At 69.4% G+C, this 57,671-nt stretch carries 47 protein-coding genes (2 of these 47 cut by a window edge); 24 read left to right on the top strand and 23 right to left on the bottom strand.

Annotated elements, in window-relative coordinates; all coding sequences use genetic code 11:
* Window positions 1–490: the end of a methyl-accepting chemotaxis protein gene (locus tag OXQ95_RS02285; protein ID WP_267378978.1), read on the top strand. The gene continues 767 nt to the left of window position 1, outside the view; 490 of the gene's 1,257 nt are visible here — the last part of the coding sequence; its start codon lies beyond the left edge, outside the window; it ends in the stop codon at window positions 488–490.
* Between the two features lie 33 nt (window positions 491–523).
* On the opposite strand, the gene OXQ95_RS02290 is transcribed toward OXQ95_RS02285, so the two are convergent.
* The gene (locus tag OXQ95_RS02290) at window positions 524–2,470 is read right to left on the bottom strand and encodes an oligopeptide transporter, OPT family (protein ID WP_267378982.1); all 1,947 of its coding nucleotides are present in this window, start codon (window positions 2,468–2,470) and stop codon (window positions 524–526) included.
* Between the two features lie 146 nt (window positions 2,471–2,616).
* Here OXQ95_RS02290 and OXQ95_RS02295 point away from each other — a divergent pair, with 146 nt between their 5' ends.
* On the top strand, window positions 2,617–3,906 hold the full coding sequence (locus OXQ95_RS02295; RefSeq protein WP_267378985.1) for a homoserine dehydrogenase: 1,290 nt from the start codon (window positions 2,617–2,619) through the stop codon (window positions 3,904–3,906).
* 96 nt (window positions 3,907–4,002) lie between these two features.
* On the opposite strand, the gene OXQ95_RS02300 is transcribed toward OXQ95_RS02295, so the two are convergent.
* Window positions 4,003–4,389: a VOC family protein gene (locus tag OXQ95_RS02300; RefSeq protein ID WP_267378988.1), complete on the bottom strand. Its 387-nt coding sequence runs from the start codon at window positions 4,387–4,389 to the stop codon at window positions 4,003–4,005.
* A 62-nt stretch (window positions 4,390–4,451) separates the two neighbouring features.
* Here OXQ95_RS02300 and uvrB point away from each other — a divergent pair, with 62 nt between their 5' ends.
* On the top strand, window positions 4,452–6,650 hold the full coding sequence (gene uvrB, locus OXQ95_RS02305) for an excinuclease ABC subunit UvrB (protein WP_267378990.1): 2,199 nt from the start codon (window positions 4,452–4,454) through the stop codon (window positions 6,648–6,650).
* A 411-nt stretch (window positions 6,651–7,061) separates the two neighbouring features.
* Entirely contained in the window at window positions 7,062–8,969 is a 1,908-nt protein-coding gene (locus OXQ95_RS02310) for a ribonucleoside-diphosphate reductase subunit alpha (RefSeq protein ID WP_242096326.1), read from the top strand.
* A 175-nt stretch (window positions 8,970–9,144) separates the two neighbouring features.
* Here OXQ95_RS02310 and OXQ95_RS02315 read toward each other — a convergent pair whose 3' ends face one another.
* On the bottom strand, window positions 9,145–9,393 hold the full coding sequence (locus OXQ95_RS02315) for a DUF2171 domain-containing protein (protein WP_242096325.1): 249 nt from the start codon (window positions 9,391–9,393) through the stop codon (window positions 9,145–9,147).
* Between the two features lie 59 nt (window positions 9,394–9,452).
* Here OXQ95_RS02315 and OXQ95_RS02320 point away from each other — a divergent pair, with 59 nt between their 5' ends.
* From OXQ95_RS02320 to OXQ95_RS02330, 3 genes are read left to right on the top strand one after another with little or no spacing between them, the layout of a single operon-like run.
* Window positions 9,453–9,653 carry a hypothetical protein gene (locus tag OXQ95_RS02320; protein ID WP_242096324.1) on the top strand — a complete coding sequence of 67 codons (201 nt, stop codon included), beginning with the start codon at window positions 9,453–9,455 and terminating at the stop codon, window positions 9,651–9,653.
* Window positions 9,635–9,847 (top strand): hypothetical protein, encoded by a 213-nt coding sequence (locus tag OXQ95_RS02325; protein WP_267378996.1) that lies wholly within the window; start codon window positions 9,635–9,637, stop codon window positions 9,845–9,847. Before OXQ95_RS02320 ends, OXQ95_RS02325 begins: the two co-directional genes overlap by 19 nt.
* A gap of 4 nt (window positions 9,848–9,851) precedes the next feature.
* Window positions 9,852–10,913: a ribonucleotide-diphosphate reductase subunit beta gene (locus OXQ95_RS02330; protein ID WP_242096323.1), complete on the top strand. Its 1,062-nt coding sequence runs from the start codon at window positions 9,852–9,854 to the stop codon at window positions 10,911–10,913.
* A gap of 208 nt (window positions 10,914–11,121) precedes the next feature.
* On the opposite strand, the gene OXQ95_RS02335 is transcribed toward OXQ95_RS02330, so the two are convergent.
* Both OXQ95_RS02335 and OXQ95_RS02340 read right to left on the bottom strand, forming a co-directional pair.
* Window positions 11,122–11,790 (bottom strand): opacity protein, encoded by a 669-nt coding sequence (locus OXQ95_RS02335; RefSeq protein WP_267379001.1) that lies wholly within the window; start codon window positions 11,788–11,790, stop codon window positions 11,122–11,124.
* Window positions 11,791–12,125: 335 nt separating this feature from the next.
* The gene (locus OXQ95_RS02340) at window positions 12,126–12,482 is read right to left on the bottom strand and encodes a DNA primase (RefSeq protein ID WP_267379004.1); all 357 of its coding nucleotides are present in this window, start codon (window positions 12,480–12,482) and stop codon (window positions 12,126–12,128) included.
* Window positions 12,483–12,615: 133 nt separating this feature from the next.
* Here OXQ95_RS02340 and OXQ95_RS02345 point away from each other — a divergent pair, with 133 nt between their 5' ends.
* Window positions 12,616–13,572 carry a 2OG-Fe(II) oxygenase family protein gene (locus tag OXQ95_RS02345; RefSeq protein WP_267379007.1) on the top strand — a complete coding sequence of 319 codons (957 nt, stop codon included), beginning with the start codon at window positions 12,616–12,618 and terminating at the stop codon, window positions 13,570–13,572.
* 222 nt (window positions 13,573–13,794) lie between these two features.
* Here OXQ95_RS02345 and OXQ95_RS02350 read toward each other — a convergent pair whose 3' ends face one another.
* From OXQ95_RS02350 to OXQ95_RS02365, 4 genes are all read right to left on the bottom strand, one after another.
* Window positions 13,795–15,384, bottom strand: coding sequence for a helicase HerA-like domain-containing protein (locus OXQ95_RS02350; protein ID WP_267379009.1), 1,590 nt, complete (start codon window positions 15,382–15,384; stop codon window positions 13,795–13,797).
* A 281-nt stretch (window positions 15,385–15,665) separates the two neighbouring features.
* Window positions 15,666–17,180, bottom strand: a complete 1,515-nt coding sequence (locus OXQ95_RS02355; RefSeq protein ID WP_267379011.1) for a Do family serine endopeptidase — start codon at window positions 17,178–17,180, stop codon at window positions 15,666–15,668.
* 94 nt (window positions 17,181–17,274) lie between these two features.
* Window positions 17,275–18,138: a protease modulator HflC gene (locus OXQ95_RS02360; RefSeq protein ID WP_242096317.1), complete on the bottom strand. Its 864-nt coding sequence runs from the start codon at window positions 18,136–18,138 to the stop codon at window positions 17,275–17,277.
* Window positions 18,135–19,259, bottom strand: coding sequence for a protease modulator HflK (locus OXQ95_RS02365; protein ID WP_242096316.1), 1,125 nt, complete (start codon window positions 19,257–19,259; stop codon window positions 18,135–18,137). The genes OXQ95_RS02360 and OXQ95_RS02365 overlap by 4 nt, the downstream gene beginning before the upstream one ends.
* 69 nt (window positions 19,260–19,328) lie before the next feature.
* Here OXQ95_RS02365 and OXQ95_RS02370 point away from each other — a divergent pair, with 69 nt between their 5' ends.
* The 5 genes from OXQ95_RS02370 to OXQ95_RS02390 all read left to right on the top strand — a co-directional run bounded on the left by OXQ95_RS02370 (window position 19,329) and on the right by OXQ95_RS02390 (window position 22,112).
* Window positions 19,329–20,279 carry an Mrp/NBP35 family ATP-binding protein gene (locus tag OXQ95_RS02370; protein WP_267379285.1) on the top strand — a complete coding sequence of 317 codons (951 nt, stop codon included), beginning with the start codon at window positions 19,329–19,331 and terminating at the stop codon, window positions 20,277–20,279.
* Between the two features lie 110 nt (window positions 20,280–20,389).
* Window positions 20,390–20,821, top strand: coding sequence for a CoA-binding protein (locus OXQ95_RS02375; RefSeq protein WP_267379015.1), 432 nt, complete (start codon window positions 20,390–20,392; stop codon window positions 20,819–20,821).
* 63 nt (window positions 20,822–20,884) lie between these two features.
* A complete protein-coding gene (locus OXQ95_RS02380) occupies window positions 20,885–21,256 on the top strand; it encodes a hypothetical protein (RefSeq protein WP_267379017.1) in 372 nt (123 codons plus the stop codon).
* The gene (locus OXQ95_RS02385; RefSeq protein ID WP_267379020.1) at window positions 21,253–21,678 is read left to right on the top strand and encodes a hypothetical protein; all 426 of its coding nucleotides are present in this window, start codon (window positions 21,253–21,255) and stop codon (window positions 21,676–21,678) included. The genes OXQ95_RS02380 and OXQ95_RS02385 overlap by 4 nt, the downstream gene beginning before the upstream one ends.
* The gene (locus OXQ95_RS02390; protein ID WP_242096313.1) at window positions 21,675–22,112 is read left to right on the top strand and encodes a hypothetical protein; all 438 of its coding nucleotides are present in this window, start codon (window positions 21,675–21,677) and stop codon (window positions 22,110–22,112) included. Before OXQ95_RS02385 ends, OXQ95_RS02390 begins: the two co-directional genes overlap by 4 nt.
* Window positions 22,113–22,245: 133 nt before the next feature.
* On the opposite strand, the gene OXQ95_RS02395 is transcribed toward OXQ95_RS02390, so the two are convergent.
* The 3 genes from OXQ95_RS02395 to OXQ95_RS02405 form a co-directional block, all read right to left on the bottom strand.
* Window positions 22,246–23,409 carry an MBL fold metallo-hydrolase gene (locus tag OXQ95_RS02395; protein ID WP_267379287.1) on the bottom strand — a complete coding sequence of 388 codons (1,164 nt, stop codon included), beginning with the start codon at window positions 23,407–23,409 and terminating at the stop codon, window positions 22,246–22,248.
* Between the two features lie 70 nt (window positions 23,410–23,479).
* A complete protein-coding gene (locus OXQ95_RS02400; protein ID WP_242096312.1) occupies window positions 23,480–23,881 on the bottom strand; it encodes a DUF4345 domain-containing protein in 402 nt (133 codons plus the stop codon).
* Window positions 23,878–24,339 (bottom strand): DUF2721 domain-containing protein, encoded by a 462-nt coding sequence (locus tag OXQ95_RS02405; RefSeq protein WP_242096311.1) that lies wholly within the window; start codon window positions 24,337–24,339, stop codon window positions 23,878–23,880. Before OXQ95_RS02405 ends, OXQ95_RS02400 begins: the two co-directional genes overlap by 4 nt.
* Window positions 24,340–24,416: 77 nt before the next feature.
* On the opposite strand from OXQ95_RS02405, the gene OXQ95_RS02410 reads away from it, so the two are divergent.
* On the top strand, window positions 24,417–25,493 hold the full coding sequence (locus tag OXQ95_RS02410; protein ID WP_267379029.1) for a GNAT family N-acetyltransferase: 1,077 nt from the start codon (window positions 24,417–24,419) through the stop codon (window positions 25,491–25,493).
* Between the two features lie 38 nt (window positions 25,494–25,531).
* Here the strand turns inward: OXQ95_RS02410 and OXQ95_RS02415 are convergent, their stop codons facing one another.
* Window positions 25,532–26,641, bottom strand: a complete 1,110-nt coding sequence (locus tag OXQ95_RS02415; protein ID WP_267379032.1) for an NADH:flavin oxidoreductase/NADH oxidase — start codon at window positions 26,639–26,641, stop codon at window positions 25,532–25,534.
* 145 nt (window positions 26,642–26,786) lie between these two features.
* Here OXQ95_RS02415 and OXQ95_RS02420 point away from each other — a divergent pair, with 145 nt between their 5' ends.
* Window positions 26,787–27,089, top strand: coding sequence for a putative quinol monooxygenase (locus OXQ95_RS02420; RefSeq protein ID WP_242096308.1), 303 nt, complete (start codon window positions 26,787–26,789; stop codon window positions 27,087–27,089).
* Here the strand turns inward: OXQ95_RS02420 and OXQ95_RS02425 are convergent.
* On the bottom strand, window positions 27,086–27,259 hold the full coding sequence (locus tag OXQ95_RS02425) for a hypothetical protein (protein WP_267379035.1): 174 nt from the start codon (window positions 27,257–27,259) through the stop codon (window positions 27,086–27,088). The two genes, OXQ95_RS02420 and OXQ95_RS02425, sit on opposite strands and share 4 nt — an antisense overlap.
* Window positions 27,260–27,298: 39 nt before the next feature.
* Window positions 27,299–27,739, bottom strand: coding sequence for a hypothetical protein (locus OXQ95_RS02430; RefSeq protein ID WP_242096306.1), 441 nt, complete (start codon window positions 27,737–27,739; stop codon window positions 27,299–27,301).
* Window positions 27,740–27,920: 181 nt separating this feature from the next.
* Here OXQ95_RS02430 and OXQ95_RS02435 point away from each other — a divergent pair, with 181 nt between their 5' ends.
* Both OXQ95_RS02435 and OXQ95_RS02440 read left to right on the top strand, forming a co-directional pair.
* A complete protein-coding gene (locus OXQ95_RS02435; RefSeq protein ID WP_267379038.1) occupies window positions 27,921–28,775 on the top strand; it encodes a type 1 glutamine amidotransferase in 855 nt (284 codons plus the stop codon).
* A 23-nt stretch (window positions 28,776–28,798) separates the two neighbouring features.
* Window positions 28,799–28,981 (top strand): hypothetical protein, encoded by a 183-nt coding sequence (locus tag OXQ95_RS02440; RefSeq protein ID WP_267379041.1) that lies wholly within the window; start codon window positions 28,799–28,801, stop codon window positions 28,979–28,981.
* Between the two features lie 212 nt (window positions 28,982–29,193).
* On the opposite strand, the gene OXQ95_RS02445 is transcribed toward OXQ95_RS02440, so the two are convergent.
* The 8 genes from OXQ95_RS02445 to OXQ95_RS02480 all read right to left on the bottom strand — a co-directional run bounded on the left by OXQ95_RS02445 (window position 29,194) and on the right by OXQ95_RS02480 (window position 47,016).
* Window positions 29,194–31,122 (bottom strand): alpha-L-fucosidase, encoded by a 1,929-nt coding sequence (locus OXQ95_RS02445; RefSeq protein ID WP_267379044.1) that lies wholly within the window; start codon window positions 31,120–31,122, stop codon window positions 29,194–29,196.
* Complete coding sequence (locus OXQ95_RS02450) at window positions 31,119–32,936, bottom strand: hypothetical protein (RefSeq protein WP_267379047.1); 1,818 nt, start codon at window positions 32,934–32,936, stop codon at window positions 31,119–31,121. Before OXQ95_RS02450 ends, OXQ95_RS02445 begins: the two co-directional genes overlap by 4 nt.
* A complete protein-coding gene (locus OXQ95_RS02455) occupies window positions 32,933–35,254 on the bottom strand; it encodes a GH92 family glycosyl hydrolase (protein ID WP_267379050.1) in 2,322 nt (773 codons plus the stop codon). The genes OXQ95_RS02450 and OXQ95_RS02455 overlap by 4 nt, the downstream gene beginning before the upstream one ends.
* Entirely contained in the window at window positions 35,251–36,675 is a 1,425-nt protein-coding gene (locus OXQ95_RS02460) for a glycoside hydrolase family 125 protein (protein WP_267379053.1), read from the bottom strand. The genes OXQ95_RS02455 and OXQ95_RS02460 overlap by 4 nt, the downstream gene beginning before the upstream one ends.
* A complete protein-coding gene (locus tag OXQ95_RS02465) occupies window positions 36,672–39,191 on the bottom strand; it encodes a glycoside hydrolase family 3 C-terminal domain-containing protein (protein WP_267379057.1) in 2,520 nt (839 codons plus the stop codon). Before OXQ95_RS02465 ends, OXQ95_RS02460 begins: the two co-directional genes overlap by 4 nt.
* Window positions 39,188–41,752: a glycoside hydrolase family 2 protein gene (locus tag OXQ95_RS02470; protein WP_267379060.1), complete on the bottom strand. Its 2,565-nt coding sequence runs from the start codon at window positions 41,750–41,752 to the stop codon at window positions 39,188–39,190. The genes OXQ95_RS02465 and OXQ95_RS02470 overlap by 4 nt, the downstream gene beginning before the upstream one ends.
* Window positions 41,749–44,073, bottom strand: coding sequence for a family 20 glycosylhydrolase (locus tag OXQ95_RS02475; RefSeq protein ID WP_267379063.1), 2,325 nt, complete (start codon window positions 44,071–44,073; stop codon window positions 41,749–41,751). The genes OXQ95_RS02470 and OXQ95_RS02475 overlap by 4 nt, the downstream gene beginning before the upstream one ends.
* A 195-nt stretch (window positions 44,074–44,268) precedes the next feature.
* Complete coding sequence (locus OXQ95_RS02480; protein ID WP_242096296.1) at window positions 44,269–47,016, bottom strand: TonB-dependent receptor; 2,748 nt, start codon at window positions 47,014–47,016, stop codon at window positions 44,269–44,271.
* Window positions 47,017–47,253: 237 nt separating this feature from the next.
* On the opposite strand from OXQ95_RS02480, the gene OXQ95_RS02485 reads away from it, so the two are divergent.
* The 7 genes in view from OXQ95_RS02485 to nagE are tightly spaced (at most 57 nt apart) and all read left to right on the top strand, a layout consistent with a single transcriptional unit that may run on beyond the window.
* Window positions 47,254–48,048, top strand: coding sequence for a copper homeostasis protein CutC (locus tag OXQ95_RS02485; protein ID WP_267379069.1), 795 nt, complete (start codon window positions 47,254–47,256; stop codon window positions 48,046–48,048).
* A 57-nt stretch (window positions 48,049–48,105) separates the two neighbouring features.
* Window positions 48,106–48,843: a GntR family transcriptional regulator gene (locus OXQ95_RS02490; RefSeq protein WP_267379072.1), complete on the top strand. Its 738-nt coding sequence runs from the start codon at window positions 48,106–48,108 to the stop codon at window positions 48,841–48,843.
* Between the two features lie 4 nt (window positions 48,844–48,847).
* Window positions 48,848–49,879 (top strand): SIS domain-containing protein, encoded by a 1,032-nt coding sequence (locus OXQ95_RS02495; protein ID WP_267379075.1) that lies wholly within the window; start codon window positions 48,848–48,850, stop codon window positions 49,877–49,879.
* On the top strand, window positions 49,876–51,012 hold the full coding sequence (gene nagA / locus OXQ95_RS02500; protein ID WP_267379079.1) for an N-acetylglucosamine-6-phosphate deacetylase: 1,137 nt from the start codon (window positions 49,876–49,878) through the stop codon (window positions 51,010–51,012). Before OXQ95_RS02495 ends, nagA begins: the two co-directional genes overlap by 4 nt.
* Window positions 51,009–53,516 (top strand): beta-galactosidase GalA, encoded by a 2,508-nt coding sequence (gene galA, locus OXQ95_RS02505; RefSeq protein WP_267379081.1) that lies wholly within the window; start codon window positions 51,009–51,011, stop codon window positions 53,514–53,516. The genes nagA and galA overlap by 4 nt, the downstream gene beginning before the upstream one ends.
* A complete protein-coding gene (gene ptsP / locus OXQ95_RS02510) occupies window positions 53,513–55,987 on the top strand; it encodes a phosphoenolpyruvate--protein phosphotransferase (RefSeq protein WP_267379084.1) in 2,475 nt (824 codons plus the stop codon). Before galA ends, ptsP begins: the two co-directional genes overlap by 4 nt.
* On the top strand, window positions 55,984–57,671 hold the 5' portion of the coding sequence (nagE, locus tag OXQ95_RS02515; protein ID WP_267379087.1) for an N-acetylglucosamine-specific PTS transporter subunit IIBC. 22 nt of this gene lie beyond the right edge of the window; only the first 1,688 of its 1,710 coding nucleotides appear in the window; its start codon is at window positions 55,984–55,986; its stop codon lies off the right edge, out of view. The genes ptsP and nagE overlap by 4 nt, the downstream gene beginning before the upstream one ends.

A 57,671-nucleotide genomic window follows, 5' to 3' on the forward strand; every position in this document is an offset into this window, starting at 1 on the left:
GCATATCGACGGCGTCGCATCGGTCGCCGGCATGATCAGCGCGATCGCCGCGCAAAGCCGTCTGCTGGCGCTCAATGCCTCGATCGAGGCCGCGCGCGCCGGGGATGCGGGCCGGGGCTTCGCCGTCGTCGCCCATGAGGTGAAGCAGATGGCCACCCGCACCGCGGAGGCGACGCATCAGATCGGCGTCGAACTCGGCGCGATCCGCGAGACAGTGGCCGATGTCATCCGCCGGTGCGGCGATCTATCGACGACCATGGAGCAGATGCGCGTCCATTCCGGTGCCTTGGCGGACGCTGCCGCGCGCAAGGCCTCCGTCCGCGGCGAGGTGGGCGCCGAGGTGAGCGTTCTGGTCGAAGTGTCCAGGAACGTCGGCCTGCACGCGCACGACGTGACGGCGGCGTCGATCCTGCTGCTGGAGGAAGCGGAGATCCTGCGCAGCCGGTTGGAAGAGACGCCGGCCCCCGTGGCCGCCGAACGACCGAACTGATCTCACCCGGCCGGGTGACGGGCCGGCGTCCCGTTACCGCGTGCCCGCCAGCGTCCGCGTCCGCGCATACAGGCCGGCGATCGCGGCGGCGAACAACAGCGGCGCGGCGATCAGCGCGGGGCCGGCAAAGCCGTCGCCCACCACCGCCAGCGCGTCCGATTTGCCGCTCGCGCCGACGATGCCGGCGAACAGGACGCCGAACAGGCTCTCGCCCACGATCAGCCCCGTCGCCGCCAGCACGCCCATGCGCGCGGCGAAATCGGGGTTGGGCGTGCGCGCGGCCCAGCCGTCATAGGCCCGGCCGATCACCGCGCCGACCGGGATCAGCAGCGTGAGCGACATCGGCAGATAGATGCCCATGCCGAGCGCCAGCGGCGGCAGGCGAAGCTTGCCCGCGCGGCCCAGCGCCTCGTCCACCGCGATCGCCACCACGCCGATCCCCGCGCCCGCGCCGATCAGGCTCCAGTCGAGATCGCCGCCGAGCACGCCCTTGGCCAGCGCCGAGATCAGCGCCGCCTGCGGCGCAGCGAGCGCCGCGGGCCCGGCGCCCGGCATCCCCTGAAACCCGAACGCGGTCTTCAGCAGGCCGAGCACATAGGGGATCATCAGCGATCCGAAGATTACCCCCAGCACCAGCGCCACCTGCTGCTTCCACGGGGTGGCGCCCACCAGCTGGCCGGTCTTCAGATCCTGGAGATTGTCGTTCGAGATCGTCGCGATGGAGAAGATGATCGCGGTGGTGAACAGCGCATAGGCGATCAGCGCGTTCGTCCGCGCCACATCGGTGCTGTGCCCGTAGACCGCCACCAGCAGCAGCGAGGCGCCCAGCACCGCAAGGATGCCGACGCCCGACACCGGCGAATTGGACGCGCCGATCAGCCCGGCCATATAGCCGCACACCGAGGCGATCACGATGCCGATGACGAGGATGTAGAGGATCGTCCCCGCGATCACCGCACCCGCATCCGCCGCGATCGGGCCGCCGGCGGCGAATTGCCACAACAGGAAGGCGATCGGCGGCAGCATGGCCAGGATCGCCAGCGCGACGATCCCGATCGGCAGGTCGCGCTCGGTCAGCTCTAGCGTCTCGCCGGCGCCGCGTGCGCGCGATGCCGCCATCGCCGAGCGGATGCCGCCGAGGATCGGGCCCAGGATCTTCAGCAGCGTCCACAGCGCGGCGACGCCGATCGTGCCCGCGCCGATGAAGCGCACCTTGGTATGGAACACCGCGCCGACGATATCGTCCACCCCGCCGGGCATGGCGTGCGTCAGATAGGGCATCAGCCCCACCCAGGCGATCAGCATGCCCGCGAACATCGCCGCGCCGACGCTGAGGCCGACGAGATGGCCGACGCCGATCAGCGCCATCGAGAAGCTGGTCGAGACGCCGCTCGCGCCCGCGCCCACGCGGAAGTTCTTGGCGGCCTCGCTCACCACCAGCTTCATCGCCGCCAGCAGCGCGAAGCCCGCCGAGACGAGCGAGCCGAGCAGGATGACGCGCAGCCCCTTCGCGTTTTCGACATCGCCATCGGCCGAGCCCGCGCCCACCTTCAGCACTTCGGCGGCGGCGACGCCCTCGGGATAGGGCAGGTCCGATCCCGTCACCAGCGCACGGCGCAGCGGCACCGAGAACATCACGCCCAGGATGCCGCCCGTCGCGCACACGCCCACCGTCGTCCAATAGGGAAAGCCCGTCCACCAGCCGACGAGGATCAGCCCCGGCAGCACGAAGATGATCGCCGCCAGCGTGCCCGCGGCCGACGCGATCGTCTGGACGATGTTGTTCTCCAGGATCGAGGCGTCGTCGAACAGCTTCAGCACCGCCATCGAGATCACCGCGGCCGGGATCGAGGTCGCGAAGGTCAGCCCCACCTTCAGCCCCAGATAGACGTTGGCGGCGGTGAACAGCAGCGTGATGATCGCGCCGAGCGCGATGCCGCGCAGCGTCAGTTCGGCGGCGGGGCGGGGAATGGAGGCCATGCGGTGCTCGCACAAGGGAAGGGAGCGGGCATAGTGGCACGGCCGGGCGCCAGGGGACAGCGCCGTTCGCGCGGGTGCGTCGATCCGCTCTAGCCAGCGCGTCCCGCGCTCCCTAGCAACACGGGCGAAGCGCGGGGAGCGAGACGATGGCGGATGTGTTGCGGGTTGGCCTGGCGGGACTGGGAACGGTCGGGGGCGGCGTGATCCGCGTGCTCGCGGCCAACCGCGACCTGATCGCGCGCCGCGCCGGGCGTTCGATCGAGATCGTGGCCGTCTCGGCGCGCGACCGGAACCGCGATCGCGGGCTCGACCTGTCGGGCTTCGCGTGGATCGACGACACGACCGCGCTGGCCAGCCATCCTGACGTCGACGTGGTGGTCGAGCTGATCGGCGGATCGGACGGCCCCGCGCTCACGCTCGCGCGCGAGACGCTGGCGGCGGGCAAGGGGCTCGTCACCGCCAACAAGGCGATGATCGCGCATCACGGGCTGGAACTCGCGCGCGCCGCCGAGACGGCGCGCGCGCCGCTGGCGTTCGAGGCGGCGGTGGCGGGCGGCATCCCGGTCATCAAGGGGCTACGCGACGGCGCCGCGGCCAATGTGATCGAGCGCGTCTACGGCATCCTCAACGGCACCTGCAATTTCATCCTCTCGGCGATGGAGGCGAGCGGCCGCGACTTCGGCGACGTGCTCGCCGAGGCGCAGGCGCTGGGCTATGCCGAAGCCGATCCCGCGTTCGACATCGACGGCATCGACGCCGCGCACAAATTGTCGATCCTGGCGAGCGTCGCGTTCGGCACCCAGCCGGCCTTTGCGGGCGTGGCGGTGCAGGGCATCCGCGAGGTGATCGCCGCCGACATCGCCGAAGCGGCGGCGCTCGGCTACCGCGTGCGGCTGGTGGGCGTGGCCGAGGTGGGGGCAGGCGGCCTGTTCCAGCGCATCCATCCGCATCTGGTGCCGACGGGCCATCCGCTGGCGCATGTGACGGGCGCGCTGAACGCCGTCGTCGCGCACGGCAATTTCGTGGGGCCGCTGTTCTTCCAGGGCGCGGGCGCGGGCGAGGGCCCCACCGCGAGCGCGGTGGTCGCCGACCTGATCGACATCGCGCGCGGCGAATTCGGCCCGGCCTATGCAATGCCTGCCGATGCGCTGGATCAGGCGCCGCCGCAGGACAGCGCCGATCGCCGCTGCCGCGCCTATCTGCGCTTCACCGTCATGGACCGGGTGGGCGTGCTCGCCGAGATCGCCACCGCGATGCGCGACGCGGGCGTGTCGATCGAAAGCCTGATCCAGCGCGGCACCACCGCGAGCGGCGGCGCGATGGTGGCGATCGTGACGCACGAGGGCCCGGAACGCGCGGTCGCCGCCGCGCTCGAACGGCTCCGCGGATCGCAGAGCGTGGTGGGCCAGCCGATGTGGATGCATATCCTCAGCTAGCGGCTGACGACCTTAGCCTGCACCGTTCGCCCTGAGCTTGTCGAAGGGGCTGTGGCGCAGGCGAAGGCTCGACGGTGGCGAGCGGCTTCGGCCGGCTCAGCCGAATTTGTGCACGAAGAACTTGTTGCCATCCGGATCACGGAAATAGGCGCCATACAGGTTCATCGAGTCGGGCCCGCGCTGGCCCGGCGCGCCCTCGTCGGTGGCGCCCAGCGCCAGCGCCTTGGCATGGACGCTGTCGACCTGTTCGCGGCTTTCGGCGACGAGCGCCACCATCGTGCCGTTGCCCGCGGTCGCGGGGGCTCCGTCATAGGGCTTCGTGATCGCCAGCATCGGCTTGTCCCGGCCCGCGCCGTACATGGTGAACCCGCGCGCATCGGGGATTTCCAACACCCGCTGCCCGCCGAGCGCGCCGATCAGCCCGTCGTAGAAGGTGCGGGCGCGTTCGATATCGTTGGTGCCGAGCGTCGCGTAACCGATCATCACATCTCTCCTGACGGCGCGTTCGTTGCGCACGGCGATGCTCCAACCCATATTCGGCGTCTATGGCAATCCAGATTCGCACCAGCCTCGCCGAGCCGGAAACGGGCGAGACGTTCGTTCCCCACCGCCCCTCCGCACGCCCCCAGAAGGTGGAGGGCGGCAAGCGCTTCGTGCTCGCCAGCGAATATACCCCGAGCGGCGACCAGCCCGGCGCGATCCGCGAACTGGTGGCGCAAGTGAATGCAGGCGAGCGCGACCAGGTGCTGCTGGGCGTGACGGGCTCGGGCAAGACCTTCACGATGGCCAAGGTGATCGAGGAATGCCAGCGGCCCGCGCTGATCCTCGCGCCCAACAAGATCCTGGCGGCCCAACTCTATGGCGAGATGAAGTCGTTCTTCCCCGACAATGCGGTGGAATATTTCGTCAGCTATTACGACTATTACCAGCCTGAAGCCTATGTCGCGCGCAGCGACACCTATATCGAGAAGGAAAGTTCGACCAACGAGTCGATCGACCGGATGCGCCATTCGGCGACGCGCGCGCTGCTGGAGCGCGACGACGTCATCATCGTCGCGTCGGTCTCGTGCCTGTACGGCATCGGCTCGGTCGAGACCTATTCGGCGATGATCTTCGATTTGAAGAAGGGCGCGACGGTCGACCAGCGCGAGATCGTGCGCAAGCTGGTGGCGCTGCAGTACAAGCGCAACGACGCCGCCTTCCAGCGCGGCAATTTTCGCGTGAAGGGCGACACGCTCGAGATCTTCCCCTCGCATTACGAGGACAGCGCCTGGCGGATCAGCTTCTTCGGCGACGATATCGAGGAGATCACCGAATTCGATCCGCTCACCGGCCGCAAGGTCGCCTCGCTCAATTCCGTCCGCGTCTATGCCAATTCGCATTATGTCACGCCCGGCCCGACGCTGAAACAGGCGGGCGAGGCGATCAAGCATGAGCTGGCCGAGCGGCTGAAGGAGCTGGTGGCCGAGGGTAAGCTGCTCGAGGCGCAGCGGCTGGAACAGCGCACCAATTTCGATCTGGAGATGATCGCGGCGACGGGCAGTTGCGCCGGCATCGAGAATTACAGCCGCTTCCTCACCGGCCGGATGCCGGGCGAGCCGCCGCCCACCTTGTTCGAATATCTGCCCGACAACGCGATGCTGTTCGTCGACGAGAGCCATGTGACGATCGGCCAGATCAACGGCATGTCGCGCGGCGATCACCGGCGCAAGCTGACGCTGGCCGAATATGGCTTCCGCCTGCCGTCCGCGATCGATAACCGGCCGCTGCGCTTCAACGAATGGGACGCCATGCGCCCGCAGACCACCTATGTCTCGGCGACGCCGGGCGGGTGGGAGATGGAGCAGACCGGCGGCGTGTTCGCCGAACAGGTGATCCGCCCCACCGGGCTGATCGATCCGCCCGTCGAGATCAAGCCCGTCGAGGAACAGGTGCAGGACCTGATCGTCGAATGCCAGAAGACGACGGCGGCGGGATACCGTACGCTGGTGACGACGCTCACCAAGCGGATGGCGGAGGATCTGACCGAATATATGCACGAGGCGGGGATCAAGGTCCGCTACATGCATTCGGACGTCGAGACGCTGGAGCGCATCGAGCTGATCCGCGACCTCCGCCTGGGCGTCTATGACGTGCTGATCGGCATCAACCTGCTGCGCGAGGGACTGGACATTCCCGAATGCGGCTTGGTCGCGATCCTCGATGCGGACAAGGAGGGCTTTCTGCGCAGCGAGACCTCGCTGATCCAGACGATCGGCCGCGCCGCGCGCAACGTCGACGGGCGCGTGATCCTCTATGCCGACCGCATCACCGGATCGATGGAGCGCGCGATGAACGAGACCGCGCGCCGCCGTGAGAAGCAGATCGCGTACAACACCGAACACGGCATCACGCCCACGACGATCCGCCGCAGCATCGGCGACATCATCGCGCATGTCGCCTCGAAGGATCAGGTGACCGTCGAGATCGACGAGGACCGTCCGCACATGGTCGGCCACAATCTGCGCGCCTATATCGAGGATCTCGAAAAGCAGATGCGCAAGGCCGCCAGCGATCTGGAATTCGAGACCGCGGGCCGCCTGCGCGACGAAATCCGCCAGCTGGAGAACGAGGAGCTGGGCCTGCCGGTCGACCAGCAGAAGGCGCCGCTGATGGGCCGTTCGAACGAAGGCAAGCCCGGCACGCGCAAGACGCGCTACGGCAAGAGCCAGAAGATGCGCATGGGCGGCTCCCGCTCGCGCTAGGATTTCACCGTCCCTTCGCCTGCGCGAGGGTGACGGGAAATCGGCCCTGTACCCGGCGAGGGCCGGGGTGCAGGGCGGATCAAAATATTTTCCGTTCCCGCCCCGTTCCCTTGCGTTTCGGGGAAGCCGCGGACGACCGCGCGTCGCGGGATTCCGCGTCCGCCTGCCGCCCCGGCGACAGGACGAACGCCGCGTTTACCCGCTTGCGTCCCGCGCCGCTTTGCCACAACTTGTGGGGGTTGAGTTCGGGGGCGGACCCAATCGCTGGTAGGAGCGGCACCGCAACCTTATATCGGTTGGGCGGTTCGACCTTCCGCCGGCGATCGCGATGGACATGTTTTGTTCTCGCCCGGGCCGCCTTCGGTGATAGGATCGGGCAAGCTCCTGATTCGAAAGGCTGAGGAGCCGACGATGGATTTCAGGGACGACCGGGATAGCGACATGAGCACCGATACGATCGACACGATGGCCCAGACGGCCGAAGCCCCGACGGCGGCCACGCCGATGACGAGCAAGACGGTGAAGGCGCAGTCCTATCCGGTCGAGGTCGATCACAGCCGCGACGCGCTGCTCACCGATTTCGGCAAGGAGACGCTCACCGATCGCTATCTGCTGCCGGGCGAGGGCTATCAGGATCTCTTCGTCCGCGTCGCCTCGGCCTATGCCGACGATGCCGGCCATGCGCAGCGCATCTACGACGCGATCTCGCAATTGTGGTTCATGCCCGCCACGCCCGTGCTGTCGAACGGCGGCACCGGACGCGGCCTGCCGATCTCGTGCTTCCTCAATTCGGTGCCCGACAGCCTGAACGGCATCGTCGACACCTGGAACGAGAATGTCTGGCTGGCGTCGCGCGGCGGCGGGATCGGCACCTATTGGGGCAATGTCCGCGGGATCGGCGAGCCCGTCGGGCTGAACGGCAAGACGAGCGGCATCATCCCCTTCGTCCGCGTGATGGATTCGCTTACCCTCGCGATCTCGCAAGGGTCGCTGCGGCGCGGCTCGGCGGCCTGCTATCTCGACATCTCGCATCCCGAGATCGAAGAGTTCCTCGAGATCCGCAAACCGTCGGGCGATTTCAACCGCAAGGCGCTGAACCTGCACCACGGCGTGCTGCTGACCGACGATTTCATGGAAGCGGTACGCGACGGGTCCGAATGGAACCTGCTCAGCCCCAAGGATCGCACGGTACGCGCCACGGTCGATGCGCGTTCGCTCTTCCAGAAGCTGGTCGAGACGCGGCTCCAGACGGGCGAGCCTTACATCATCTTCGCCGATCACGTGAACAAGGCGATGCCCAAGCATCACCGCGACCTGGGGCTGAAGGTCTCCACCTCGAACCTGTGCAGCGAGATCACGCTGCCCACGGGCAAGGACCATCTGGGCGAGGATCGCACCGCGGTGTGCTGCCTCTCTTCGCTGAACCTCGAGACCTGGGATCAGTGGAAGGACCAGAAGGGCTTCATCGAGGATGTGATGCGCTTCCTCGACAATGTGCTCCAGGATTTCATCGACCGCGCCGAGCCCGGCATGGAGCGCGCCGCCTATTCCGCCGCGCGCGAGCGTTCGGTGGGCCTGGGGGTCATGGGCTTCCATAGCTTCCTCCAGGCGCGCGGCCTTGCTTTCGAGGGCGCGATGGCCAAGTCGTGGAACCTGCGCATGTTCAAGCACATCAAGGGCCAGGTCGACGAAGCGTCGATGCAGCTCGCGATCGAACGCGGTCCGTGCCCCGACGCCGCCGACATGGGCGTGATGGAGCGCTTCTCCTGCAAGATGGCGATCGCACCGACGGCGTCGATCAGCATCATCTGTGGCGGCACGTCTGCCTGCATCGAGCCGATCCCGGCGAACATCTACACCCACAAGACGCTGTCGGGATCGTGGTCGGTCAAGAACCCTTATCTCGAAAAGCTGCTGATCGAGAAATCGAAGAATTCGGACGCGGTGTGGAACACGATTCTGGAGCAGGGCGGCAGCGTCCAGCATCTCGATTTCCTGTCCGCCGAGGAAAAGGATTGTTTCAAGACCAGCTTCGAGATCGATCAGCGCTGGCTCTTGGAACTCGCCGGCGACCGCACACCCTATATCGATCAGGCGCAGTCGCTGAACCTGTTCATCCCGGCGGATGTCGAGAAATGGGATCTGCTGATGCTCCACTTCCGCGCCTGGGAGCTGGGGATCAAGTCGCTCTACTATCTGCGCTCGAAGAGCATCCAGCGCGCGGGCTTCGCCGGCGGCGTAGAGAACGACAACACGATCGAGCAGCCCAAATATCAGTTCGAAACGACCGATTACGATGAATGCCTGGCCTGCCAGTAACGCATGGGCGGCTTCGGATTGCGTGAGCAATGCGAAGGCTCGTCATGGCGGACGGCCGGGCCGCGCAACGGTGCCGTCTGACGGCGTGGCGATGCGCGGCCGCCCGATACGAAAAGCCCCGGCTCGCAAGTCGCGAACCGGGGCCGAAAGTCTCGCGGGCGCGTGCCCGACCGGCTTACTCGGTCTCTTCGAGGCTCGTCACATTGTCGGCGGTCGCGCTCAGGCGGACCTTGCCGTCTTCGATCCCCGCCACCAGGCCGACCGAAATGTAATGATGCTTGGCGCCCTGGCCGTCCTGAGTCTGGGGGCTGTCGTTCTTGGTCAGCTTGATCCGGTCGCCGTCCATGTGATCGACCGTGCCGACGTGCACGCCGTCCGCATCGACGACTTCCATATGCTCCTGGATCTGGGTGGTATCGACCATGATAAGGCTCCTGCGTTGAAGGTTGCGGGTGCGAAACGCATGGATGCGGATATGGTCGCATGACGTGGCAGGTCGGCATCATGTTCACCGTCGCGGGGCTGTTCACGCTGATCGGTATCGCGATGCTGGTGTCGCTCGCCTGGCCGACGGCACCTGCGCGCGTCTATGTGTTCCGGATGGTCGGCATCATGCTGGTCGCCGCCGGTTTCGTGCTCGGCCTGTCGGCCGACGCGATGTGGTCATGGGGGCCGGGGCGGTGAACGGCTTTGTGCTTGGAAACTCAGCGATCATCATGCTTGCGGGCATCCTGATGATGACCGCGCCGCACGTCATAACGCATCGAAACGGAATGGAGCCTGAAAACTCCATAGAAGCCATTCGGACCTATCGCATCAGCGGCGTAGCGCTGATCCTTCTCGCTTTCATACTCATCGTTCAGCTTTTCTCGGAGTAATCCCATGTCGCTCACCGAAGCCCGCAAGCAGTACAAGCCGTTCGAATACCCTTGGGCGTTCGATTTCTGGAAGCGCCAGCAGCAGCTCCACTGGCTGCCCGAGGAAGTGCCGCTCGGCGAGGATTGCCGCGACTGGGCGCAGAAGCTCAGCGAGCACGAGCGCAACCTGCTGACGCAGATCTTCCGCTTCTTCACGCAGGCCGATGTCGAGGTGCAGGATTGCTATCACGAGAAATATGGCCGCGTGTTCAAGCCGACCGAGATCAAGATGATGCTGACCTCGTTCAGCAACATGGAGACGGTGCACATCGCCGCCTACAGCCATCTGCTCGACACGATCGGCATGCCCGAGAGCGAATATGGCGCCTTCCTCGAATATGCCGAGATGAAGGAAAAGCATGACTACATGCAGAACTTCGGCGTCGATACCGACGAGGACATCGCCCGCACGCTCGCCATGTTCGGCGGCTTCACCGAGGGCGTGCAGCTCTTCGCCAGCTTCGCGATGCTGATGAACTTCCCGCGCTTCAACAAGATGAAGGGCATGGGCCAGATCGTCACCTGGTCGATCCGTGACGAGAGCCTGCACTGCGAGGGCATCATCAAGATGTTCCACACCTTCTGCCACGAGCGCCAGTGCCTCACCAAGGCGGTGAAGGACGACATCGCCGACGTGTGCCAGACGACGATCCGGCTGGAGGACAATTTCATCGATCTCGCCTTCGAAATGGGGCCCGTCACCGGCATGACGCCCAAGGAGATCAAGAAATATATCCGCTTCATCGCCGATTGGCGGCTGAACCAATTGGGCCTGAAGCCGATCTACATGATCGACGAACATCCCCTGCCCTGGCTCGCCCCGATGCTGAACGGCGTGGAGCACGCCAATTTCTTCGAACAGCGCGCCACCGAATATTCGAAGGCGGCGACGCGCGGCAACTGGAACGAGGTGTGGGACGGCTTCGACAAGCGCCGTAAGGCCAAGGCCGGCGTCGGCGCGCTGCCGACGCAGGATCTGGACGACAGCGGCGACATGTTCGCCGCGGCCGGGGTGGCGGCGGAGTAAGCGCGCCATGTACCGCTCCGGCAGGTGTCCGGGGCGGTACGCCGGTGGGCGAACGGTTGCGAGGGCCGCCGGTGCGACGGGCTGCCACGGATCTTGACGCAAGCGATCGGCAAGGGCCGCACGTATCCGTGCCCCATCTTCGCCGCACACCAAAGGGGCGGGGGATGTCGCCATCCCCCGCCCCTTTGGCACTTTCGATCGCGAAGGATCAGAAGTGCGTGATGACGCCCAGCATCGGGCGCAGGCTGCGGAAGCTGCCATAGGTGTTCACCTCGGCGCGGATGCGGAAGCCCGCATTGCCGGTGATCCCCTTCAGGCCGATATCCTTCGGGCCGACTTCGGTGCCGATGCCATAGGTCATCGCGCCATAGTCGCGGTTCAGGCTGGCGCCCGTGTTATACTGCGAGAAATGGTCGAAATTGACCCACTGATAGCCGACCTTGCCGTAGAACAGGCCGCTGTCGCCAGCGCGCACGCCGACGCGACCCGCACCGCCATATTCCCAATCGATGTTGCCATCGATGCCCTTGACCACGTTACCTTCGACGCCGACGAAGATCGGCCCGAGCGGCACGTTGATGCCGGCGACGCCCTGAACCAGCGCACCCTCGAGGCGGTAGTTGTTGCGGACCGAACCGTTGGAGTTCAGCGCACGCGGCAGGCCGTAGCCTCCCTGGTTGTCGAACGATTCCCAACCGCCCATCACGCCGAAATACGGCTCGATGCCGAACGCCTTCGAACCATCGGGTGCGCGCGGGCCGCTATCGGCCGGAGCGGCGGTGTCGACGGGAGCCGGCGCGGCCGCATCCTGCGCGAACGCGGGGGCAGCGGTGATCGCGGCAAACGCAGCCGCGGCGGCGAGGGTGAGCTTACGCATCGTTGTTCATACCTTCTATTATTAATGATCTTGGCAACCGAGGGTCACCCGAGGGTCACCGAAGTTGCCTAGGCCCCACAAAACCAGCCTTGAAGGCGATCGTTGCATTGCAGCGCAGAAATGCGCGGAACAATCAAAACTGTCGCATTTCCGCAACGGTTTCTTGCCAAAGCATGAATGCACTGCGGCGAGAATACGGCCGATGCGCGCCCTTGGCGAGGCGGTACGTTCGTGTCAGACTGTTCGCCATCGCTGCGCCTCATCATCGGCGGCCCGAAATCGGCACACGCCGATCGGCAGAACATCATGACGGCCGGACGAACCGGCCGCTCGGATCAGGGCTTCAGCGCGACGTCGTCGGCGTCGTCAAGCGCATCGTCGTCATCCTCGTCCGCGCCCGTGGCATCGGCATCGAACGCGTCCTGCGCGTCGTCCTCGTCGGTGTCGTCCTCGTCCATGGTGACGCTGGCGTCGCTCTCGCCGACCTCTTCGGAATCCATCCGCGTCTCGTCGATCGACTCGTCTTCGTCGTCATCGTCGCCGATATCGGGCTGGAGGTCGGTCAGGATCACGCCGTCGCTGGGCCCGTCGCGCGTGGCCTCCATGATCTCGGCGCGCTGGCTTTCGTCATAGCCTTCCTCGTCATAGCCGTCGTCGCCCGATCCCATGCCGGGAACCTGATGTCCGCCCATGATCCATCTCCTGATTGTGCCTCCAGCCCGAACGGTGGGGGCGGGGCACGGTTCCGTCGCGCGGGTCCGATCGGATTGGAAAGCGGCGCGCAGGCGCGTAAGACGGGCCATAACCCCTTGCCGGACAAAGACGATGCTCGACACTCCCGCCGCCCAGGTTCCGACGCTCAGCCTCGCCGAACAGGCGAGCGATCCCGATGGTTTTGCCGCCGCGCTCGGCGGATCGTTCGAACGCTTTGGCTTCGCGATCGTCGCGGATCACGGCGTGCCCGACGATCTGATCGCGCGCGCCTGGGTCGACACGCAGGCGCTGTTCGCCCGCGACGATGCGGAGAAGCGCGGCTATCACACGCCCGGCGGCGGCGGCGCGCGCGGCTATACGCCGTTCAAGACCGAGATCGCCAAGGGCGCGAGCGCGGTCGACCTGAAGGAATTCTGGCATGTCGGCCGCGAACTGCCCGAGGGGCATCGTTATGCCGCGCAGATGGCGGCCAATATCTGGCCGACACAGCCCGAGCGGTTTCGCGACACCTTCCTCGCGTTGTTCGCCGCGTTCGATGCCGCGGGCGACCGGCTGTTATCGGCGATCGCGCGCCACCTGAAGCTCGCCCCCGACTGGTTCGCGCCGGCGGTGAAGGACGGCAACAGCGTGCTGCGGCTGCTCCATTATCCGCCCATCCCCGCCGATGCGGAGGGCGTGCGCGCCGGTGCGCATGAGGACATCAACCTCATCACGCTGCTGCTGGGCGCGGAAGAGGCCGGTCTCGAACTGCGCGACCGCGACACCGGCGCGTGGCTCCCGGTCCGCCCGCCCGAGGGGGCGATGGTGGTGAACGTGGGCGACATGCTCCAGCGCCTCACCAATCATGTGCTGCCCTCGACCACGCACCGCGTCGTCAACCCGCCGCCCGAGCGGCGCGGCCATTCGCGCTATTCGATGCCGTTCTTCCTCCACCCCGCGCCCGATTTTCTGATCGAGACGCTGCCCGGCTGCATTACGCCGCAAAACCCGAACCGCCATCCCGTGCCGATCACCGCGCACGACTATCTGCACGAGCGGCTGGTCGAGATCGGGCTGGTCAAGGCCTGAGGCGTCGCCGCTCGGTCCAGCTCCAGATCCGTTCGTGCTGAGCCTGTCGAAACGCTTTTCTCCGCGATCGCGCTTTCGCGCGCGGAACAGGCCCTTCGACAAGCTCGGGGCGAACGGGTTTGGTGCATAGGCGGCGCTTCATCACCTGAAGTCGGGCGCGACCTTGGTGCAAAGCCGGTCTCCGCGCCTCCGCGTAAACCATTCGGTACGCAAGGACGCCGGTCAGCGTCCCCGGAACAGATTTCCGAGCACGCCGCGCGCTACCGTCTCGAGAAGGCCGCCCGCTGCCGATCCGCCGCGGCTCTTCGTGCCGAACACCTGTTTGCCGATCTCATTGGCCACCTGCCGCCCGATCGACGAACTCGCGGCACGCGCCGCCGATGTCGCCATCTTCGCCCAAGGGCTGTTCGCCGAAGCCTGCGCCGCGGCGCGCGCCTCCTGCGCGTCGGCCTTCGCCTGCGCCGCGGCGGCCTTTTCCGCGTCGGAGGTCGCCTTGGCCGCGGCGACCGAAGCGCTCGCCTCCTGCGCCCGCGCGGCGAGCAGTTCCCCCGCAGATTCGCGGTTCACCGCGACGTCGTATTTCGCGCCGATCGCGTCCGTCTCGATCATCACCTTGCGCTCGTCGGCGGTGATCGGCCCCACCCGGCTGGCGGGTGGCTTGACGAGCGTCCGCTCGACGGGGGTGGGCGATCCGTCGGCCTGGAGCAGCGAGACCAGTGCCTCGCCCACCTTCAGCTCGGTGATGGCGCTGGCCACGTCCACGCCCGGGTTGGCGCGGAACGTCTCCGCGGCGGCGCGCACCGCCGCCTGATCGCGCGGCGTGAACGCGCGCAGCGCATGCTGCACGCGATTGCCGAGCTGGCCTGCCACCGTATCAGGCACGTCGATCGGATTCTGGGTGATGAAATAGATGCCCACGCCCTTGGAGCGGATCAGCCGGACGACCTGTTCGATCTTTTCCAGCAGTGCCTTGGGCGCGGCATCGAACAGCAGATGCGCCTCGTCGAAGAAGAAGCACAGCACCGGCTTGTCGGGATCGCCGACCTCGGGGAGATGCTCGAACAATTCGCTCATCAGCCACAGCAGAAAGGTGGAATAGAGCTTGGGGCTGGCCATCAGCCGGTCCGCGGCGAGGATGTTGACGACGCCGCGCCCCTTGTCGTCGGTCTTGATGAAATCCGCCATGTCGAGCGCGGGTTCGCCGAAGAAATGCTCCGCGCCCTGCGAACGCAACTGGAGCAAAGCGCGCTGGATCGCGCCAATCGACTGTTTCGACACGTTGCCATAGCTGGTCGTCAGTTCGTCCGCCCGCCCCGCGCAATCCGCCAGCATCGCCTGGAGATCGTCGAGATCGAGCAGCAGCAGCCCGTCCTTGTCGGCGACATGGAAGGCGATCTGCAGCACGCCCTCCTGCACGTCGTTCAGATCCATCAGCCGGGCGAGCAGCAGCGGCCCCATCTCGGTAATGGTGGTGCGGACGGGATGGCCCTGCTCGCCGAACAGATCCCAGAACTGCACGGGATTGTCGGCATACGCCCAATCGGTGTCGCCGATCGCCGCGGCGCGTTCGGCAAAGGCGGCGTGCGTCTTCGCCGCCGGCGATCCGGCCATCGCCAGGCCCGACAGATCGCCTTTCACGTCGGCGACGAAGCACGGCACCCCGGCCTGGGAAAATCCCTCGACGATGCCCTGCAACGTCACCGTCTTGCCGGTGCCCGTCGCGCCCGCGATCAGCCCGTGGCGGTTGGCGCGCCGGAGATCGAGCGTCTGCCGCGTGCCGTCCGCCGCCATGCCGATGAAGATGTCGTCCATGTGCCGCTCCTGAACTGGGGTTATCGTACCATGCACCGTTCGCCCAGAGCTTGTCGAAGGGCGGGTCCCCATACGAACGCTTGCGTGCGGAGCGCGTGCTTCGACAAGCTCAGCACGAACGGAGATAGAGAGGGGATCGCGTCGACGTTATCCTGCTCTGAAGCCCTCTCCGCCATATCCGCCCGGATCGCGTAAAGTCGAGCCGTCTCCACAGGCCACCCGAAACGAAAAAGGCCGCCGCTCACGGGGAGCGACGGCCTTATCCTGATCGAGAGAGCGGCTTATTTCTTGATCTTCACCGGGATGAACTGGCCGATCTTGCCGCGCTGCACGAACAGCAGCACCTGATCGCGCCCGGCTGCGCGCGCCGCCGCGACGCCGGCAGTGAGCGCTGCCACGGTGCGCGTCGGCGTGCCGTTGATCGAGACGATCACGTCGCCCCGCTTCAACTGCTTCTGCGCCGCATCGCTCGACGGATCGACCGAGGCGATCACGATGCCGGTCACGCCGGCATCGACCCCGATCGAGCGCGCGATGCCCGGCGTCAATGGCACGACGTTCAGGCCCAGCGTACCCGTCGCCGGTGTGGCCTGGGTCGAGCCCGAATCGTCGTCGGGCAGGCCGTCGTCATCGTCGCCGCCCAGCGTCTTCTGCAACACCTCCTCGCTCGGCCGCGTGCCCGCCTTCGCGGTCAGCGTCAGCGGCTTGTTGTCGCGGATCACGTCGAGCCGCGCGGTGCCGCCCGGCGGCACGTCGGCGACGAGGCGGCTGAGCGAATTCTGCGGGGTGACCTCCTTGCCGTTGACGCGGACCACCACGTCGCCCGCCTTCAGCCCGGCGCGCTGCGCCGCCTGATTGGGCTCGATCCGGCTGATGAGCTCGCCACGATCCTTGGGCAGACCCAGCGCCGCGGCGATATCGTCCGTCACCGGCTGGATGCCGATGCCCAGATAGCCGCGCTTCACGCTGTTGCCGCGGCGCAGCGTTTCGATGATCGGCGCCGCGTCCTCGGCGGGGATCGCGAAGCCGATGCCGACATTGCCGCCCGACTGCGAGATGATCTGCGAGTTGATGCCGATCACTTCGCCGTTCAGGTTGAACATCGGGCCACCCGAATTGCCCTGGTTGATCGCCGCATCGGTCTGGATGAAGCGATCATAGGCGCCGAGCCCGACGCGGTGCAGCGCCGAGACGATGCCCGCGGTGACCGTCGAGCCGAGGCCGAAGGGGTTGCCGATCGCCAGCACCCAGTCGCCGACGCGCGACCGCGTGGAATCGCCGAAGCGGACGAACGGCAGGCCGGTCGCGTTCACCTTCAGCAGCGCCAGATCGGACGTCGGATCCTTGCCGACCACCTTGGCGGTATATTCCTTGCCGTCCACCAGGGTGACCGAGATCGACTCGACCGTCGCGCCCTTGGCGCCTTCGATCACATGGTTGTTGGTGACGACATAGCCGTCCGCCGAGATCAGGAAGCCCGAACCCAGCGACGCGCCCTCGCGCTTCACCGGCGGCCCCGATTGCGCGCCGCCGCCGCCGAACAGTTCGCCGAACGGCGTGCCGGCAAAGGGGTTCGCCTGCTGCTGCTGGACGATCGACTGTTTGGTCGAGATGTTGACGACCGCGGGCTGGAGCTTGGCCACCAGATCGGCGAAGCTCATCGGCGCGCCGGGCCGCGGGGCGGCCTGCGCGATCAGCGCGGGATCGTTCTGGGCGGTCTGGCCCGGCTGCAGCGCGAGCGACGCGGTCGCCCCCCCGAGGAGAAGTGCGGTGGTCAGGGCATAGGCATAACGCACGGGAGATTGGTCCTCTCGGTTCACGTTCGAAATCGGTTCGCCATGGCGGCGATCGGCTGAACGATGCTTGAATATGAACGAACGATTCAGGCGCTCAGCGCCCGCGACCCTCGAATTGTTTGAGATAGGCGTTGTTGGGCGAAAGGATCAGCGCGCTCGATCCCTCGGGCGTGGTGCCGTCCGCGCCGAACGTGTGCCGGTAGGACTGCATCGCGCGATAGAAATCGTAGAAGTCCGCGTCCTTGTTGAATGCATCGGCATAGATCTTGGCCGAATCCGCATCCGCCTGCGCGCGCACGATCTGCGCCGCCTTCTGCCCTTGCGCGCGGATCGTGATCGCCTCCTGCTGGCGCGCGGTGGCCATCCGGTTGAGCGCGCTGTCGAGCGGCGAGCCGACCGGCAGGTTCGCCTGCTTGATCCGCACGTCGACGATCTCGACGCCATATTGCGTCGCCACGCGCTGAAGCGCGGCCTGGATGTTGTTCATCAACTGCCCCCGCTCGGGGCTGAGCAGTTCGACGAACTGGCGCTTGCCGAGCTCGTTGCGCAGCGCCGAGCCGAGGATCGGGCGAAGCTGGTCCGCGACGCGATCCTCGCTGCCCGCGCTCACCACCATCTTGAGCGGATTGACCACGCGGTAGCGCGCATAGGCATCGACTTCGAGGCGGAGCTGGTCGGTCGAGAGCACCAGCGTGTTCTCCAGGTCGATATCCTGCACGCGCTTGTCGACCCACACGATCCGGTCGATGAACGGGATGCGCGCGATCAGCCCGGCGCCGGTGCGGCCGAAGGGCTGGTTCGGCGCCCAGGCGTTCACGGTGCGCACGGGCTGTTCGAAGCGCAGGATCACCGCCTGTTGCGTTTCCGGCACGATCGCGAAGGTGGCCGCCGCCACGATCACGAGCAGCAGCGCCAGGATACCGGCCACCACCGGGTTGCGGAGCGACAGGCCGTTCACTGGGCGCCTCCCGCGGCAGGGGCGGGCGGCGGCGCGGCGCTCACCGTCGGATCGGGCAATTTGCGCGCGCCGGCCAGCGGCAGATACGGCGTGACGCCGGGCGTTTCGATGATCGTCTTGTCGGTCTTGGCGAGCACGGCTTCCATCGTGTCGTAATACATGCGGCGGCGCGTCACCTCGGGGGCGAGCTTGTACTGCGCATAGACCTTGTCGAACGCCGCCGCCTCGCCCTGCGCGCGCGCGACCACCTGCTGCGCATAGGATTGCGACTGGTTGAGATTGGCCACCGCCTCCTGCTGCGCGGCGGTCACCTTGTTGAATTCCTCGACGATCCGCGATGGCGCGGCGGCCTGTTTGATCGCCACGCCCTGGATGCGGACGCCCGAATGATAATCGTTGAGGATCGCCTGGGTCAGATCCTGCACCCGCTGCTCGATCACGGTGCGGCCGGCGCCCAGCGCCTGTTTCAGCGTGGTCTGCGCGACGACGGCGCGCATCGCGCTTTCGGCTGCGGCGCGCACGGTCGACTGCGGATCGGCGAGCTGGAAGACGTAATCCTGTGGCGACGCGATGTTCCAGCGCACCGAATAGGCGAGATCGATGATGTTCTGGTCGCCGGTCAGCGTCAGATTCTCGCCCTCGCCGGTCGGGAAATTCTCGGTGCGGATGCGCTGCACGTCCACCTTCGTCACATGCGCGATCGGCGCGGGCAGCGTCCAGCGGATGCCCGGATCGATGGTTTCCGAATAGGCGCCGAAATAGGTGACGACGCCGCGCTGCTGCGGGCTGATCGGATGGACCGACGTGTAGAGGATCCACACCCCCAGGATGATCGCGGTGCCGATCGCCCACAAGGCGCGCGCATTGGGCGCGGACGGCAGGCCGCCGCCGAAGCCGCCGCCCATTCCGCCGCCGCCGCCACCCGTCGCGCGCGCCTTTTTCAGGAAGTCGTCGAGCGCGCTCGGCCGGCCGATGGGTTTGCGGCCGCCGGGCGGCAGCGACCAGGGGTTGCGCGGGCCACCCTCGCCCGGACCGTCGCCCGAGCCACCACCCCAGGGGCCCTTGGGCGGTTCGGCGTTGAGGATCGAGGGACGCCGGGGCCAGCGCGAGAGGAATGTCATCCTGTCTTTATAGGAGGGCGCCAGCGGAAAAACAGTGCCAAGGGACCCATGCGGGCCTATCTCGCGCGCATGATCGATCTGGAATCACTGAAGGCCGCGGTCGCCGCCGTCACCGGCCCCCGCGCGACCGTGCGGATGGAGGGCACGCGCGTGGGCATTGTGCTCGATGCGACCGGCCTTGCCGCCGCCGAACGCGAGGCGATGGAGGCCGCCGCCAAACAGGCCGCGAACCGGCCCGGCGTCTCCGAAGTGCGGATCGTCGTCACCGCGGAACGCATGACGCGCGCGCTGATCGCGGTCGCGAGCGGCAAGGGCGGGGTCGGCAAATCGACGCTGGCCGCCAATCTGGCCATCGCCCTGTCGCGCGGCGGGCGACGCGTCGGGCTGGTCGATGCCGATATCTACGGCCCCTCGCAGCCCAAACTCATGCACTGCGAGGAGGCCCGCCCCACCGCGCACGGCAAGGTGCTCGATCCGGTGCCGACGCGCTACGGCGTGCCGCTGCTGTCGATGGGGCAGCTCGTCGATCCCGGCAAGGCGATCGCATGGCGCGGGCCGATGGCGGCGGGCGCGCTCGGCCAGCTGGTCGAGGCGGATTGGGGCGCGGTCGACACGCTGGTGCTCGATCTGCCCCCCGGCACCGGCGACGTGCAGTTGACGATGGTGCAGAAATACCGGCCGGCCGGCGCGGTGATCGTCTCCACGCCGCAGGATCTCGCGCTGATCGATGCGACGCGCGCGATCGATTTCTTCGACAAGGCGGGCGTGCCGATCATCGGCCTGGTCGAGAACATGGCCGGCTATGTCTGCCCGCATTGCGGCGAGAGCTCCGATCCGTTCGGCAGCGGCGGTGCCGAGGCGGCGGCGGCGCGGCTCGGCATCCCCTTCCTCGGCCGGGTGCCGCTCACCATCGCGATCCGCACCGCATCCGACGCGGGCGCGCCGCCCGCCGCCGATCCGTCCGACACGGTGTTCGCACCGATCGGCGCGCGGGTCGCCGCGTGGCTGGCATCTGCATGAAACCGGCGCGATGAAACCGGCAGGCGCGATCGGCGTTGTCCTGTCACCGGTCGTACCCGGCGCGTAGAGCCGCGGTACGAGCGGACCAGTTTTCCTCGGACGGAGACGTCATGCCGCTCACCACCGATGCCGACATCAAGGCGCTGCTGGACGAGGCCCGCACGATCGCGATGATCGGCGCGTCCGACCGGCCGGACCGGCCGTCGTACGGCGTGATGGCGATGCTCCAGCGGCACGGATATCGGGTGATCCCGGTGAACCCGCAGATCACTGGCGAGCATGTGCACGGCGAGTTCGTGTTCCGCGATCTGTCGCAGCTCGGCGACCCGATCGATATCGTCGACATCTTCCGCAATTCCGCCGCGGCGGGCGAAGCGGTGGACGCGGCGATCGCAGCGGGCGCGAAGGCGGTTTGGATGCAGCTCGGCGTGATCGACGAAGCCGCCGCCGCGCGGGCCGAGGCGGCGGGGCTGAAGGTGGTGATGGATCGCTGCCCCGCGATCGAGATCCCGCGCCTGGGCGTCGCGCCGATCGCGGCGTGACGGCATCGGGGCTTGCGCGATCCCCGGCGCTGCGTCAGGATCGGCGCATAGAGGGATGCGCGCATGCTGATGATGCCGATGCTGTTGCTCGCGGGGGATCCCGACATCCTGCCTGCTACCCTGATCGCCAATGCGCTGGCGCGCACCACCGCCGAGCATCGGTGCACGCCCGATCCCGATTTCACCGACGTGACGGTATGCGGCCTGCGCGGCGCGGACCGTTTCCGCGTGCCGTTCGCGCAGCATGCCGTCGCGCGCACCGATGACGTGACCGCCACTCGCGCCGCGCTGCTCCACGAACGCACGCCGATGGAGGAGATGGGGCCGTTCCTCGTCGGCGGCGGGATGGCGGGCGTGCACGCCGGCACCAGCTTCGGCCCCGGCGCGGACAGCGGGAAGGCGAGCGTCGGCGGTTTGCGGCCGCTCGCCCCATGATCGGCGCCGCGCTGCTGATCCTCGCGCAGACGGCACCCGCCGCGGCGGCGCCCGAGCGTTTCTCGATCCTCGTCGATCCATGCGCGAGCGCCAATGATGATAAGGGCAAGGACATCGTGGTGTGCGGCCGGACGGACGCGATCACTCCGCGGCTGCCGCTGCGCGACGATCGCGGCGTGCCCGATCGGGGGGTGCCGTCCAATCCCGAACTGCGCGCCACCCAAGCCATGGCCTTGGAAGCGGCGCCGTGCGGCGCGAGTCAGAAAGGCTGCACCGTCGGCTTCGGTCCTCCGGTGATGCCCGCCATCAAGGCGGCGGCTGGGCTGGTGAAAGCCGCGTTCGCCGAAAAGCCCGACAAGACCGGACGCATCCCGATCGACCTGAGCGAACCGACCGCCCCGATCCCGGCCCCGGTGCCATGATCGGCGCCGCGCTGCTGATCCTCGCGCAGACGGCACCCGCCGCGGCGGCGCCCGAGCGTTTCTCGATCCTCGTCGATCCATGCGCGAGCGCCAATGACGACAAGGGCAAGGACATCGTGGTGTGCGGCCGGACCGACGCGATCACCCCGCGGCTGCCGCTCCGCGATTTCCGCGGGCCGCCCGATCATGCGGTGCCCTCCAACCCCGATCTGAAGGCCTCCGTCGCGCTCGACGGGCCGAGCGCGCGCGGCGAATGCGGCGCTTATGGCGAGGCCTGTCCGGTGGCGATGGGCGGTTACGTGCTGCCCGCGATCATCGGCGGCGCGGTCGACGGCGTGAAGCGCGCCTTCGCCAAGCATCCCGACAAGACCGGGCGCGTGCCGATCGACCTTGGCGACCCGCCGCCCATCCCCGCCAACGCGCTCCAGCCCTGACGCGCGTCCGGCCGATCCCGACGCGGGATCACGCTGCTTAGATCCGATCTCTGCATTCGTTCGTGCTGAGCGTGCTGCGATGGGCTCAGCACGAACGGGTCTCGTGATCCGGTCACGCCAATGCCCTCCCGCTCTATTGCATCGCCTTCACCGTCGGCGTGTCGAGGCAGCGGAGCAGCGCGTCGCGCGACATGGCGGGGACGGGCGCGGGCTTCGCATAGGGGGCGATCTCGATCGGGCGGCCGATCGGCTCGGCGACAAAGCCGGTCTGCCCGGTGCACGCCATCGCCGCCGCCAGCAGCTTGGGCGGCGTGTCATAGGCCTCGTAGGACAGGCGGAACGTGCCCCAATGGATCGCCATCGCGTGCGCGGCGCCCAGATCATGGTACACCGTCACCGCATCGACCGGGCCGATATGGCTGCCGATCGCCATCTGGCCGGGCACGAAGCGGAACGCGCCGATCGGGATCATCGCGAAGCGGATCGGGCCGTACGCCGCCGCCTCGGCGGGCCAGCGGCCGTCGCCCATGCCGGTGTCGCCCGCGAAGAAGACGTTGCCGCCCTGCGGCATCGTGACGACGAAGCCCGACCAGAGCGCCCGGTTGCGATCGGTGTTCCACCGCGTGCCCCAGTGATGCGCGCGCGTGACGATCACGTCGATGCCCGGCCGGATCGGCACCCGCTGGCCCCAATCGACCGCGGTCGCCTGCGCGCCGGTTTTGGCGATCACGCTGTCGTTGCCGAGGCTGGTGACGATATGCGGCCGGTCGCGCCGCCACAGCCGGCCGATCGTCGCCAGATCCATATGGTCGTAATGATCGTGGCTGAGCAGCACCACGTCGATCCGGGGAAGCGCGTCGAACGCGATGCCGGGCGCCGTCACTCGCTTCGGCCCGAAACCCAGCGGCCCGGCGCGATCGCTCCACACCGGATCGGTGAGGATGTTCAGCCCCTGCGTCTGCACCAGCACCGTCGCGTGGCCCACCCAGGTGACGACCATCCGCTCGCCCTCGATCCGCGCGGCGGGCACCGCACTGGGCGTCGCCACGTTTTCCGGCCATTTCGGTCGCCCGTCGGTGCCGGTGAAGAATCGCCAGAAAAAGCCGATCCGGCTGCCGCCACTCGGCACGCCGATCGTATCGGCGTCGCCGTCCGGATTGCGGAAGCGCGCGCCGTCGAAATGGTCGGTGGCGGGGCCGCGATAATAGATCCGGTCGAGGAAGCGCGGTACGATCGTGATGGCCAGTGCGAGCACCACGATCAGCAACAGGATGAGCGTACCGACGATCTTGAGGATGGATGCCACCAATTTATTCTGCCTGCCGGAACACCTGGATCAATCCCAACGCGGCGCGCGCGGCGATGGTTCAGCCCTGCGCGCGATAATGCCGCGCGAGCCGCCATTGCCACAGCATCAGCAGCGGCACCACGATCGTCTCCATGCCGAGCCCGAGCACATGCCCGCGCGACGGCACGCCGACCGCGAGCAGCGACACCGCGCGCGACAGCCCACCGACCACGATCAGCCCGCCGAGCAGGCGAAAGCGCGGGCCCTTCGTCTCGATCGCCGGGATGCAGCTGGCAAAGCCCAGGCCGGTCGCGAAGAAGATGCCCGAGATGTAGCGGAAATGGCTGTCCAGATCGCGCGGCACCGCCGCCAGGTGGCCGAACGGCGCGGGCCCGTGGACGATGCCCTGGCCGCCGACGACCAGCGGCAGGAGGCAGGCGACCGCGACGATGCCCTGCAGCAGGCGCTTCTCCATGGTCATCGCCGGTCTCTTTCAAGCAGTTCCTGCCGCACATGGATCGCGCGCAACGACACCCGCACCTCGACCATGAATCCGGTGAGCGCGGCGATCAGCAGCAGCATCGCCATGATGAAGGTGAGCGCGACGAACGTCCCGAAATGCAGCTTCGCCAGTTCGGCCACGAACAGCAGCACGACGACGATGCACGTCATCACCGCGCTCGCCACCGCGAGCGACAGGCTGGCGTTGATGATCGAGATCCGCCGGTCGAGCAGCCGCAATTCGCGGACATAGCGCTGGCGATCGGCGCCGGCCGCGCTCGGGTGGAGCTGTTCCAGCGCGCGGGCGCGGTCGATCACGCGCGACAGCCGCCCGGCCAGCACGTTCAGCAACGCGCCGATGCCGGCCAGCATGAACACCGGCGAGAGCGAGAGCGAGATCGTCTGCGCGATCGTGGAGACGGCGGGAAGCGTGGGCATGATGGCCCGGTTTGCCGCGCCCGCCCGGCACGGGCAAGCGGAACCGGTTGGTAAGGTCGGGCGGTTAACGCGGGATCGTGAACGCGCCGCTGTCCCTCGCCGCCTTCGTGCGCCTGCCGCCGGTGCTCCGCGCCGAATTCGTCGACGGGCTCGCCGCCGGGATCGATGCGGTGGCCGAGACGGCGGCGCCGACGCACCGGTTCCTGCGCTACCAATGGTTCGCCGGTGCGATCGCCGCCTATGGCGGGCATCCGCGCACCCTGAGCGTTGCTGAGGACGGCGTGCCGGTGCTCGCGCTGCCGTTCGTGGGACTGGGCCCCGGGGTGCTGCGGCTGTCGGCGGTGCCGGGCAGCTATTGGCCGTTTCGCAGCTTTCCGGTCGCCGACGGCGTGACGCCGCCTGCGTTCGAGGCCGCGCTGGCGGTGCTCGCGAGGGCGGTGAACGGGCTGCGCATCGGGCCGGTCTATGACGGCGATCCGGCGGCGGACGGGCTGATCGCGGCGGCGCGCGCGCGGGGCTGGGTGGCGCTCGACCGGTTCGTCGCGGAGAGCTGGCTACTGGAGATGGGCGAGGATTTTCCGCGCGGATCGACGCTGCGCAAGAACCGCTTCCACGAAAAGCATCTGGCCGCGCACGGCGCGCTCGACTGGCGCTTTCTGGCGGGCGCGGACTGGCCGGCGGCGTTCGCGGACCTGGCCTCGATCGAGCGCAGGAGCTGGATCGCGGCGCGCACCGACGGCCGCGACGCCAAGTTCACCGACGATGGCCATGGCGCGTTCTGGGCCGCGGCGGCGGGCGATCCGGTGCTGGCCGCGATGTTCCGCGCCGCGCTGCTCACGGTCGACGGCGCCCCTGCGGCGTTCAGCTTCGACCTCGATGCCGGCGCGCTGCGCTATGCCATCGCGAACAGCTATGACCCGGCGTTCGCCAAACATTCGCCAGGCAAGCTGCTCTATTACCGCAACCTCGTCGCAGCAAAGGCGGACGGGACGGAGCGGATCGACTGGGGCGCGGGCGACAGCGGCTACAAACAGGTGATCGGCGCCGAGCGCGGCCCGGCGATCCGCGACTGGCTGCTGCTCCGCCCCGGACTGCCCGCGTTGCTGGGTCCGCTGATCGGGCGCTGGTGGCGGCGCAGCGGGCAGGGCGGTTAGAGCAGGACATTGGCTTGATCGGATCAAAGTAACGGCGTTCAATCCCCCGTCGCGAACAGATCCTTGTACTGCCGCGGCTGCGAGCGGAGATATTGATCGGGCGCCGTCACGTGCGCGCCGAGATGCGCCGCGGCGTGCCAGGGCCAGCGCGGATCGTAGAGGATGGTGCGCGCCAGTGCGACCAGATCGGCGTCGCCCGTGCCGATAATTGCCTCGGCCTGTTCGAAATCGGTGATGAGCCCGACCGCGACGACCGGGATGCCCACCGCCTGTTTCACCGCGCGCGCCGCGGGCACCTGATAATTGGGGCCGACCGGGATGGCCTGGGCGGGATCGAGCCCGCCGCTGGAGACATGGATCGCCGCACATCCCCGCGCCTCCAGCGCTTGCGCGAAGGCGACCGTCTGTTCGACGTCCCAGCCCCCCGCCACCCAGTCGGTGGCCGAGACGCGCATCGTCACCGGCCGCTCGGCCGGGAAGGCCGCGCGCACCGCATCGAACACCTCGAGCGGGAAGCGCATCCGGTTTTCCAGGCTGCCGCCATAGGCGTCGTCGCGCCGGTTGGAGAGCGGCGAGAGGAACTGGTGCAGCAGATAGCCATGCGCGCCGTGCAATTGCACCGCATCGATCCCCAGCCGCGCCGCGCGCCGCGCCGCCTCGGCAAAGGCCTCGCGGACCGTCGCCATGCGTTCGGGCGTCATCGCATCGGGCGCATGATCGCCGGGTGCGAAGGCAGTGGCCGAGGGCGCTTCGGTCTGCCAGCCGTCGTCGGAACCGGGCGCGATCTGCGCGCCGCCGCGCCACGGCACTTCGCACGACGCCTTGCGCCCGGCATGCGAAAGCTGGATCGCGATCGGGATCGGCGACCAGCGGCGGATGCTCTCCAGCACCCGCGCCATCGCCGCCTCGGTCTCTTCGTCCCACAGCCCCACATCGCCATAGGTGATCCGCCCTTCGGGCACGACCGCACTCGCCTCGATCGTGAGCACGCCCGCGCCCGACAGCGCGAGCTGGCCGAGATGGATCAGGTGCCAGTCGGTCATCCGCCCATGGTCGGCGGAATATTGGCACATCGGCGCGATGACGATCCGGTTGGCGAGGTGAAGGCCACCCAGATCGAGCGACTGGAACAGGGCGGGACCGGACATGATGAAACCTTTGCGTTGGGCGTGCCTCTAAAGCCGCCACGGGTGCGAAAGGTTGCCGGCGGGCGGCGGGGGCCACCCATCGCAACGGCCTTGCCACCGCAGCGAAGCGGGCGCACGACGCCATCTTCAGCCAAGGAGAGAAACGATGCCCGTCAAGGTGGTTGCGCTCGTGTCAGTCAAGCCGGACGCGGATGACGCGTTCGTCGCCGCGGCGAAGATCTGCGTCGCGGCGTCGCGGGCGGAGGCCGGCGTTCTCCATTACGAGCTGTGGCGCGAGACCGATGGCGAGCGGCGGTTCGTCTTCAACGAACTCTACACCGACGATGCCGCGGTCCAGCAGCATATGGCATCCGACCATTTCAAAGCGTTCGGCCTGGCGGCACGCGACCTGGCGGCGGCGCGCCCCACCATCATCGTCACCCACCCGGTGGACGTCGCGGACGGCTAGGGCGTCCGTTTTCCTTTGGGCGGCAAGCCGCTGGTCTTCGCGACCGCCGCGAAATGCTCGGCCAGGTCGATATGCAGCGCCGCCACGGACTCGATCGGGGAAGCGACGGCGGCGGCCACGTGCCGGGCCGCCTCTGCCCTCGGGTCGTCGATAAAGGGGGATCGGGGCATCGGGCTTCCTTCGGGTGCGGGTGACGGCCGGCGCGCGCGTCAGCCCGAACCGGGATGCTCCGCGTCGGTGGCTTCCATGCCTTCCACCCCGGTCATGCCGGTCGCTTCCGCCGCCGCTATGCCGGAGGTGTCGATCACCTCGATGTGCCGGCCATCGGCCGTGATCTCACGCGGATATTCGGCGGCGGTATCCTGGTCCGGCCCCGTCGGGCCGGGCTTGGGTCCGGTCTCGCCCGTCGCGGCCCAATCGCCACCGTCGCGCACCATGTCGTTCGGCGAATCCTCCGTTTCGGGGCCCGCATCGTCGCCGCCGTGATAGCCGAGGCCGGGGCGATCCCCGTCGCCATCCTCCTGCACGCCGCGATAATTGCCGCCGCCGCTTTCGCCGCCGGCACCGCGCCCGCCCGGATCGCTGAAGCCATCGGGCATGTTCTCGCTGTCATTGCCGCCACTGACGGGCGTCGGCACCTTGCTGCTCATGTCGATCTCCTTCGCGCGTACCAACGAGCGAACCGCCGCTTAAGGCCAATCGACCGCCGCCGTCATCGGCAACCCAGGTGTTCGCCCCCGCGCAAGCCCGTGGAGCGAACCGGCAAGCGGACCGTTCCCCTGCGACCCGCGCGGATCATGGGATCCCCGCGCGCTATCAAGCGAGTAGCCTGTGCCGAACTATCTGGTTGCGCAAAGCGAGTTGCCCGAGGAGCGCGATGCGCGCCGCCGCAACGCCGGCAAGAGCGCCGGCGAAACCTACAAGGCGACACTCGCCCAGCTCGCGCCGGAAGCGACGATCGCCATCGCGTCGCCCGCAGACGAGGATGCGCCGCGCTTCGCGGCCGAGGATCTGACCGGTTACGACGCGGTGTTCCTCACCGGATCGCCGATGCACGTCTATACCCGGAACAGCGCGGTCGATCGCCAGCTCGCCTTCATGCGCGCGGTGTTCGCATCGGGCGTGCCGTCGTTCGGGTCGTGCGCCGGCCTGCAGGTCGCGGTGGCGGCGGCGGGCGGCACGGTGCGCAAGATGCCCGAGCGGATGGAGGCCGGCATTGCGCGGCGGATCGTCGCGACCGAAGAGGGTCGATCGCATCCGCTGCTGGCCGGCCGTCCGGGCGCCTGGGATGCGCCGGCGATCCATGGCGACGAAGTCGAGGACCTGCCACCCGGCGCGACGCTGCTGGCGGGCAACGGCGTGACCGCGGTGCAGGCGGCTGAGATCCGGTTCGAACGCGGGATCTTCTGGGGCGTCCAATATCACCCCGAACTGGCGCTCGGCGAGATCGCCGTCGCGTTGCGGGCGCAGGCGGCGGATCTGGTCGCGGCGGGGCTGGCCGACGCGCAGGCCGATGTGAACGCCCGTGCGGACGATCTGCTGGCGCTGCACCGCGATCCCGGCAGCCGGGCCCTGCGCTGGAAGCTGGGCGTCGACGCCGAGTTCGCCGAGGAACGGTGGCGGCGACGGGAGATCGTGAATTTCCTCCGTCATGCGCCGATGCTGCGGCAGCGCGCCTCGCGCTGATCGGGGGTGGGAGAGGGCCCGCGATGGCGCTTCACTTCATCGGCTTTCGCGGCGACGAATATGTCCGTGCCGTCCGCGTCTTCGGTCCGCCCGATTTCATCCACCGCGGCTGGGATCGCTGGGCCAAAATGGAGGTGATGCCCGGCGACGTGGCGATCTTCGCGCGCGGCACGTTCGAGGACGAGCCCTCGGTCTTCTCCGTGTGAGGCGCGTGAAACCCGCGTCCTATTGCCGGATATACCGGAAATACGAGATTTCATGCATCAATGAAGCATAAGTACATGTTGTTTTTTGAGCGTATTGCCATGGCATGCTAGCTATATTTCTACGCTGTAATCACGGGGTAGGCACGGTCGCCAATCTCGCTGCGTCGCCGCCGCCGATCCCCATCTGGCGTGCTAGGCATCGCGATCGCCGCTTATTGCCGCAAGCGCACCGGCGCGCGCGTGAACGCGCCGAGCTCGGCGATCGCGAGCCGGGCGGCCGGCACCGCGACCGCGTCGAAGCGCAGCCGCAGGAAGCGCGCGGCGCGGGGTTCGGCGAAGGCGATGCGCTGCGTGGCGAGTGCATAGGCGATGTTGGGGAACTCGCCCGTCGCCGCCACCGACCAGTGTTGCCCGTCGCCGCTCGTCTCGGCCACATAGCCGCGGGGCGGGGCCGCGCCCGTCATGACCGCGCGGCTCGGCGTCAGCTTGAACCCGGCGAGCGCCACCGTCACGCCCAGATCGATCGTCACGCTCGCCGGTGCGCCCGGCGTGGGTGCGGGCACCACCCAGGCCGTGGCCGTGTCGCCGTCGATGAGCCGGTGCGCCTCGCCGCCCGACGCCGCCGCGATCGACCAGCCGGCGCTTGCCAGCACGCCCGGATCGCTGATCCGCGCCACCGGGACAGGCGCGGGCGCCGCCTGGCGGAACAGGGCGATTTCGCTGATCGCGGGGCAGACGGGTGCCGCGAGGATGCGCAGCCGCAGCCGGCGCGGCGCGATCGGACGCGGCAGGCGGATCATGCGCTGCGCGCCGATGCCGTCATGCTCCGCGAGCGTCTGCCAGCGGCCGTCGATCTCGGCATCGACCGCGAACCGCGTGACGCGCGCGCCGAGCGGCAGATATTCGCGCAGGCGGACGAGATCGAAGGTGCGCCCCGGCGGCAGATCGAGCACGAGGCTGGGATCGGTCACGCCGTCGGGCGTCGACCAATAGCTCTCCCGGTCTCCATCGAGCACCCTGGCGGCGGCGAACGCGCTGCTGCGCTCGGCGCTCGCCTGCGCCACCGCGCCCGCGGCCAAATCGGTCGCGAAGGTTGTCCGCATCGCCGTGCCGAACGACGTGAGCGCGGCGCAATCGGGATCGGCGATCCGTCCGCGCCGATCGGGCGGGATGTTGAGATTGAGGTTCGTGCCGCGGCCGACCGATTCGTCGTAGAGGCGGATCAGCCGGTCGGGGCTCTTCACCCGCGCATCCTCGTCGGGGTGGTAGAACCAGCCCGGCCGGATTGACACGTCGGTTTCCGCGGGCCACCAGAGCGGTGCGCCGCGCACCCCCGAATTGCCCTCGGCCTGGACATAGGGATGGTCGGGCATGGTCGGCCAGCAGGGATCGCCCGCCACGCCATCCTCGTTGCCGACCCAGCGTATGTCCGAGCCCAGAGGATCGAAGGTACAGGCCATCGGCTGGTGGCGGTGGACGAGCGCGACGATCGACGGCCAGTCATAATAGCGCGGCGCGTCGATCTTGCGCGTCTCGCGCGCGCCGCCATAATAGCCGTCGCCGCCATTCGCGCCGTCGAACCAGAATTCGAACAACGTGCCGTAGCGCGTGCACAGTTCGACCACCTGCTTGCGATAATATTCGACATAGGCAGGGCGGCCGTAATCGGCATGGTTGCGGTCCCAGGGCGAGAGATACAGGCCGAAGGCGAGGCCCGCCCGGCGCACCGCGCGCTCCATCTCGCCGACGATATCGCCGTGACCGTTCCTGTAGGGCGAATGGCGGATGCAATGGTCGGTCAGCATCGTCGGCCACAGGCAGAAGCCATCATGATGCTTGGCGGTCAGGATGATGCCGGTAAGGCCCGCCGATTTCGCCGCCGCCACGATCTGGTCGGGATCGAAGTCGCTCGGATCGAACAGCGCGGGGCTTTCGTCCCCATAGCCCCATTCCTTATCGGTGAAGGTGTTGATCGAGAAATGCACGAAGGCGTAGCGTTCGCGCCGATGCCACGCCCATTGCCGTGCCGACGGGGTGGCGCCCCAGGGGGCAGGCGGCGCGACCGCGGGCCGGCCGGTGACGGGCGCGGCGGTGAGCGCGAGGCCCGAGGCGACGAGGCTGCGGCGGGTCAGGTCGGTCACGGTGTCGTTCCTTCGGGAATGAGCCAGGTCTCGGCGATCTGATGGCCGCGCCCGCTGCCGCCGAGGCCGGGCGGACGGCTCCACGCCAGATCGAGCGTACCGCCCGCGGTCAGCGCGTGCGGGATCGCGACCTCGAAGGTTTCAGGGTTGGCGCGGCGGGCGCGGAACGGGTGAAGCGCGACGCTGCCATTGGCGACGAGCCGCATCGGCAGCGCATAATCCTCCCCCGCCCAGGCCGCGACCAGCCGATAGCCGCGGGCGGGATCGAGCCCGGTATAATGTAGCCGCAGCGGCGCGTCGTAGAGCGTCTCGGCATAGCTGATCTCCGACAGCCGCCAGCCGTCCGCTGGCGTGCGGTCGGCGATGCCGTCGATCGCGGTGGCGAACCCCTGCGGATCGGCGGCGAGCCCGGTGCCGCGAACCAGGTGTGGTTCGTGATCGGGATCGCCCAGATCGTCGTAGAGTGCGCCTTCGCGTGCGCGCGCGTGATCGGCCAGGTCTGCGAGCGCCGCCGGGTCGCCTCGCGCGGCGGCAATGCGCGGGGCAAGCCATGCGCGATCGTCGAGCGGCACATCGGCACGGTCGAGATTGGCGCCGCGCTCGGTCCCCGACGCGCCGTAGAGCGGCACGCTGAGCTGGAGCCGCGCTTGCGCATAGAGCCGGGCCGCCAGCGCGAAGAGCCGCGTGCGCAGCACTTGCGCTGCGTCGCCATCGGGGGTCGCGTACGCCGCGATCGCCGCATCCGCATCGCCCCGCGCGAGCGCCGTTGTCGCGGCGGCATCGCGCGCGCGCGCTGCGATCAGCCGCACCCGTACGAGCGCGTCATAGTTGGCGCGGTAGCCCAGACTGTCCGCCTGCCAGCCGGTGCCGCGCAGCGCGTCCGCCAGCGCGCGGGTCTGGTCGATACCCGCATTCCGGGCCGGATCGCCGACCCAATCGCGCTCGAGCGCCATTGCGAGCGCGCCGGCCCGCGCGTCGCCCATGACGACGCGGCCATAATCGGCCATCAGCGCCGCGGGATCGGCACCCGGCGTCCAGCCCAGCCGCATCCACAGATATTGGTTGGCATCGTCGTTCACCCCTTCCGAATAGGTGACGAACCCGCGCGACAGGGGAGCGAGGCGGCGGAAGATCGCGGCGAAGGCGATCGGGCGCGGATCGATCGGTTCGCGCCCTTCGCTGAGCGCGAAGGCGGGATGCCAGCGATCGACCGGGAATTGCGCGTGCATCGTGTGCGCGATGTCCGGGTAGAGCTGCAGCGGATAGCGCACGGCGTCGTCGGACACCGGCGCGATGACCTGCACGCCGCTGGCGCCCCACAGGGCGAGATCCTCGGTGCGGCGGCGGAACATCGCCAGCGTCCACGCATCATAGCTGTTGTTCTTCGCACGGTAGCCGATCTGCGTCAGCCGGGCCGGATAGGCCGGTGCCGCGTCCACCTGCGCGCCCATCGCCAGCGTGCCGGGCCCGCGCCATGCGCGCAGCGCCCAGCCGGCGCCGTAGACCAGCCCGCGCGTGCCCTGCGCCGCGATCACCGTGACGGACCCCAGCCGCCGGACGGCATAGCCCTCGGCGGATCGCGATACGGGCGCGGCATCGCGCCAGCGCGCGCGCAACGCTCGCGGCAGGGCCGCCGCGACCTTCGCCGTGCGAGCGACGAGCAGCATCCGCCGGCAACGTCCGCGCGGGATCGGCCGCCCGCGCCGCTCGTCCAGCCGCGCCGCCAGCAGATCGGCCGCGACGTGGCCGCCCGGCCCCGCGACCACGCAGTCGAACCGCGCCGTGCCCGCCAGCAGGAGCGCGGCGGCGATCATCCCGGCCGATGGCCGAAGGACGGCGGCCGATCCGCGTGCACGCGCCCGAAGCCGAGATTCGGCGCCGTGCCCATCACGAAGCGCAGCGTGCCGCCGCGCACCAGATCGGCATGCGCGATCCAGCTCCGCGTCCACGGGGCGCCGTTCCACGTCACCGCCTGAACATAGGGCGTCGCGGCGGTGTTGCCCGGCGCATCGATCACCAGCCGCCGTCCGTCGCCCACCTGCACCTCGGCACGTTCGAACGCCGGGCTGCCGAAGACATAGACCGCCTCGACCGGATCGACCGGGTAGAAGCCGAGTGCGGAGAAGACGAACCACGCGCTCATCTGGCCGCAATCGTCGTTGCCGATGATGCCGTCGGGCGCATTGGCGTACATCTCGGTGCACAGCCGCCGCACTATCGCCTGCGCCTTCCACGCCGCGCCCACATAGGCATAGAGATAGGCGGCGTGCTGGTCGGGCTCGTTGCCGTGCGAATATTGGCCGACGAGCCCCGATATGTCGGGCGGTGCGTTGGCCGGCAGCGTCGAGGGCGCCGCGAACAGCGCGTCGAGCTTCGCCTCGAACGCCGCCTCGCCGCCCATATGCGCGATCAGGCCGTAGATGTCGTGCTGGTTCAGGAAGGTCGCCTGCCAGCCATTCGCCTCGGTATAGTCGCGCCACCAGGGCTTGGGCATGTGGCCGAGCTGGACGGGATCATAGGGCGTCCACCAGCGGCCATCGGCGAAGCGCGGGCGGGCAAAGCCGATCCGTCCGTCAATGACGTTGCGCCAATTGCCCGACCGCCGGACCAGCCGCTCGGCGTCCGCGCCCGCACCCGCCGCGCGTGCCAGATGCGACGCGGCCCAATCGTCATAGGCATATTCCTGCGTGCGGCTCACGCTTTCGAACACCCGATCAGCGGGGACATAGCCGCCCGCGTCGTAAAGCGCGCGGCCGAGGCTGTTGTCGCGATCTGGGGCGGCGAAATCGAAGCTGCGGCGACGGATTGCGGGCCAGGCGGCGGCATAGTCGGCGGGGATGCCCTTGGCCTGCGCCTCGGCGAGCGGCACGACGCCGTGCCAGCCGATCATCGTCGCGGTCTCCTTGCCCTGCAACGGCCAGACGAGCGGCCCGAGCGGCGACTGCGTCGTCTGGCGGATCAGGTCGTCGATCAGGCTCTTGGCGCGTTCGGGCGCGATCAGCGTCAACAACGGATGGAGCGCGCGGTAGGTGTCCCACAGCGACCAGGTGCTGTAGGCGGCACCGCCCGCGGGCACGCGCCCGACGCTGCCGTCGAGCGCCGGGTAGCGGCCGTCGCGATCCGACACCAAGGTCGGCGCGAGCGTCGCGTGGTAGAGGGCGGAGGCGAGGATCACGCGCTGGTCGTCGCTGCCGCCGGTGACGCGGATGCGGCCGAGCACCGCCTCCCAGCGGCGCCCGGCGGCGCGGCGCACCCGGTCGAAATCCCAATGGCCGGCATCGGCCGCCAGGTTCGCGCGCGCGCCGCTCCCATCGACGGCGGAGAGGCCGCAACGGATCAGCAGCGGCGCCGCGCCCGCATCGTCATAATGCAGCACCGCCTTCAGCCGGCGGCCCTCGACGCGCCTTGTGCCCGCGGGCCGTTCGGCATCGTCGTCGCCATAGAAGGTCACCCGGTCGGGCGCGCGCGAGCATTGCAGCGCGAAGAAGATGCGGCGGCCCTTGGCCCAGCGGAACACGCGCCGGCCGCCGGTCAGCGTGCCGTCCGCATCGATCGCGAGATGCGCCTCGTCGATCAGTGGCTGCGTGTCCGAGGCATCGAGCACCAGGTGCGACAGATCGATCAGGACGTGACCGGGCCCCGCTGGAAAGGTGTGGCGGTGCCAGCCGGTGCGATCGGTGACGCTCAGTTCGGACCGCACGCCGCTCTGCAGCGCCACGCGGTAATAGCCGGGCTCGGCGAACTCGGCGGTGAAACGCTGGCGATAGCCCGCGCCCGGATCGGCGAGCGTGCCCGGCACGAGCTTCACCGGCCCCCGCGTCGGCACGACCAGGATGTCGAGCATGTCGCCGATGCCCGTGCCCGACAGATGCGTGTGGCTGAACCCCATGATCGAGCCGTCGTCGCGGTGGTAGCCCGAGCACGCGTCCCAGCGCTCGACATCGGTATCGGGCGACAATTGCACCATGCCCCAGGGCAGCGTGGCGCCGGGATAGGTGTGGCCGTGCCCGCCCGTGCCGACGAAGAGATTGGGCGCCGCCGGTGCCGGATCGCGCGTCGCCGCGCGCGCGGCGACGGGCAGCGCGAGCGCCAGTGCGGAGGATTGCAGCAGGCGGCGGCGGCCGATCCTCATACGAACGACTCCAGCAGATGCGGCCGGGCTTCGGCCAAGCGCACGATCAGCTCGCCGAACAGTCCGTTGGCCCAGGCGAACCAGGGGCGCGTGAATTTGGCCGGATCGTCCATGTCGAACGCCTCGTGGACGAAGCCGGTATCGGCATCGGTGTCGCGCAACAGGCGCAGGCACGCGCGGACCGTGGCGTCGTCGCTGGCGGAGAGCGCGCGGACGATCAGCGACATCGGCCAGATATAGCGGCGCCCGACATGCGGGCCGCCGATTCCTTCGGCCGCGCGGCCGCGGAAGAACCAGGGATTGTCACCGCTCCACGCCGCCGCCGCGGTCGCGCGCCAGAGCGGATCGCGATCGTCCACGCAGCCGAGATGGGCGAGCCCCGACAGCGACGGCACGTTCGCATCGTCCATGAACGACGCGTTGCCATAGCCGTCGACCTCATAGGCCCAGACCGTCCGCCCATCGGGCAGCCGCATCGTGCCATACGCCTGCAACGCCGCCGCGACTTCGTCGGCGAGCGCGATGGCGGCGGCGGCGAGCGCCGGTTCGGGCCGGGCGTCGCGCGCCAGCACCGCCAGTTCGCGCAGTGCCGTCACCGCGAACAGGTTGGCGGGGATCAGGAACGGATAATCGCACGCATCGTCGGAGGGCCGGAAACCCGAATGGATCAGCCCGATCCGGCGCGTCGGGCGGCCATAGCCGCCGAGCAGCGTCTCGGTCGGCTCGGGGGCGCTGCGGCGGAACCGGTAGGGGCCGTCGCTACCTTTGCGCTGTTGCTCGCGAAAGGTGCGCAGGATGGCTTGCGCCGCCGCGGTCCAGGTGGAGTCGAACGGGCGCGGATCGCGCGTCGCCTGCCAATAGCCATGCGCAAGGCGGATCGCGTAGCAGAGCGAATCCACCTCCCATTTGCGCTCCGCGACGCCTGGCTTCATCTCGGTATCGTCGTGGAGCGCCCAGGAGAGCGTGGTCCGCGCCGCCGAATCCTGCATGAAGGCGTTGGCATAGGGATCGATCAGGATCGACCGGGCGTGGCGCGCGATCAGCCCGCGCACCAGCATCGCCAGCCGAGGATCCTTGCGCAGCAGCGGCAGATAGGGCGCCATCTGCGCCGCGGAGTCGCGCAGCCACAGGCAGGGGATGTCGCCGGTGATGACGAAGCTGTCGGTCTCGCCCGCCGCGAGCACGGTGGTGTCGAGCGTGTTGGGCCAGGCGTTGGCGAACATCCAGGCGAGCTTCGCATCGCCGATCCGCTGCGACACATGCCCGATCGCCCGCTCCACCGCGGGGCTGACGAAGCGGCGATCGCCGATGGCCGGCCGCCGCGAGACGAAGCGGGGTGCCGTGGCCAGCGCGGGTGCCGCGGCGAGCGCCAGGCCGCCGGCGAGTATGGTGCGCCGCTCGAGCATCGCGAAATCGCTCATCGCGGCAGCACCACCGCGGCGCCGGTCAGCGTGACTTCGCTCCATTGCCCGGCCCCGTCGCCCGGCTGGCCGCCACCGATCCAGATCCGGTAGCGGCCCGGCAGCACGCGCCGCGTGCCGTCGCGGTCGACGCTCGCCAGCATTCGCGGATCGAGCGTGAGCGTGACGTCGCGGGCCTCGCCCGGCGCCAGCGTGATGCGCGCGAACGCGGCGAGCTGGCGCTGCAACACCGGATCGGTCAGCCTCGGCCGCGCGTCGCCCGCGGGGGGAACGACATAGGCCTGCACCACCTCGTCGCCTGCGCGCGCGCCGCGATCGGCGACGCGCACGCGGACGGTGACGGGTGCTCCCGCAATCCCGCCGCGCGCCGCCGCGCGATCATAGGCGAAGCGCGTATAGCTGAGCCCGTGGCCGAAGCCCCAGAGCGGGGTGCCGGTGAAATAGCGGTAGGTCCGCTCCTTCATGCCATAATCGACGAAGGCGGGCAGGTCGCTCGTTGCGCGGTAGAGCGTGACGGGCAGGCGGCCCGACGGGTTGCTCGCGCCCGCCAGCGTGTCGGCGAGCGCGGTGCCGCCCGCCTCGCCGGGATACCAGAGCGCGAGGATCGCGTCGGCGTCTGCGGGATCGACCGCCACCGCGCTGCCGCTCGCGAGCACCAGGACGACGGGCTTGCCCGTGGCGCGCAACGCCGCCGCCAGCCGCCGCTGCGGCGCGGGCAAGGCGATGTCGGTGCGGTCGCCGCCGACGAAGCCTGGCACCTGCACGGGCAGCGCCTCGCCCTCCAGATCGGGGGACAGGCCGGCGACCAGCACCACCACGTCCGCCGCCTTCGCTGCCGCCACCGCCTCGGCCAGCAGCGGCTCGGCGGGTGGCAGCCACAGGAGGCGGATGCTCTCGTCTTCGCTGCGATGATCGAGATCGAGGATCAGCGGCTGCGGCGTGCCGTCGCTCTCCACCTCCATCTCGACCCGACCCTTGGGAAGCGGGCCGTCGTGCAGCAGCCGCCCGCCCAGCCGCAGCGTCGCGCGGTCATGGACGGTGCAATCCTTCCAGCATTGCGCCTGATCGATCACCAGCCGGTAGCGGCCCGGTCCCGGCGGCGTGAACTGCGCGGTCCAGCGCGCGCGCCAGCCGGTCGTGGGCACGCCCGGCGCCGGCGCGGCGCGGGCGAGATTGCGGTCGATCCGCGGCTCGTTTCGCGTCAGCAAAGTGCGGTCGCCGATGCTATAGGTGGCGGTGAGGTCGCGCAGCGCGGTTCGCGGCATCACCACGGGCGCGCCCTCGGCCAGCACCGAACCCTGCGCATAGCGCACCTGCGCGAAGCGCGCCGTCAATCCGTCGAGCGGCGTGACCGGTGCTGTAGCGGTGCCGTGATAATTGCCCTCGAGCACGCCCAGATCGTCGGCATCCGCGCCGATCACCGCCAGCCGCGTGGCGGGCTTCAGCGGCAGCAGGCCGTGCGCGTTCTGGAGGAGGACGATCGCCTTGCGCGCCGCCTCCAGCGCGACCGCGTGGTGGGCGGGCGTGGCTACGTCCGACGGCGCGATCCGCGACCAGGGCGAGGCCGCACCGAACGCGATGCCCAGATCGCGGCGCGCGGTCAGCAATTTCGTCAGCGCCGCATCCACCGCCGCCTCGCCGACCAGGCCGCGCGCCACCGCCTCGGGCAACGCGGCATAGCTGCTGCCGCAATTGAGATCCGTGCCGCCCGTCAGCGCCGCCGCTGCGGCGCCGGCCGCATCGGGGCGATAATGATGAAACAGCGCGATATTGGCGACCGCGTCGCAATCGGACACGGTGAAGCCGGCAAAGCCCCAGTCCCGCCGCAGCCGGTCGATCAGCAGCGACGGCAGCGCGCAGACCGGCGTGCCGTGAACCGCATTGTACGCGCACATCAGCGAGCGCGCCTTGCCCTCGGTCACCGCCATGCGGAACGCGGGGAAATAGGTCGCCTCCAGATCGTGCGGCGAGGGATCGGCGTCGAACCCGTCGCGCCCCGCCTCGGGACCGCTGTGCACCGCAAAATGCTTGGGGGTCGCGATCACCTTCGGGTGGCGCGGGTCGGGCCCTTGCAAGCCGCCGATGAACGCCACCGCCAGCCGCCCCGTCAGATAGGGATCCTCGCCATAGGTTTCCTGCCCGCGCCCCCAGCGCGGATCGCGGAAGATGTTCACATTGGGCGACCAGATCGTCAGCCCTTCGTAGAGCCGCCGGTCGGCGCCCGCCGGCCTCGCGTTGAACTTCGCGCGCGCCTCGGTCGCGACCACGTCGCCGACGCGCGCCAGAAGGTCCGGGTCCCAAGTCGCCGCCAGCCCGATCGCCTGCGGGAAGACGGTCGCCGGGCCGTTGCGCGCCAGCCCGTGCAACCCCTCGTTCCACCAGTCATAGGCGGGCAGGCCCGCGCTGGCGTCGGCGGGCGCGCTCGACTGGAGCTGGGCGGCCTTCTGATCGATCGTCATGCCGGCGATGGTCGCGGCGATCGGGTCGGCGGCCTGGGCGAGCAACAGCCAGATCATCGCGCGAGACTCCGCAAGGTGAGCGCGGCGGCGAGCGCTGCGGGCGGCGCGTCCGAACGGACCGTCAGCGTCACGCGTTCGCCGGGCAGCAGGTCGAACCCGTTATCGGAGGGATGCGCCGAAACCGTACCGAAATCGAGCATCACCGCGCGGGCGAGCCGCCGGGTCGACACCGTCACCCGGTCGCCGTCCCAGCTCGCGGTGAGGCCGGGATCGGGATAGGCCATGTCCTTGGGCGGCATGCGCTCGACGATGGCGCGGCTGATCGGACGGCCGCCCACCAGCAGCTCGGCGACCGCATAGCTGGCGTCGGGCGCGGCGGCGCCGAACAAGGCGGCATCGTCGAGGCGCGCCACCTCGGTCGCGGCGAGCGGCGCCAGCGCCACCGGCGCCTCGCGCGTGGCGAGCACCGCGCCGCCCATGGCGCGCGCGGTGATCCGCCACGTCGCAGCGATCGGCGCGGTCGCGTCCGAGACCAGCACCACGCGCGTCGCGCCGCCGACATGTTCGGCGACGATCGCCTCGGGCGCGAAGAAGCGGCGCGCGGCATAATGGAGCAGCTTCCACCGGCCATACCAGTCGATGCCCGACCAGGAGATGCCCGGCCACACGTCGTTCAACTGCCAGTAGAGCGAGCCCATCGTCACCGGCCGGCAGGCGCGGTGGTGCAGCGCCGCCATCGCGATCGCCTGCGCCTGATCGACCTGGGTCAGATAGACGAAATCGGCGAAATCGCGCGCCGGGCGCAGCCGCTGATCCAGATAGAATTGCAGCCGCGCATTGCCCTCGCCGTCGAGGAAGCGCTGATGTGCCTTCATCACCGGGCTGTCGGGCGTCAGCGCGCCGTCGCCGGCGAAGGCGCGGATCGTCGCCATCACCGGCATCGCCTGGAAGCCATATTCGGACATGAAGCGCGGGCAGGAATCGAGATACCGCTCGACCGGCTTCGAACCCGACCAGACGTCCCAGAAATGCCGGTCGCCATTCGCGTCGGTATCGATCGGCGCCTCATAATCCGTCGACGGCGAGTTGTTCCAATAGGGCGTGCCCGGCGCATTGCGCAGCACGGCATCGCGCAGCACCCGATCGAACAGCACGGCCATGCCGGTGCCGATCCGCTCCTGCGCGTCCGCACCGATCGCCGCCTTATACGCCTTGCGGTCGCTCCAGTTCGCCCAGCCAGCGAGGATCTCGTTGCCGCCCGACCACAGCACGATCGCGGGATGCGCCTGCAACCGCGCGACCTGCTCCTCCGCCTCGACGGCGACATTGGCGCGGAAGGCGGGATCGGGCGGCGTCACCGAACCGCCGAACATGAAATCCTGCCACAGCATCAGACCCATCGCGTCCGCGGCGTCGTAAAAGGCGTCGTCCAGATAATAGCCGCCGCCCCACACCCGGATCATGTTCATGTTGGCGTCGCGCGCGTCGGCGAGCAGCGCCTGCATCCGCTCGGGCGTGACGCGCGTGGGAAATTCGTCGAACGGGATCAGATTGGCGCCCTTCGCGAAGATCGGCCGGCCGTTGATCCGGAACCCCAGCCCGCCGCCGTCGCGCATCAGTTCGACCGTGCGCAGCCCCGTCCGGCGCTCGGCGCGATCATCGTCACCCGCCGCGACCGCCACGCGGTAGAGCGGCTGCGCGCCCGATCCGGCGGGCCACCAACGCTGCGGGTGCGCGATGGCGAGCGGGATGGCGACATGGTTCAGCCCGGGCGCGAGCGTCACCATCCGCTGCGCCTTCACGGTGCGCCCCGAAGGACCAGTGACGGTCGCCGCGATCCGGCGCCGCTCCATGCCGTCGGCGGCGATGTCGATCCGCGCAGAGATCCGCGCCTCGGCGTCGTTCAGCGCCTCCTGCTCGATGCGCAGCGTGTCGATCCGCGTCGCATCCCAGGCCTCCAGCCGCACCGGCCGCCACGCGCCGATCGCCACGATCCGCGGGCCCCAGTCCCAGCCATATTGGTATTTGGGTTTGCGGATATAGGGCGAGGTCTGCCGCCCCTTGGGCTCGTCGCCGAACATGCTGTCATATTCGCCGGGCAGCGGGTGGGGATCGGCTAGCACCATCGGTTGCAGCCGCTTGATCGGCGATGCGATCGCGATCGTGACGAGGTTCGCGCCGACATGGAGCGCCGGCTTCGCGTCCAGCCGCCAGCGGCGATGCGCGTTGTCCGCCACCAGCATCGCGCGGCCGTTGACGCTGACGGTAGCGAAGGTGTCGAGCCCGTCGAATACCAGATCGAGGTGGCGCCGCGCGAAGAGCGCCGGCGTCACCATGATCGTGGTACGCCATTGCCAGCCCGCCAGCCCCATCCACTGGATCGCGCCCTCGTTGCGGCCGACATAGGGGTCCGGCACGCGGCCCGCGGCGATCAGGTCCTGCTGGACGCTGCCCGGCACGGTGGCGGCGAACCACTGGGCTTCGCGCGGATGCGTCGCCACCGCCGGATCGGCAGGATCGAGCCGCACCTGCCAGCCCTGGTCGAGCGCGACCACCGTCTTGGGCGCGGCGACGGCCGGCGCCGCGACCGCCAGGAACGCGGCGAACAGCCACCTCATCGGCGACCCTCGACCAGTTGCACGCGTTCGACGGTGTAGAACGGGTCCGATAGCGGCGAGGTGAACTGGAAGCAGATGTCCGCGTCCTTCGCCATCCGCGGCAGCGTGCCGGCAAAGGCGAAGCGCTGCGGTGCGGTCGTGGGATCGGGCAGCGCGAACAGCCCCGCGGCGACGGGCCGCGCGGTCTTGTCGCCCGCCGCCCGCGCCTTCGCGGCCGCTGCGCACCCCACCTGGACCAGCAGCTCGCCATGCGCGGTGACCGCATAATGCGCGCGCAGCGCCGATGCGTCATGCGCGAGGCCGTAGTTGCGCGGCAACCGCGCGATCTCGACGCGGTAGCCGGTCGCGATGTCGAGCGGCGCGTCGGGATAGCGCGTGCAGGTGTCGAACAGGTTGATCGCATAGGCAGGGGCGCTCGCGGTCGCATCCGCCGCCAGCGGCACGCGCATGCCGATCGCCCCGGCCGGACAGGCGGTCAGCTCGGCGCTGCTCCGTGACAGCAGTGCGGCACGCCCGGCATCGAAGCGGCGCGGGGTCGCGGTCGCGGCGCCGGCCGCGTCGAAGGCGGCGGCGCGCAGCACGGCGCCCGGCCGCAGCGGGATCGTGCTGGCATAGGCCGCCGATGTCGCACTCGGCACGCTGCCGTCGACGGTGTAGCGGATCGTCCCATAACCCGATTGCGTGGCGAGCGTCACCGGCACCACATTCTTGCGCAGCGCATCGCCGGGCGTGCCGACCAGCGTGAAGCCGACCGCGAACGCGCTGTCGGCGACCGTCATGCCCGCACGGGTCCAGCGTTCGCCCTGCCGGTGGACGCGCGGCAGGAAGCCGGCCCAGTCGCGCGCGGCCTTGGGCGACCAGGTGATCTCCGCGAGCGCGGCGGCGCGCGGAAACAGCTTGTGCTGCACCTCGGCCGGGGTGACGAGCAATTCGCTCCACGCATTGCCCTGCGCGCCGAGCACATGCGCCGCGCCCGCGCCCGCGATCCCGGGGGGCATCGGATCATAGGCATAGACGGCGGCGAGCGTGTAGATGCCGAACCGGCCCGGCGGCTCGTCCGTCCGGTCGCTTTGCAGATGATCGAGATAGAGCGGCCCGTCGGGCGACAGGACGACGTCATGGCCCTGATTGGCGGCGTCCACCGCGCCCTTCTCGCCGCGCCACGACATCACCGAGGCGGAGGGCGGCAGCCCGCCCTCCAGGATCTCGTCCCAGCCGATCAGCCGCCGGCCCTTGGCCTCCAGATACCGGCCGAACTGTTCGATCATCCAGCTTTGCAGGCCGTCCTCGTCCTTCAGGCCCAGCGCCTTGATCTGTGCCTGGACGGTGGGGCTGCGCTCCCACTGGTCCTTCACCGCCTCGTCGCCGCCCAGATGGATATAGGTGCCGGGGAAGATCGCCATCAGCTCGTCGAGCACGTCCTTCACGAACGCGATGCCCTTGGGGCCGGGATCGAACAGATAGGGATTGACGCCCCAGTCATGTCCCACGGCCGGCCGGTCGCCGGCCACGCCCAGTTCGGGATAGGCCGCGACGAGCGCCTGCGCATGGCCCGGCAGATCGACCTCGGGCACGATCATGATGCCGTGCGCCCGGGCATAGGCGACGAGCCCGCGCAATTCGGCCTGCGTGTAGAAGCCGCCCACCGGCGCGCCCGGTGCGCCGCCGGTGGAGGGCGGCGTCCGCCAGCCGCCGATCGTCGTCAGCCGGGGATATTTGCGAATCTCCACGCGCCAGCCCTGATCGTCGGTCAGGTGGATGTGCAGCGTGTTGAGCTTTACCGCCGCCATCTGGTCGACGATGTCGCGAAGCACGCCGATCGGCTGGAAATGCCGCGCGACGTCGATCATCAGGCCGCGCCAGGCGAAGCGCGGCGCATCCGCGATCGTCACCGCGCCGATCGTCACCGGCCGTCCGATCGCGGCATCGGGGCTGGCGAGCTGCGCCAGCGTCATCGCGCCCCAGATCAGCCCCGCATCGCCCGACGCCGCGACCGTGATGCCGGCGGGGGTGACCGTCAGCCGATACGCTTCGGCGCCGCCGATGCCGGCGTCCCGCACGAACCGGATCGGTGCGTCGCCGGAAGCGGGAACGAGCGCGAGGCCGCGTTGCGCCTGCATCTGTTCGACGAACAGCCGCGCCGCATTCGCGGCACCGGTGTCGCCCGCCGCCGCCGCGACGCGCTGCCCCGCCGCGATCGTGAAGCCGCCGGCTGCGGGCGTGATCGCGGCGGGCAGCGGGACGAGCGGCAGCGGATCGGCGGCGATCGCAGCGGAGGGCAGGGCAAGGGCCGCCAGCGCAAGCCGGAATCTAACGGGCAAGGCATTACTCCTCATGGGATCACGACGCTGTGTAGGCGGTGTCGCTGACCGGCGGAAACCGGTTTCGCCGACAAAAGGGCGCCGCCCGCGGCACGAGCCGAGGCGGCGCAGGAGGATGCCGGACGCGATCGCGGGCGGCATCCGCAGGAGAGGGGAAGCGCGGGATCCGGCCATGCCATCGTCCCGTGCCATGCGTCACATCCGGAACGTGGCGGTGAGCGCGAACAGCCGGCCGTTCTTGTATAGCGCATCCGGCGCCGACGGCGTGCTGCTATATTGGTAATAGGTCTCGTCGAGCAGGTTCGACGCGCTCGCGGTGAGCCGGATCGCCTTCGTCAGATAATAGCTCGCCGAGAAATCCAGCTCCCGGTAGGAATCGGTGTAGTTGGACGCTTGCAGGCGGCCAAAGCCGTAGAAATATTTTGACCGGTAATTGTAGCTGACGCGCGCCTGGAACGGCCCCTTCTCGAAATAGGGGATGATGTTGTAGGTGTTGCGCGACAGATAGGGCAGCCCTTGGCCCGACACGCCGGTATCGGCGCTGGCGAAGGTGTAGTTGGACTGGATGCCGAAGCCCCAGATCAACGAGGTCTGCGCGGTGACCGAGAAGCCCGTCACCGTCGCCTTGCCGCCATTCACTGGCCGCGAGACATTGTAGGTCAGCGTCCGCCCGGTGAGCTGGTTGGTGATCGACTGATCGTAGGTCTGATTGCCGATATAGTTCGAGATGTCGCGGTAGAAGAATTCGCCCGACAGATAGCTGGCTGGCGCGAAATACCATTCGGCCGACACGCCGAAATTGGTGGCGGCATAGGGCTTCAGATCGGGATTGCCGCCGCTGCCGGTCGCGGTCGTGTCGTCGAGCGACAGTGATCCGGCCAGATCGCTGAACCGCGGCCGCGCGATCACCTTGGCCGCCGCGGCGCGCACCACGACCTGCGACCCGATGTCATAGGCGATGTTGAAGGCCGGCAGGAACCGGTCGTCGTTGCGCGGCGCCACGACGAACTGCGTGGCGTTGTTCGAGGTGAGATAATAATAGGACGTATCGCGCGTGCTGACGAAGCGGCCGCCCAGATTGCCGTGCAGATGGCCGGTCGCGAAATCGAGCTGGGCATAGCCGGTGATGATCCGCTCATCCACCTTGAAGTACGAACCCGTGTCGAGCGACCGCGTGACGTTCAGCGTGCCCGGCGCGTTCAGCGCGGCGATCGCATTGGCCTGCGTCAGCGTGGCATAGGGCGTGCCGTTGCCGGTGGTCGTCAGGCCGTCGAAGACGCTGCTGTCCAGCGTGTACGACCCAAGATCGGCCAGTGTGAACAGATTGTTCGTGAAGGTGGCGCCACCATAGGTGGTCTGCTGGTTGTTGTGCTGGCTGCCGCGCACGCCGAGCCACAGCTTGCGCAAAAAGCCGTCGCCGAGATCGCGCGCGATGTCGAGCTGGCCGAAGCCTTCCTTGTCGACCGTGTTCTCGGCGCTGGTGATGCCGCCGATCTGCGCGCCGTAGAAGCCCGCGCCGTTCGTCTTGGCGAGGACCGCGGGCTCGGTCTGCAGGCTCGATTCGGCGGGCGAGGTGCTGATCCACTGGCTGCCGTCGCTCGCGGGATTGTCCCAGTTGAGATAGGTGTTGCGCCCGTTCGCCCCCACGGTGAAGCCCTGCCGCGTGCGGAAGTTCAGCAGATATTCCGGATCCTTGCCGCCGGTGGCGCGGGTGTAGCCGACATTGCCGGTCACCTTCCAATTGCCCGGGTTCCAGTCGTACAACAGGGTGTAGCTGTCGTTCTTGATCCGGGTGCGGCGGAAATTGGTGTCGAGCTCGCCCATCCAGGTGCTGCTGGTGCTCGGCTGTGCGGCGAACGTGGCCGAAGTGATGAGGCCGTTGCTGATCGTCGCCGCCTGGAGCTGCGATCCGCGCGTGTTGTAGCTATATTCGGAATTGCTGAAATTGTCGTAATTGCCGCGGATGACGATCACGTTGCCGGTCAGCGTCAGATTGTCGGCTGGCTTGAACTGGACGGTGCCGGTAAAGCCCAGCCGCTGGCGCTCCTGCTGGAAATATTCGTGCGCCAGATAGGCGGGCAGCCGCGCGGTCTGCAGATCCTGGATCGATCCGCCGGTGATCTTGGCCGATGGGTTCTGCAGCACGAGATTGCCGCCGGCGTCGGTGGTCGTGAACTGGCTGCCGGTCAGATAGCCATAAACGGCGACGCCGGCGCGCGCGAGATTTTCCTTGTTGTAGTTGACCGAGCCCAGCACCGCGAACGTGTCGTCGGCATTGTGCCAGCTATAGAGCGCGGAGCCGCGGAAATTGGTGCTGTCCGACCGGTCGTTATAGTCGGCGCCCGCGGTCGCGGTGATCGTGCCGGGCTTCAGATCGAGCGGCTTGCGGGTGACGACGTCGACGGTGCCGCCGATGGCGCCTTCCTGAAGCCGCGCCTCGGGCGTCTTGTAGACGATCGCCTGGCTGATGATCTCGGGCGAGAGCAGCGAATAGTTGAAGGTGCGGCTCGAACGGTCGCCGGGATTGCCGCCCCAGTCGGCCGAGGCGATCGAATGGCCGTCGATCAGGATGCGATTGAGCGCGGGCTCGACGCCGGCGATCGAGACCTGCTCGCCTTCGCCGAACTGATGGTCGACGGTGACGCCCGGCAGATGCGACAGCGATTCGGCGACGTTCGTGTCGGGAAACTTGCCGACATCCTCGGCGCTGATGACGTCGACGATGGCGTTGGTGCTGCGCTTCGTCGCGATCGCATCGCTCAGGCTCTTGCGGATCCCGGTGACGACGATGTCACCCTTGCCGTCCGTGTTCGCTTCCGGCGTGGGATCGTCGACGGCCGCGGTCGCGGCGCCGCTGCCGGCCTGCTGGGCGAGAGCCGGTGCCGCCACGCAGCACAGGGCTGCGGGGGCCGCCACGCGGCACAATGCGGTGGTCAGAGCCAAGTGCAATCGCAACGTCATAACAATCCCCCCTCGTCGCCGCCGCCCCATGCGTCGGCACTGGTCGTCGCTTCCCTGCAATCATCGGCCGGTGGGCCGCTCGCATCTCTCCCGGCATCGATGCCGCCTTCGGGATGCTTCGAACTTGGTATATGACCAATTGCAGGCCAATCAATCTTTTTTTGCAGATTTGTGTCGGCTGGGGAAATGTGGTGTGAATTGAGCGGAAGGGGGGCATCCATGGCGCATGACGAAGGGGCAGGGAGCGATCCGCACGCCGATCGGTCGCGGGCGAAGCGCGCTTCCGGCTTTCTCGAGATCTGCGTGGATTCGCTCGTCAGCGCACACCGTGCGATCGCCGGCGGCGCCGATCAGATCGAGCTCTGCTCGGCGCTCGCGCTCGGCGGGCTGACGCCGTCGCAGGGTCTGGCAGAGGCGGTGCTGGCGGTCGCGCGGCCGGCGGGCGTCGCGGTCCGCGCGATGGTGCGGCCCCGCGCGGGCGATTTCGCTTATGACGCCGACGAGATGGCGATCGCGGCCGGCGAGGCGCGTGCACTGCTCGCGGCGGGCGTGGACGGGCTCGTCTTCGGCGTGGCACGGCACGGCGCAATCGACTGGCCGGCGATGAACCGCTGGCGCGACGGGGCCGGGGCTCCGCACATCACGCTCCACCGGGCGATCGACACCGTTGCCGATCCGGTCGGAACCGTGGCGGAGGCGGTGGCATCAGGCATCGACCAGATCCTCAGCTCGGGTGGGCAGCCGCGCGCCATTGACGGTATCGCCACCCTGTCGGCCATGGCGGAGCGGGCGGAGGGGCGTTGCCGCATCGTCGCGGGCGCCGGCGTCGATCCCGGCAATGCGCGGCTGTTCGTCGCGGCCGGCCTTCGCGCGCTGCACGCGACCGCCCGATCGAACGGCGGGCGGACGACCGCCACCGTGCCCGATCCATTGGGGTTCGGGCTGGCCTTCGCCCCGGCGGACGAGACGATCGTAAGAGCATTGCGCGAGGAAGTTGATAATGCCAATATATGACAAATGCGGCCAATCGCGGTCGTGGCTGCAGGATCTTCGGGGGGAGTTTGCCGCGTCGTGACGTTTGCATCGCGCATCGGGCCGATGGTGCCAAGCGATCCCGCGCCGCTCTACGTCCAGTTCGCGCGGCTGTTGCGGGAGGCGATCGCGGGCGGTGTGCTCGAGGAAGGCGCCGCGCTGCCTGCGGAGCGCGACCTGGCAATCGAATTCGGCATTTCGCGCATCACGATCCGCAAGGCGATGGCCGAGCTGGTCGAGGAGGGGCTGCTCGTGCGCCGGCGGGGCGCGGGCACGACGGTGTCGCGCCGGATCGAGAAGAGCTTCGCGCGGATCTCGTCCTTTTCCGAGGACATGATCGCGCGGGGCCGGTCGCCGAGCAGCAGCTGGATCTCGCGCGCGGCGGGGCTGGTGATGCCGGAGGAGGCGATGCAGCTCGGCCTCTCGCCCGGCGCGCCGGTCCTGCGCTTTCACCGCGTCCGCCATGCCGACGAGATCCCGATGGCGCTGGAATTCTCGACGATCCCCGGCTGGTGCCTGCCCGGCATCGAAGACGTCACCGATTCGCTCTACACCGCGCTCGACGCGACGGGTCACCGGCCGACGCGCGCGCTGCAGCGGCTGCGTGCGGTGCCGGTGCTCGGCAACCATGCGCGGCTGCTCGGCATCGACCCGGGCAGCCCCGGTCTGCTGATCGAACGCTGCGGCTTCTTGCGCGACGGCCGCGCGGTCGAGTTCACCCAATCCTTCTACCGGGGCGACGCCTATGATTTCGTCGCCGAACTGACGGACCTGTGATGCCATGACAGTCGCGACCGACCCGATCAGCCTGATGCGCCGCGAAAGCCTGGAGGCGCCCGAGGCGGCGCGGCGTGCGCTGCTCGCCAATCGCGAGACGATCGCGACGCTCGCCGCGCGGCTGCGGCAGCGGCCGGTGCGGCTGGTCGGCACCTGCGCGCGCGGTTCGTCGGACCATGCGGCGACCTATGGCAAATATCTGATCGAGACGATGCTGGGCGTGCCGGTCGTCTCGGTCGCGCCGTCGGTGGCGTCGCTGTTCGCGGCGCCGGTGGAAACCGAGGGGGCGCTGTGCATCGCGATCTCGCAATCGGGCCGCAGCCCCGATCTGCTGGCGACCACGGCGGCCTGGCAAGCGGCGGGGATCGAGGTCGCCGCGCTGGTCAACGACGAAGGTTCGCCGCTCGCCACGCAGGCCGATTGGCTGCTGCCGCTCAGCGCCGGCCCCGAACGCTCGGTGGCGGCGACCAAATCCTGCCTCGCCGCGATGACGCTGATGGTGGCGTTGGTGGCGGCCTGGTCGCAGGACGGCGCGCTGGCGGAGGCGGTGGAGGCGCTGCCCGACCTGCTCGCGCGCGCCGTCGCGCAGGACTGGTCGGCGGGCGTGGCACCGCTGGCGGCGGCGCGGCAGATGTTCGTCATCGGCCGCGGCTATGGCTTCGCCGCGGCGCAGGAGGCGGCGCTGAAGCTGAAGGAGACCTGCGCGATCCAGGCCGAGCCGTTCAGCGCCGCCGAAGTGCGCCACGGGCCGATGGCGATCGTGGGGCCCGGTTTCCCCGTGCTCGCCTTCGCGACGGGCGATGCCGCGGGCGAGGGCGTCACGGCCGTCGCGAACGAATTCGCGGCGCGTGGTGCGATCGTGCTGCGTGCCGGGGCGGACGACGGCGCGCTGCTGCCGGTGGAGGCCGCGCATGCCGCGATCCAGCCGATCCTGATGCTGGCCAGCTTCTATGGCGTCGCCGAACGCCTCGCCCGGATGCGCGGGCTCGATCCCGACCGGCCGCCGCATCTCGCCAAGGTGACCCAGACCCGATGACCATCCTTCGTTTCGGCAATGGCCATGTCGTGGTGGCGGATGGGGTATGGCCGGGGGCGGCGATCACCGTCGCGGACGGGCGGATCGTCGCGATCGAACCGTGCGAGGCGGGGGCTGCCGGCGCGATCGACCTGGAGGGCGGCTGGCTGATGCCGGGCTTCGTCGACACGCAGGTGAACGGCGGCGGTGGCGTGCTGTTCAACGACGAGACGAGCGTCGCGGGCATCGCCGCGATTGGCGCGGCGCATGCGGCGTTCGGGACGACCGCCTTCCTGCCCACGCTCATCAGCGACTATCCCGATCGGATCGAGCGCGCGCTGGATGCGGTGGACGCGGCGATCGCGGCCGGCGTGCCGGGCGTGGTCGGTGTGCATATCGAGGGGCCGTTCCTGGCGCTCGCGCGCAAGGGCATCCATGACGCGACCCGGTTCCGCCTGCTCGACGATGCGATGATCGCGCTGCTGTCGCGCCCGCGCCTGGGGGTGGTGATGGTGACGATCGCGCCCGAGCTGGCGCGGCTGCCCGATATTGCCGCGCTGGCGGCGGCGGGCGTGCGGGTCAGCGCGGGCCATACCGAGGTGGATCATGCGGGCGCGCTTTCGGCCTTCGATGCCGGGCTCAGCGGCATCACGCATCTGTTCAACGCGATGCCCGCCATGCAGCAGCGCGCGCCAGGGCTGATCGGCGCTGCGCTCGACGATCCGCGGCCCTGGTGCGGGTTGATCGTGGACGGCGTTCACGTCTCGCCCACCGTGCTCCGCATCGCGCTGCGCGCGCGCGGCGCAGAACGGATGATGCTGGTGACGGACGCGATGTCGTCGGTCGGCGCGCGCGAGAAGGATTTCGTGCTGCAGGGCCGCCCCATCCGGGTCGCCGATGGCGTCTGCGCCTTTGCCGACGGCACGCTGGCCGGATCCGATCTCGACATGGCACGGGCGGTGGCGAACACCGTGTCGATGCTGGGGATCGCGCCGGCGACGGCGTCGCGGATGGCGGCGGCCAACCCCGCGGCGTTTCTCGGGCTGGGCCATGAGCGCGGCGACCTGGCGGCGGGTTTGCGCGCCGATTGGGTGTGGCTCGATGCCGGCTTCGCCGCGCGGGCGACGTGGATCGGCGGGGAACGGCGCGAATGACGCTCGACCGGCGCGCGCTGCTGCAGGGCTCCGCCGCGATCGGCGCAGCGCTCGCGGTCGGCCCGCTGCCGGCGGCCGGACACACCGACGCCGGGCCGCCGATGCCGCCGCCGCTCGACCAACTGCCCGAACGGCTGCCGGTCACCGATCCGTCGCGCGTGCTGCTCGATCATGGCTGGCGCTTCCATGCGGGCGACATCGTCCCGCCGCCGCCCGCGACGCACGACGCGACCTACAACAGCGTGAAGGCGGGCGCCGCGCAGGGCGCGGCCGCGATCGGCTATGACGATCGTGGCTGGGAGGCGGTGACGCTGCCGCACGATTGGGCGTCGTTCCAGCCCGTCGTCGAGACCGCCAACGTCAGCCAGGGCTATCGCCCGCGCGGCATCGGCTGGTATCGCCGCACGCTCCGGCTCGACCCCGCCGATCGTGGCCGCAAGCTGGAGATCCAGTTCGGCGCGATCGCCACCCACGCCACGATCTGGGTCAACGGCAGCGTCGTGGCGCACAATTGGTCGGGCTATAACGGCATCTATGTCGACGTGACGCCGTTCGCGCGGTTCGGCGACGAGCCGAACGTGATCGCGGTGCGCGTCGATGCGAACGCGATGGAGGGCTGGTGGTACGAAGGCGCCGGCCTCTACCGCCATGCCTGGCTCGCGCGGCGGCCGGCGGTGTCGATCGCGACCGACGGCGTGCATGCCGATCCGCGGCGCGGCGACGACGGGCAGTGGCGCGTGCCCGTGACGGTCACGCTGGAGAACATCGCCGATGCCGTCGCCATGCCGAGCGTGGCGGCGACGTTGGTGGCACCCGACGGGCGCGTGGTCGCCACGGGCAGCGCGACGGCGAGCGTCGCGTCGCTCGATCGCGCCGAGGCGCGGCTGACGCTGGCGGCCGGCACGCCCGGCCTGTGGTCGGTCGACCGGCCGACGCTCTACACGCTGATCGTTAGGGTGGGCGACGGCGCGACGCTGGACGAGCGCCGGCTGGCGATCGGCTTCCGCACGATCCGGTTCGATGCCGATCGGGGCCTGTTCGTGAACGACATGCCGGTGAAGCTGAAGGGCGTGTGCCTCCACCAGGATCATGCCGGGGTGGGCGTCGCGGTGCCCGATGCGCTGCTCGCCTGGCGGCTCCAGCGGCTGAAGGACATGGGCTGCAACGCGATCCGCTGCTCGCACAATGCGCCGGCCGCCGAACTGCTCGACCTTGCCGACCGCATGGGGTTCCTCGTGATGGACGAGAACCGCCATTTCGATCCCGCGCCCGATTATCTGGCGCAGCTCGAATGGATGGTCCGGCGCGACCGCAACCATCCGAGCGTCATCCTCTGGTCGGTCTTCAACGAGGAGCCGATGCAGGGCACGCCCGCCGGCGTGGCGATGGTGCGCCGGATGGCCGCGGCGGTCCGCCGGCTGGACGACGGCCGGCCGGTGACCGCGGCACAGAACGGCATGTTCTACGCCCCCGCCAACGTCTCGCAGGTCGTGGGCGTCACCGGCTTCAACTATTACCAGAACGAATATGACAAGTTCCACGCGCTGCGCCCCGCGCAGCCGGTCACCAGCTCGGAAGACACCAGCGCGTTCATGACGCGCGGTGCGTTCGCCAACGATCCCGCCGCGCACGTCATCTCGTCCTACGACACCGAGGCGGCGAGCTGGGGCGCCACGCACCGCGCGAGCTGGCAGGCGATCGCCGCGCGGCCGTTCGTCGCGGGCGGCTTCGTCTGGACGGGGTTCGATTATCACGGCGAGCCCACACCCTATGCCTGGCCGACCGTCTCCAGTTTCTTCGGGATCCTCGATCTGTGCGGCTTTCCCAAGACCGCCTATGACATCCGCCGCGCGCAGTGGATCGACGACACGCCCGTCGTAGCGATCGCGCCGCACTGGACCTGGCCGGGCCGCGAGGGGCAGCCGATCGCTTTGCTCGTGACGGGCAACGCGGATCGCGTGGTCGTGCGCCTGAACGGCCGCACCGTCGCCGATGCGCCGCTCGACCGGGTGATGGGGGCACCGTGCACCGTGCGCTATGCGCCCGGCCGGATCGAGGCGATCGCCTATCGTGGTGGCCGGGCGGTGGCGCGCGCCGTGCACGAGACGGCGGGCGCGCCGGTCGCGCTGCGGCTGACGCCCGCGCGCCGCGTGATGGCCGGCGATAGCGAGGACGTGCAGCCGGTGACGGTCGACGCGGTCGATGCGCATGGCCGCCATGTGCCGGGCGCCAATCTGCCGGCTCGCTTTGCGATCACGGGCGGCGCGATCATCGGCGTCGGCAATGGCGATCCGAACTGCCACGAGCCCGAAAAGGGCGACGCGCGATCCTTGTTCAACGGGCTCGCGCAAGTCATCGTCGCGGCGGATGCCGGGCGCGGCGTGCTGACGCTGGCCGCCACCGCGCCCGGCCTGCGCCCCGCCACGCTGACGGTCGAGCGCCGCGCCCGCCCGCCCCGCCCCCAGGAGCCGGTAACGGCGGCCACAGGAATCATCGCCGCATGACCACCATCACGCTGTTCGCCCCGCTCGCCGGCTGGGCGATGCCGATCGCCGAGGTGCCCGATCCGGTCTTCGCCGAGGGCATGCTGGGCGACGGCATGGCGATCGATCCCACCGGCGACACGCTGCATGCGCCGTGCGACGGCACCATCCTGACGGTGCATGCCGCGCGCCATGCGGTGACGATGGCGATGGCGGACGGCACCGAATTGCTGATGCATATCGGCATCGACAGCGTCGCGCTGGGCGGCGCGGGGTTCACCGCGCTCGTCCGCCCCGGCGACGTGGTCGGGGCGGGCGATCCGCTGATCCGTTTCGATCTCGACCGGCTGGTGACGGGCGCGAGCGCGGCGGTGACGCCGCTGCTCCTGACCGGCGCGGGCGTCCCGATCGGCTGGCGCCATCCGGGCGGAATCGTCGCCGTCGGGGAAGCGCTGTTTCGGTTCGAGCGGCAGGCCGCGGCGCCCGGAACCGCCGTGGTTAGCGGTGACGAGAGGGTGCGCACGATGCGCATCGGCCTGCCGCACGGCTTGCACGCCCGCCCGGCGGCGCGGATCGTCGCGGCGCTGCGGCCGCTCGCGGCGGAGGTGACGCTGGTGAGCGCGGGCCGGCAGGCATCGGCGGCCAGTTCGATCGCGCTGCTGGGGCTGGGGCTCGCGCACGATACCCCGGTGACGATCACCGCGCGCGGCGACGATGCCGAGGCCGCGATCGACGCGGTCGCCGCGCTGCTCACCCGCGAGGTCGGACCGGCCGCGCCGCCACCCGCCCGGACGCGGGCCGCCGCACCAACCGTCGCGCCGTTGCCCGCGGGTGCGATCGCCGGCATCGCCGCCGCGCCGGGGCTGGCGGTCGGCCCCGCCTGCTGGCTGCGGCGGACGCGGCCGCAACCCGCCGCGCGCGGCGAGGGCGTGGCGGTTGAGCGGGGCCGGTTCGCCACCGGCATCGCGACCGTCCGCGCGGCGCTCGCCCTGGCGACGGAGGCGCAAGGCCAGGCGGCGGGCGTCTTCGGCGCGCACCGCGAGATCCTCGACGATCCGATGCTCGCCGAGGCGGCCGAGGCGGCGATCGACGCGGGGGCGAGCGCCGCCGCCGCGATCCTGACCGCAGCCGAGGCGCAGGCCGGGCTGCTGCGCGCGGCGGGCGATCCGCGCATCGCCGAGCGCGCCGACGACATCGTCGATGTCGGCGAGCGTGTCGCGCACGCGATCCTGGGCACCACGGCGGCCGGCGAAGCACCGCCCGCCGGCGCGATCCTGTTGGCAGACGATCTGCTCCCCTCGCAGTTCGTCGCGCTCGATACCGCGCGCATCGCGGGCATCGCGCTCGTCCGGGGCGGCCCGACCGCGCATGTGGCCATCCTCGCGGCGGGCGCGGGCGTGCCGATGACGGTCGCACTCGGCACCGCGCTGGAAAGCGTCGCAGACGGCACGCCGATGCTGATCGACGGCGATGCGGGCCATGTCGTCGCCGATCCCGACGCGGCGACCCGCAGGGCGGCCGATACTGCCATCGCGCGCCATGCCGCCGCGGCGGTGCGGGCCGGATCGATCGGCAGCGCGTCGGTCGCCACCAGCGACGGGACGCCGATCGCGGTGCAGGTGAATTGCGGTTCGGCCGCCGATGCCGTCGCCGGCATGGCGGCGGGCGCGGACGGTTGCGGGCTGCTGCGGACCGAATTCCTGTTCCTCGATCGGACCGCCGCGCCCGATGCCGCCGAACAGACCGGGGCCTACCGCGCGGTGATGGAGGCCTTGCCCGATCGGCCGGTGACGATCCGGCTGCTCGATATCGGCGGCGACAAGCCCGCGCCCTATCTGGCGCTGCCGGCCGAGGAAAATCCGGCGCTCGGCCTGCGCGGCGTGCGGATCGCGCTGGCCCAGCCCGCGCTGCTCGACGCGCAACTGGCCGCGATTCTAGCGCTGGCCGAGCCGGCCCGCGCGAAGATCATGGTGCCGATGGTCGCGAGCGCGGCCGAGCTGGCGAGCGTGCGCGCCGCACTCGAACGGATCGGCGGCGGCGCTTGCGCGCTGGGCGCGATGATCGAGACGCCCGCCGCGGCGATCGGCGCGGACCTCATTGCGCGCGAAGCCGATTTCCTGTCGATCGGCAGCAACGACCTCACCCAATATACGCTGGCGGCGGATCGCGGCAACGCCGCGGTCGCGGCGATGCTCGACGGCCTGCACCCCGCGGTGCTGCGCCTGATCGCCGAGACGTGCGCGCGGGCGGGCGCCGTGCCGGTCAGCGTCTGTGGCGGCCTTGCGGCCGATCCGCTCGCCGCGCCGATCCTGATCGGGCTCGGGGTGCGTACGCTCTCGGTGCCGCCCGCCCGCGTCGCCGCGACCAAGGCGCTGGTGATGGCGCTGGCCCTGGATGCGGCCGCCGACCATGCGCGCGCCGCGCTCGCCTGCGCCTCGGCCGCCGAGGTTCGCGCGCTTGCCCGCCGTTTCGCCGAGGAGACCGGCCGATGATCGTCAAGTTCGGTTCGCCGATGCCGCTCCTCCAGGCGCTCGGTCGTGCGCTGATGCTGCCGATCGCGGTGCTGCCGATCGCGGGATTGCTGCTGCGGCTGGGCCAGCCCGACCTGCTGAACATCGCCTTCGTCAGCGCGGCGGGCGAGGCGATCTTCGCACATCTCGGCCTGCTCTTCGCGGTGGGCGTCGCGACCGGCATCGCGCGCGACGGCAATGGCGCGGCGGCGATGGCGGGCGTGGTCTGCTATCTCGTCATCGACAATGCCGCGCAGGTGTTCCTCGTCGCACCCGCGGGGCTGGTTCCGCCCGGCAGCGCGGCGGCGGTGGGGCAGGCGCTGCTCGGCGCGTGGAAGGCGGCGGCGATCGACAAGCTGCAGGTGCCGATCGGCATCGCCGCAGGCCTGGTGGGGGGCGGGTTCTACAATCGTTTCTCAACGGTCAAGCTGCCCGATTATCTCGCCTTTTTCGGCGGCCGGCGGCTGGTGCCGATCCTGGCCGGCATCGCCGGTCTGGCGGTCGCGTTGCCGCTCGGCCTGACCTATGGCTGGATCAGCGCCGGGGTGGACGCGCTCAGCCAGGGCATCGTGGCATCGGGCAGTTGGGGCCTGTTCGCGTTCGGTCTGCTCAACCGGCTGCTGATCGTCACCGGACTGCACCACATCCTGAACAACGTCGCCTATTTCCTCGTCGGCGATTATCACGGGCAGACGGGGGATCTGACCCGCTTCTTCGCCGGGGACCCGAGCGCCGGCGTTTTCATGAGCGGCTTCTTCCCGGTCATGATGTTCGGCCTGCCCGCCGCCTGCCTTGCCATGTACCGATCGGCGGCGCCGGACCGGCGCGCGGCGGTGGGCGGTCTGTTGCTGAGCCTGGGCCTCACCTCGTTCCTGACCGGCGTGACCGAGCCGATCGAGTTCAGCTTCATGTTCCTCGCGCCCGTACTTTACGTCGTGCACGCGGTGCTGACGGGCACGGCCGAAGTGGTGATGAACCTCCTCGGCGTGCGGCTCGGCTACGGCTTTTCGGCCGGGCTGCTCGATTATGTGCTGAACTATGGACGCGCGACGCGCCCGCTGCTGATGCTGCCGGTGGGCGCGCTCTACGCGCTGCTCTATTACGGCCTGTTCCGCTGGGCGATCGTCCGGTTCGATCTGCCGACGCCCGGGCGCGAGCCGCTGGTCGCGGAGGCGCCGCTTGCACCCCCGGTGACCGCCGAGGGCAAGGCCGCCGCGTTCGTCGCGGCACTGGGTGGTGAGGCCAATCTCCGGCAGGTCGATGCGTGCGCGACCCGGCTGCGGCTGACGCTCGCCGATTCCGGTGTGATCGACGAGGCCGCGCTTCGTGCGCTGGGCGCGCGCGGCGTGCTGCGGCCCTCGGCGAAGACCGCGCAGGTGATCGTCGGCGGGATCGCCGACGGGCTGGCGATGGAGATGCGCGCGGTGCTCGATCAGCCCGAACCGGTCGCCGCCACGCCCGCGGTGGCCATTGCGGCGCCGGCCGGCACGCTGCCGCGTTCGATCGGGATGGCGGTCGGCGGGTGGGGCAATATCCGTTCGGCGACGCGCCATGCGGGCCGCTGGCGCATCCTGGTCGAGGATCCCGAGCGGATCGACGATATCCGGCTTGCCGCGTGCGGTATCCGTGCCCTGGCCCGGCCGGCCCCCGCCATCATCCACCTGTT

This window comes from Sphingomonas sp. GC_Shp_6, from assembly GCF_026540835.1.
GTDB lineage: Bacteria > Pseudomonadota > Alphaproteobacteria > Sphingomonadales > Sphingomonadaceae > Sphingomonas.

Excerpts from the sequence above, each read along its gene's own strand:
- OXQ95_RS02350 (WP_267379009.1), bottom strand. The coding sequence starts at position 15,384 with ATGGACGACATCTTCATCGGCATGGCGGCGGACGGCACGCGGCAGACG.
- OXQ95_RS02300 (WP_267378988.1), bottom strand. The coding sequence starts at position 4,389 with ATGATCGGTTACGCGACGCTCGGCACCAACGATATCGAACGCGCCCGC.
- OXQ95_RS02390 (WP_242096313.1), top strand. The coding sequence starts at position 21,675 with ATGATCGGCGCCGCGCTGCTGATCCTCGCGCAGACGGCACCCGCCGCG.
- OXQ95_RS02495 (WP_267379075.1), top strand. The coding sequence starts at position 48,848 with ATGACAGTCGCGACCGACCCGATCAGCCTGATGCGCCGCGAAAGCCTG.
- OXQ95_RS02485 (WP_267379069.1), top strand. The coding sequence starts at position 47,254 with ATGGCGCATGACGAAGGGGCAGGGAGCGATCCGCACGCCGATCGGTCG.
- OXQ95_RS02460 (WP_267379053.1), bottom strand. The coding sequence starts at position 36,675 with ATGAGCGATTTCGCGATGCTCGAGCGGCGCACCATACTCGCCGGCGGC.
- galA (WP_267379081.1), top strand. The coding sequence starts at position 51,009 with ATGACGCTCGACCGGCGCGCGCTGCTGCAGGGCTCCGCCGCGATCGGC.
- OXQ95_RS02345 (WP_267379007.1), top strand. The coding sequence starts at position 12,616 with ATGCTCGACACTCCCGCCGCCCAGGTTCCGACGCTCAGCCTCGCCGAA.
- nagA (WP_267379079.1), top strand. The coding sequence starts at position 49,876 with ATGACCATCCTTCGTTTCGGCAATGGCCATGTCGTGGTGGCGGATGGG.
- OXQ95_RS02330 (WP_242096323.1), top strand. The coding sequence starts at position 9,852 with ATGTCGCTCACCGAAGCCCGCAAGCAGTACAAGCCGTTCGAATACCCT.
- OXQ95_RS02290 (WP_267378982.1), bottom strand. The coding sequence starts at position 2,470 with ATGGCCTCCATTCCCCGCCCCGCCGCCGAACTGACGCTGCGCGGCATC.
- OXQ95_RS02310 (WP_242096326.1), top strand. The coding sequence starts at position 7,062 with ATGGATTTCAGGGACGACCGGGATAGCGACATGAGCACCGATACGATC.
- ptsP (WP_267379084.1), top strand. The coding sequence starts at position 53,513 with ATGACCACCATCACGCTGTTCGCCCCGCTCGCCGGCTGGGCGATGCCG.
- OXQ95_RS02325 (WP_267378996.1), top strand. The coding sequence starts at position 9,635 with ATGGGGGCCGGGGCGGTGAACGGCTTTGTGCTTGGAAACTCAGCGATC.
- OXQ95_RS02455 (WP_267379050.1), bottom strand. The coding sequence starts at position 35,254 with ATGAGGATCGGCCGCCGCCGCCTGCTGCAATCCTCCGCACTGGCGCTC.
- OXQ95_RS02420 (WP_242096308.1), top strand. The coding sequence starts at position 26,787 with ATGCCCGTCAAGGTGGTTGCGCTCGTGTCAGTCAAGCCGGACGCGGAT.
- OXQ95_RS02470 (WP_267379060.1), bottom strand. The coding sequence starts at position 41,752 with ATGAGGTGGCTGTTCGCCGCGTTCCTGGCGGTCGCGGCGCCGGCCGTC.
- OXQ95_RS02320 (WP_242096324.1), top strand. The coding sequence starts at position 9,453 with ATGACGTGGCAGGTCGGCATCATGTTCACCGTCGCGGGGCTGTTCACG.
- uvrB (WP_267378990.1), top strand. The coding sequence starts at position 4,452 with ATGGCAATCCAGATTCGCACCAGCCTCGCCGAGCCGGAAACGGGCGAG.
- OXQ95_RS02340 (WP_267379004.1), bottom strand. The coding sequence starts at position 12,482 with ATGGGCGGACATCAGGTTCCCGGCATGGGATCGGGCGACGACGGCTAT.
- OXQ95_RS02370 (WP_267379285.1), top strand. The coding sequence starts at position 19,329 with ATGATCGATCTGGAATCACTGAAGGCCGCGGTCGCCGCCGTCACCGGC.
- OXQ95_RS02450 (WP_267379047.1), bottom strand. The coding sequence starts at position 32,936 with ATGATCGCCGCCGCGCTCCTGCTGGCGGGCACGGCGCGGTTCGACTGC.
- OXQ95_RS02385 (WP_267379020.1), top strand. The coding sequence starts at position 21,253 with ATGATCGGCGCCGCGCTGCTGATCCTCGCGCAGACGGCACCCGCCGCG.
- OXQ95_RS02415 (WP_267379032.1), bottom strand. The coding sequence starts at position 26,641 with ATGTCCGGTCCCGCCCTGTTCCAGTCGCTCGATCTGGGTGGCCTTCAC.
- OXQ95_RS02365 (WP_242096316.1), bottom strand. The coding sequence starts at position 19,259 with ATGACATTCCTCTCGCGCTGGCCCCGGCGTCCCTCGATCCTCAACGCC.
- OXQ95_RS02380 (WP_267379017.1), top strand. The coding sequence starts at position 20,885 with ATGCTGATGATGCCGATGCTGTTGCTCGCGGGGGATCCCGACATCCTG.
- OXQ95_RS02430 (WP_242096306.1), bottom strand. The coding sequence starts at position 27,739 with ATGAGCAGCAAGGTGCCGACGCCCGTCAGTGGCGGCAATGACAGCGAG.
- OXQ95_RS02400 (WP_242096312.1), bottom strand. The coding sequence starts at position 23,881 with ATGACCATGGAGAAGCGCCTGCTGCAGGGCATCGTCGCGGTCGCCTGC.
- OXQ95_RS02465 (WP_267379057.1), bottom strand. The coding sequence starts at position 39,191 with ATGATCTGGCTGTTGCTCGCCCAGGCCGCCGACCCGATCGCCGCGACC.
- OXQ95_RS02425 (WP_267379035.1), bottom strand. The coding sequence starts at position 27,259 with ATGCCCCGATCCCCCTTTATCGACGACCCGAGGGCAGAGGCGGCCCGG.
- OXQ95_RS02295 (WP_267378985.1), top strand. The coding sequence starts at position 2,617 with ATGGCGGATGTGTTGCGGGTTGGCCTGGCGGGACTGGGAACGGTCGGG.
- OXQ95_RS02335 (WP_267379001.1), bottom strand. The coding sequence starts at position 11,790 with ATGCGTAAGCTCACCCTCGCCGCCGCGGCTGCGTTTGCCGCGATCACC.
- OXQ95_RS02375 (WP_267379015.1), top strand. The coding sequence starts at position 20,390 with ATGCCGCTCACCACCGATGCCGACATCAAGGCGCTGCTGGACGAGGCC.
- OXQ95_RS02405 (WP_242096311.1), bottom strand. The coding sequence starts at position 24,339 with ATGCCCACGCTTCCCGCCGTCTCCACGATCGCGCAGACGATCTCGCTC.
- OXQ95_RS02315 (WP_242096325.1), bottom strand. The coding sequence starts at position 9,393 with ATGGTCGATACCACCCAGATCCAGGAGCATATGGAAGTCGTCGATGCG.
- OXQ95_RS02440 (WP_267379041.1), top strand. The coding sequence starts at position 28,799 with ATGGCGCTTCACTTCATCGGCTTTCGCGGCGACGAATATGTCCGTGCC.